The sequence below is a fragment of the Streptomyces sp. NPDC018019 genome, assembly GCF_044327805.1.
GTDB lineage: Bacteria > Actinomycetota > Actinomycetes > Streptomycetales > Streptomycetaceae > Streptomyces.
Map to the genome: position 1 here is coordinate 339,357 of NZ_JBIRGD010000005.1, position 49,033 is coordinate 388,389.

Genomic DNA, 49,033 nt, shown 5'->3' on the forward strand with positions numbered 1-49,033 from the left:
TACCGGCTGACCCCACAGCGCCAGCTCGTGCTGGAGGCCGTGGACAAGCTGGAACACGCCACCCCCGACGACATCCTCACCGAGGTGCGCCGGACGGCGGGCGGCGTGAACATCTCCACCGTCTACCGGACGCTGGAGCTGCTGGAGGAGCTGAAGCTGGTCAGCCATGCCCACCTCGGGCACGGCGCGCCCACGTACCACCTCGCCGACCGGCACCACCACATCCACCTGGTGTGCCGGGACTGCACGGAAGTGATCGAGGCGGATCTGTCGGTGGCCGAGCCGTTCACGGCCACGCTCCGGGAGACGTTCGGTTTCGACACGGACCTGAAACACTTCGCGATCTTCGGGTGCTGCGCGGCGTGCACCGCGAAGCACGCGGACCGGGCGCCGGACGACGGGCCGCGGGCCGGCGGCGGCCCCTCCGGAACCGGGTCGTAGCCGGACGCACCGCCCCGCGCCGGCCTCCGGCGCACCGGTCGTAGGCTGGGGGCATGCCGCGTCAACGTGAAGCCAGTCCACTGCTGTCGCTGCCCGGTGCCGTCCCGGCCGAGGCCCCCGACGAAGGTGTCGCCGCCCACTACGGCGACCTGTTCCGCGAGCAACGCGCCCTCGCGGACGGCCGTGGCTTCGTGGACCTCTCGCACCGCGGCGTGGTCACCGTCAGCGGCCCCGAGCGGCTGAGCTGGCTGCACCTGCTGCTGACCCAGCACGTCGCCGAGCTGCCGCCCGGCCACGCCACCGAGGCGCTGATCCTCTCCGCCAACGGCCACATCGAGCACGCGCTGTACCTCGTCGACGACGGGGAGACGACATGGCTGCACACCGAGCCGGGCAACGAGGAGCCGCTGCTCGCCTACCTGGAGAGCATGAAGTTCTTCTACCGGGTCGAGATCGCCGACCGTACCGAGGAGTACGCGGTCGTCCACCTGCCGGCCGGCTCCATCGCCGAGGCCCCGCAGGGCGCCGTCGTACGGGAGACCGCGCACGGCCGGGACCTGTTCCTGCCGCGCGGCGGGCTGGAAGCCTTCGCCGCGGCCAACGGACCGGCCATCGGCACCCTGGCCCTGGAGGCGCTGCGCGTCGAGGCGCACCGGCCGCGGCTGGGCATGGAGACCGACCACCGCACCATCCCGCACGAGCTGGGCTGGATCGGCACCGCCGTCCACCTCCAGAAGGGCTGCTACCGCGGCCAGGAGACGGTGGCCCGCGTCCACAACCTGGGGAAGCCGCCGCGCCGCCTGGTCTTCCTGCACCTGGACGGCAGCGAGGTGCACCTGCCGCCGCACGGCGCCCCGGTACGCCTCGCCGCCGACGGCGCCGAAGGCCGCCAGCTCGGCTTCATCACCACCTCGGCCCGCCACCACGAACTCGGCCCCATCGCCCTGGCCCTCGTCAAGCGCAACGTCCCGGTCGGCGCGCAGCTCCTGGCGGAGAGCACGGCGGCGGCCCAGGAGGTCGTGGTCGAGCCCTGAGGGGCCGTCTCCGGACGCGTACGGCGCCGCCGGGCCCCGGCGGCGCCGGAGCCGCGGTTCAGACCTCCAGCAGCACCGTGAACGGCCCGTCGTTCGTCAGGCTCACCTTCATGTCCGCGCCGAAGCGGCCCGTGGCGACCTCGGCACCCAGCGCACGGAGCCGAGCCACCACCTCGTCGACGAGCGGTTCGGCCACCGGACCGGGCGCCGCGGCGTTCCAGGTGGGCCGACGGCCCTTGCGGGCGTCACCGTAGAGAGTGAACTGGCTGATCACCAACAGGCCCGCACCCGTGTCCGAGCAGGACTTCTCGCCGTCCAGGATGCGCACCGACCACAGCTTGCGGGCGAGCTGCGCCGCCTTCGCCGGGGTGTCGTCGTGCGTGACCCCGACCAGCACGCACAGCCCTTCACCGACGATCTCCCCGACCGTCTCGCCGTCCACCTCGACGCGTGCGCCGTCGACCCTCTGCACCACTGCTCGCATACCGCCCATGATGCACCGGCCCGCCGGGGCCCCCGACAGCCGTACCGGCCCGGGGCCGTTCGGGTGCCATGGCCATGGCTGGCCCTGCGGGGGGCCCGCCCGCAGTGGCACGATGCGTGCACGCGGTGCGTCGCACGGACAACCTGCCCGTGCGACCGCACCGGACGAGGGGACGGAACGACTCATGAGCACTGCCGGTTCCGGGCACACACCCGGCCCCGTACCGATCGCCCGTACGGCGCCGACACCGGCCCGTACGACCACGACGGCCCAGGCACGCCCCGGGCCCGCCCGCACGGAGGACGGTCCCATGGTCCAGGCAGGCACGGCACCGCACCGCGCCCCGCTGCAACGCGACCGCTTCCGCCCGGTGCCACGGCCCGACCTGAACGGGCTGAGCCTGCCCGACCTGCGGGTGCTGCGCCGCGCGGCACAGCAGGAGGAGGCCGACCTGAGCTATGTGCGCCGGCTCCTCCAGGGCCGGATCGACATCCTGCGCGCCGAGAGCAGCCGCCGCACGGCCCCGCACTCGCCGCTGCTGGACCGCCTCCCGGAGATCCTCACGGACGTGCCGTCGAGCCACCGCTCCTCGGCCCGCCACGTGACGCTCGGCATGCCGCACAGCGAGGAGTACCGCCAGCTGGCGGAACAGATGCTCGGCGAGGTGGAGCTGTCGGACCTCACCGCCCGTACGGACCAGGAGCTGCACGACGCGATGTGCCGCCTGGTCCGGTACGAGCAGCAGGTTTCCCGGCGCCGCCAGTCCCTCCAGCGGACCGCCGACGATTGCAGTGCGGAGATCGCGCGCAGGTACCGTGAAGGCGAAGCACAAGTAGACGACCTGCTCTCCTGACCCGGCGGCCACCGGCTCCGGGAGGGGCGCAGGTCACCTCCCGGAAGGCCGCCGCCGATGAGCACCACCACCGTTACCGACGGGTCCGCCCCGTCCGGTATATCCCCCGTCCTCGCCGAGGTCGTGCGCTCCGGTTTCGTCGAGGGCCGGCACCGCGGTTCGCTGGTGGTGCTGGCGGCGGACGGCAGCGTGGAAACGGCCCTCGGCGATGTGACGTCCCCGGTCTTCCCGCGCTCCGCCAACAAGCCGATGCAGGCCGCGGCCGTCCTGCGGGCGGGTCTGGACCTGTCGGGCGAGCGGCTGGCGCTGGCCGCGGCGAGCCACTCGGGCGAGGGCTTCCACCTCGACCTGGTGCAGAAGATGCTCAGTGAGCACAATCTGCCCACGGAGCTGCTGCGCACCCCGCCGGACCTGCCGCTGGACCCGGCGGAGGCGGAGACGTACCTGGCGTCCGGACGGGTGCGCGAGCCGCTCACGATGAACTGCTCCGGCAAGCACGCCGCGATGCTGGCGGCCTGCGCCGCCAACGGCTGGCCGCTGGACTCCTACCTCCACCTGGAGCACCCGCTCCAGCAGCTGGCGCTGGAGGCGGTGCGCTCCGCGAGCGGCGAGCGCGTCGAGCACATCGGTACGGACGGCTGCGGCGCCCCGCTGATGGCGATCTCGCTGACCGGTCTGGCCCGCTCCTTCCGGCACTTCGTACTGGCCGAGCCGGGCACGCCGGAGCGGCGGGTGGCCGACGCGATGCGCGCGCACCCGGAGTACGTGGCCGGCACCCGCCGCCCCGACACCTGGCTGATGCAGGCGCTGCCCGGCGTGCTGTCCAAGATGGGCGCGGAGGCCGTGCAGGCGGTGGCGCTGCCGGACGGGCGCGCGCTGGCCTTCAAGGTGGAGGACGGGGCGACCCGCACCCTCGGCCCGATACTCGGCCGTGTGCTGCGCCTGATGGGCGTCGAGTCGCCGGTGCTCGCGCGCATCGAGGACGCGCCGCTGCTGGGCGGCGCCGAGCGCGTCGGGGAGATCCGCGCGGCGTTCTGAAGGCGGCACCGGGGTGCCCGGCCCGCCGGGCACCCGCCTGCGCCGATCCCGCCGGGTCCCCGCCTGCCCCGATATTGCCGCGACGCCGGGACAGGCCCGTGGCTACCGTACGGCCATGGACATCGAGGTGCGTACGGTCGGCGACGATGACATCCCCGCATGGCTGCGCGCCCTCCAAGTCGGCTTCCTGCGGCCGCCGGAGGGGATCTCCGAGGAGGACATCGAGTACCGCCGGGCGCGTTACGACCCCGACCGCACCCAGGGGGCGTACGACAACGGCCGCTGCGTCGCCACGTTCCGCAGCTTCGCGCAGGAGCTGACCGTCGTCGGCGGTGCGCGGGTGCCGGCCGACGCCATCACGTCCGTGACGGTCTCCCCCACCCACCGGCGGCGCGGGCTGCTCAGCCGGATGATGGCGGACGACCTGCGGGCCGCCAAGGAGCGCGGGGACGCCCTCGCCACGCTGATCGCCGCGGAGTTCCCGATCTACGGACGGTACGGCTTCGGCCCGGCCGCCTGGTTCACCGAGTGGCGCATCGACGTGGCGCGGGCCGCGCTGGACCCGCGGCACGCGGGCCCGGACGACGGCGGCCGGGTCGATTTCGCCGACGCCGCCGAGGTGCGGGAGGCGGGCCCCGCGCTGCACGAGCGCTTCCGGGCCCGGCAGCCCGGCGCGATCGACCTGTCCGAGGACTGGTGGCGGGAGCTGACCGGCGCCGTCCCGCGCCCGTACAACCCCGCCAAGGACCGCTTCCACGCCGTCTACCGGTCCGCGTCCGGCGAGGTCGAGGGGCTGGTCTCGTACCGGGCGGACGACAAGTGGGAGCGCAAGCTGCCGCAGAACACCGTGACCGTCGACCGCCTGGCCGCCCTCACCCCGGGCGCCGAGCGGGCCCTGTGGCGGTTCCTGTGCTCGATCGACTGGGTCTCCTACGTCACGTCGGGCGTCCGCGGCCCCGACGACCTGCTGCCGTACCACCTCGGCGACCCGCGCGCGGCACAGGTCGAGCAGCACGCCGACTACCTGTGGATCCGGCCCCTGGACATCCCCCGGCTGCTGGAGGCCCGTACGTACCCGGCCGAAGGGGCCCTCGTCCTGGAGGTCCGGGACGCGGCGGGCCTGGCGGACGGCCGCTTCCTGCTGGACGCCGGACCGGCGGGCGCCACCTGTACCCGCACCGGCCGCAGCGCGGAACTGACGCTCGACGTGGGCGCCTTCGCCGCGCTCTACCTGGGCGACGAGTCCGCGGTGCGGACGGCCGCGCTCGGGCGCGTCACCGAGGAGCGGCCGGGCGCCCTGGCGACCGCCGACCTCCTGCTGCACACGGCGCGCCGCCCCTGGTGCCCGGACAGCTTCTGACCGGCGCCGCGGCACCGGACACCGGCCTCCGCGCGCCGGGGGCCAGGGGCCGGTGCGCTGCATAAGGTGGCGGGGACAGGTAACGGCCCAGGCGGAAGTTGCAGGACACCGCCCACCACCGGAGCAGGAGGACGGCGACCATGAGTGACGCGAACACGGAGCCGCAGGGTCCCGACACGACCGAGCACGCCCACGACCCCGAGGTGCTGCAGCTCGCGGCCAAGGTCTTCGACCTGGCCCGGCACGGCGACACCGACACCCTCGCCGCGTACGTGGACGCCGGGGTGCCCGCCACGCTCACCAACGACAAGGGCGACTCCCTGGTGATGCTCGCCGCCTACCACGGCCACGCCGACACCGTCGCGGCCCTGCTGGACCGCGGCGCCGACCCCGACCGCCCGAACGACCGCGGCCAGACCCCGCTGGCCGGCGCCGTCTTCAAGGGCGAGGACGCCGTCGTCCGCCAGCTCATGGCCCACGGCGCGGACCCGGCCGCGGGCTCACCGTCGGCGGTCGACACGGCACGGATGTTCCAGAAGACGGACCTGCTGGCGCTGTTCGGGGTGGAGTGATCCCGGGCGCCCGGGACGGCGGGGTGTGACGGGGGCCGTGCGGTGTGAGCCCGGGGCCAGGCATTGACATCAACTTTGGTTGAGGTTTTAGCGTCTGGTCCTGAAGCCGACCGCCGGCTCCGTCACACCGCCTTCAGGAGGCCCCGCCATGCCCGAGCGCCCTTTCACCCTCGCCGTCATCGTCGGCAGCACCCGTGAGGGCCGGTTCGCGCCCGTGGTCGCGGACTGGTTCACCGGGCACGCCGGCCGGCGCGAGGACGTCGTCGTGGACGTCATCGACCTCGACGAGGTCCGGCCGTACGAACTGCGGTACGGGAGCGAGGAGATGGCGTCCTACGCCAAGCGCATCGGCGCGGCGGACGCCTTCGTCGTCATCACCCCCGAGTACAACCACTCCTTCCCCGCCCCGCTCAAGCACGCCATCGACCTGCTGCGCCAGGAGTGGCAGGCCAAGCCGGTCGGCTTCGTGTCGTACGGCGGGGTCTCCGGCGGCCTGCGGGCCGTCGAGCAACTGCGGCTGGTGTTCGCCGAGTTGCACGCCACAACGGTGCGCGAAACGGTCAGCTTCCCGATGGCGGGCAGCCTCTTCGACGAGACCGGGCGGCTGCGCGATCCCGAGGACGCGGACCGGGCCGCCACCGTGCTCCTCGACCAGCTGGCCTGGTGGGCCCTGGCCCTGCGGCAGGCGCGCAAGGCGCGGCCGTACGGGAGCTGAGGCCGTGCGGGCCCGGCCCTTCGCGATGGGGGCACGATCCCGTACGGGGGTCGGGCTCGTGCCCCGCGCGGCGGCCGGAAACACCTGTCCGGCGCGCGCTCTCCCGATGCCTGTGGGTGGCTTGCCTCTTCCTCACGTACCGACCAATTGGTCGGTACGGGCGGCCCGCTACTCCCGCTCCGGTATCCAGTTGCCGTGGAACCCCACCGGCACCCGCACCGGCAGGTGCACCCGGGCGACCGGCTCCCCCGTGACGTCCTGCGCCGCGAGGATGACGAGGTCCGTCGCGTCGCGTTCAGGATCGTAGACGTACGCCATCAGCCAGCCGTCGTCCTCATCCGCGTCCGGGCCGGCCGGTACGAACACGGCCTCGCCCACGCCGCCCTGCGGCGAGAAGCGGCACACCTCACTGGTGCCGCGCTCCAGGTCGTACTTGACCAGCCCGCACCCCACCCGCTCGACCCCCGGCAGCCGCGCCGCCCGCAGGTCCGCGTCCGCCGGCTCCAGCACCGCGTACCCGTACCGGTGGGGCAGCGTGAGCCGTCGCGGGTCCACCCGCGGCAGTTCCACCGGCCGCTCGTCCAGCCGCTCGCGCCGGACCCGGCCCGCCTCCAGGTCCACGGTCCAGCGCTCCAGCGCGGGCGGCGACCCGTCCGGCCCGGTCCGCCCCTTCGCGAACAGCCGCTCGTAGCGCACCAGGTGGACCACGATGCGGCCGCTGCCGTCCTCGGTCTCGTACGCGTTCATCGGGTGGAAGACGAAGCACGGCTCGATCTCCAGCCACCGCACGTCCGACGCCCGCCCCTCCCGCGGCAGCACCCCCAGCCGGGCCGGGCGCTCCGGCTCCCACACGTACGGGAAGGACGGGCCGACCCCGACCCGGCCCGGGTTGAAGACCACCGGCAGGTCGTACAGCAGCACGTGCCGCTCGGTCAGCGAGAAGTCGTGCATCATCGGCCGTCCGTCGACGGGGACGTCCACGCGCCGCCGGATGCGGCCGTCCGTGCCCACGACCAGGTACTGCACGTACGGCCAGGCCCAGCAGTACGCCACGCAGTGCAGTTCGCCGGTGTCCGGGTCGATGGTGGTGTGCGCGGCGAGCCCGCCCGGCAGGGTGCCCGCGAAGTCGAACGGACCGACCGTGTCCAGCTCGGCGTCCAGCTCGTACGGCAGCGCGCCGCCCTCGACCAGCGCGAGGATGCGCCCGGCGAAGCGGGTGACGTGGGTGTTCGGCGCGAAGTCCATGTCCAGGTGGCGCGGGCCGTGCAGGATCTTCTCGCCCAGCCGCAGCGCCATCGCGTCGGAGCGCACCCAGCGGTTGCGGTACCACTCGGCCCGGCCGCCGCGCAGCCGCACGCCGTGCAGCATGCCGTCACCGCTGAACCAGTGGTACGCCGCGGGGTCCTCCACGCCCAGCGGGTTCGGACCGTTGCGTACGTAGCGCCCGTCCAGCTCCTCCGGTATCCGGCCGGTGACGGCCATGTCGTACGCGGTGGTCTCCTCCCGCACCGGAGCGAACAGTCCCCGCATGTACGGATTTCCGGCACCCGCCATCGCCGCCCACCTTCCCGGCCCCGCCCGCGGCGACCCCCCGGTCGCCGCCTCCCGCGGCAGCACCCCGTCTCCACCCTCCAGCTCCGGCACGGCCGCGTCGAGACCACCGGCGGCCGGAACGGTGCGAAGAGCGTCCCCGCGCGCCCCTTCCGCGGGCCCCGGCCGGTGGTCCCGGCCGGCGGTCCCGTACCGCGTCCCGGCACCGGCTTCGGGTAAGGTGACCGGCTCAAGCAGTGGACGACCAAGGAGGTGAGCCCCATTACCGCTGTCCAGGCTGGGTGCTCTCACCCCACGGCTGTACGGTCCCTCCGAGGCAGGTGACCGCGAGAGCGCCCTTCGGCACCCCGGAAGGCCCGTACTCGCATGTCCGACCCCCTGTCCGCGCCCGTCACCCCCGCCGTTCCCATCCCGCCCTCCCTCGTCGCCAGGCTCCGCGCGGCCGGCTGCGTCTTCGCCGAGGACGAGGCGGAGCTGCTCGTCGCCACCGCCCGCACGCCGTCCGAACTCGCCGCCATGACGGAGCGGCGCGTCGCCGGCCACCCGCTCGAACAGGTACTGGGCTGGGCGGAGTTCTGCGGCCGGCGGATCGCCGTCGACCCCGGGGTCTTCGTCCCCCGCCGCCGCACCGAATTCCTCGTCGCCCAGGCCGCCGCCCTGGTCCGCGCCGTTCCCCGGCCGCGGCCCGTCGTCGTCGACCTGTGCTGCGGTACGGGCGCGGTCGGCGCCGTGCTGGCGGCGGCCATGGACGGCCGGGCGCCCGGCTCACCGGACACCGAGCGCCCCGCGCCGGCCCCCCGCGTCGAACTCCACGCCGCCGACATCGAACCCGCCGCCGTACGGTGCGCCCGCCGCAACATCCCGCCCGCCATGGGCCAGGTCTACGAGGGCGACCTGTACGCCCCGCTGCCGCCCGCCCTGCGCGGACACATCGACGTCCTGGTCGTCAACGCCCCGTACGTACCGACCGAAGCCATCGGCCTGCTGCCCCCGGAAGCACGCGACCACGAGCCGCGCGTGGCGCTCGACGGCGGTACGGACGGGCTGGACGTCCAGCGCCGGGTCGCGGCCGGGGCGCTCCGGTGGCTCGCCCCCGGCGGTCACCTGCTGATCGAGACCAGCGAACGCCAGGCACCGCACACCCTCGAAGCCTTCCGGCGCAACGGACTGCGGGCCCGCCTGGCCACCGACGACGACCTGTGCGCGACCGTGGCCCTCGGGACGAGACCGGCCGCACGGGACACCACGTCACCGACCTGACGGGGCCCGCACCTCACCGGTCACCACGTCACCGACCTGACGTCCGGGCCCGCCCCTCACCACCCCGTGCGGCAGGCGGGCCGTGCTCGTGCCGGGTACGGATATTCCGTTGTCCGGGCGGAACCGGGTCGGCAGCATGGCGCTCCATGCAACGACACGAGTACGCCGGCCCGTTGCCGCTGCGCGCCATGCAGAGCCTGGCCGTCCGTGCCTTCCCGGCGACCGGCTACCGCCACATCGGCGACCTCGCCTGGAACCGGTGTCTGGCGCTGGGCCGCGCCGACCGCTGCCCGACGGCGGTCTGGACCGAAGCCGGCCGGACGCTGGCGTGGGGCTGGCTGGAGCTGCCCGACGGCCTGCTCCTCCAGGTCGATCCGGAGCGCCCGGAGTCGGCCGACGCCGTACTCGACTGGGCCGAAGCGGCGGCGCCCGGCCCGCTGAGCGTCGATGTCGCCGAAACCGAGCGGGACGTGATCAAGGCGCTGGAGCGGCGGGGGTACGTACGGGCCGCGGACGGCCCGTATCTGGCGTGCCTCGGCCGCCCGCTCACCGGTCTCCCGGACCTCCCGCGCCTCCCCGACGGGTACGTGATCCGCGCCCAGCAGGGCCCCGCGGACGTGGCGGGCCGGGCGGCAGCCCACCGCGCCGCCTTCGGGTCGGAGCGGGTCACCGCCGAACGCCATGCCCGTATGCGCGCCACCTGGCCGTACCGCCCCGAGTTCGACCTCGTCGTCGCTGCTCCGGGCGGCGACATCGTGGCCTACTGCCAGGGCTGGTACGACGCGGCCAACCGCACGGGCGAGTTCGAGCCGGTCGGCACCTGGCCGGACCACCGCCGGCGCGGGCCGGCCCGCGCCGTCTGCACCGCGGTGCTGCACGCCTTCGCCCGGGCCGGCGGCCACCGCGCCGTCGTCTACGCCCGCGGGGACGCCGCCCACCCGGCCCCGAAGCGGCTCTACGAATCCCTGGGCTTCGCTCCGTACACCCGTACGCACACGTACGCCGGACCGCGCTGACGGAGCACCGGAGCGGGCCGGTCAGGCCCCGACGTACGCCGCGAGGTGCTCGCCGGTGAGGGTGGAGCGGGCGGCGACCAGGGCGGCCGGGGTGCCCTCGAAGACGATCCGGCCGCCGTCGTGGCCCGCGCCGGGGCCGAGGTCGATGATCCAGTCGGCGTGCGCCATGACCGCCTGGTGGTGCTCGACCACGATGACCGACTTGCCGGAGTCCACGAGCCGGTCGAGCAGGGCGAGCAGCTGCTCGACATCGGCGAGGTGCAGGCCGGAGGTCGGCTCGTCGAGGACGTAGACGCCGCCCTTCCCGGCCATGCACGTGGCCAGCTTGAGGCGCTGCCGCTCGCCGCCGGAGAGGGTGGTGAGCGGCTGGCCGAGGGTGAGGTAGCCGAGCCCGACGTCGGCGAGGCGCTGGAGGATGCGGTGGGCCGCCGGGAGGCGCGCCGCTCCGGCGCCGAAGAACTCCTCGGCCTCGGCCACCGGCATCGCGAGCACCTCGCTGATGTCCCGGCCGCCGAGGCGGTGTTCCAGCACCGACGCCTCGAACCGCTTGCCCTCGCACTCCTCGCAGGTGGTGGTGACACCGGCCATCGTCGCCAGGTCGGTGTAGATGACACCGGCGCCGTTGCAGGTGGGGCACGCGCCCTCCGAGTTGGCGCTGAACAGCCCCGGCTTCACACCGTTCGCCTTCGCGAACGCCTTGCGGATCGGTTCGAGCAGCCCGGTGTACGTCGCCGGGTTGCTCCGCCGCGAGCCGCGGATCGGGCTCTGGTCGACCGACACCACGCCCTCGTCCGCCGGCATCGACCCGTGGACGAGGGAGCTCTTGCCGGACCCCGCCACGCCGGTGACCACGCAGAGCACCCCGAGCGGAAGGTCCACGTCGACGTCCTGGAGGTTGTGCTTCGAGGCTCCGCGGATCTCCAGCGTGCCGGTGGGTTCGCGCACCGTCTCCTTGAGGGCGGCCCGGTCGTCGAAGTGGCGTCCGGTGACCGTGCCGGCCGTCCGCAGCCCCTCGACGGTGCCCTCGAAACAGACGGTGCCGCCCGCCGTACCGGCGCCGGGACCGAGGTCGACGACGTGGTCGGCGATCGCGATCGTCTCCGGCTTGTGCTCCACGACGAGCACCGTGTTGCCCTTGTCCCGCAGCCGCAGGAGCAGGTTGTTCATGCGCTGGATGTCGTGCGGGTGCAGCCCGACCGTGGGCTCGTCGAAGACGTAGGTGGTGTCGGTGAGCGAGGAGCCGAGGTGGCGGATCATCTTGACGCGCTGCGCCTCGCCGCCGGAGAGGGTGCCGGCCGGGCGGTCCAGGCTGAGATAGCCCAGGCCGATCTCCACGAACGAGTCCAGGGTCCGCCGCAGCGTGGTGAGCAGCGGCGCCACCGAGGGCTCGGTGAGGCCGCCGGCCCAGGCCGCCAGGTCGCTGATCTGCATCGCGCAGGCGTCGGCGATGCCGACCTTGCCGATCTTCGACGACCGGGCGCCCTCGTTGAGCCGGGTGCCGTCGCAGTCGGGGCAGGTGGCGAAGGTGACCGCGCGCTCCACGAATGCCCGGATGTGCGGCTGCAACGCCTCCTTGTCCTTGGCGAGGAACGACTTCCGGATCTTCGGGATCAGCCCCTCGTAGGTGAGGTTGACGCCCTCCACCTTCACCTTGGTCGGCTCCCGGTACAGGAAGTCCTGCATCTCCTTCTTCGTGAACGCGCGGATCGGCTTGTGCGGGTCCAGGAGGCCCGACTCGGCGTAGACCCGTACGGTCCAGAAGCTGTCCGACTTCCAGCCCGGGATGGTGAACGCGCCCTCGGCCAGCGACTTGGAGTCGTCGTAGAGCTGGGTGAGGTCGATGTCGGAGACCGTGCCCCGGCCCTCGCAGCGCGGGCACATGCCGCCGGTACGGGAGAAGGTCGCCTTCACCGCCTTCTTGTCGCCGCGCTCGACGGTGATCGCGCCGCTCGCCCGGACCGAGGGGACGTTGAAGGCGAACGCGCCGGGCGGGCCGGCGTACGGCTTGCCGAGCCGGCTGAAGAGGATGCGCAGCAGCGCGTTGGCGTCGGTGGCGGTGCCGACGGTGGAGCGGGGGTCGGCGCCCATCCGCTGCTGGTCGACGATGATCGCGGTGGTCAGCCCGTCCAGTACGTCCACCTCGGGCCGCGCCAGGGTCGGCATGAAGCCCTGCACGAAGGCGCTGTACGTCTCGTTGATCAGCCGCTGCGACTCCGCGGCGATGGTGTCGAACACCAGCGAGCTCTTGCCCGAGCCGGAGACGCCGGTGAACACCGTCAGGCGGCGCTTCGGGATCTCGATGCCGACGTCCTTGAGGTTGTTCTCGCGCGCGCCGTGCACACGGATCGCGTCGTGGCTGTCGGCGGCGTGCTGCGCAGGCGGCCGCGGGTCCGTCTTCGGAGCCGTGCTCATACGTCTCTCCCTGGGTGAGGCGCCGCCGCCGCGGTTCCCCCGTCGGCGTCGCCTGTTTCCGTTCGGTCGGCTTCCGGCCGTACGGCCGGTCCGCCCGGCCGGCTCCGGAACACGGGCCGCCGCCGGCCGGTACGGTGACCGGCCGGCGCCCGGCTCACTTCCTGGGGCGCTGGGCGAAGCGCAGCATGTTGCCCGCGGGGTCGCGGAAGGCGCAGTCACGGACACCGTACGGCTGGTCGACCGGCTCCTGAAGCACCTCGGCGCCCGAGGACCGGACACGCTCGAAGAGGGCGTCGACGTCGTCGGACGAGAAGATCACGCCCCGCAGCATGCCCTTGGCCAGCAGCTCCGCCATGGCCTGCCGGTCGGCCGGCGAGGCGTTCGGGTCCGCGAGCGGCGGCTCCAGCACGATCTCCACACCCGGCTGGGACGGCGACCCGACCGTCACCCAGCGCATCCCCTCGAACCCGACGTCGTTGCGCACCTCCAGCCCGAGCACGTCCCGGTAGAAGGCGAGCGCCTTGTCGTGATCGTCCACCGCGATGAAGCACTGCGAAAGTTGAATGTCCATGCCGCCCACGCTACGGCTGCGGTCCCGGCCCCGCTTCTCCATTCGTGACCGGTTGTGGAGGTGGGGGCCTGGTGGGGCGGAGGGGGTGGGTGCCGGTCGGGCAGGGCCGGTGGACGTGCCGGGCCACCCTGTGCGGCAGACCGGTGAAGACCGGCGGTCACCCGTCCCCGGCGGGCTCCGCGTTCCCCGCCGCTTCCCCGGTTCCCGGTCCCTCCCCGTCGCCCACCGCCGGTCCGTTCCGGACCGGCCGCGTATAGATCTTGGCGACACAGGCCGGGATGGCGGCGCCCGGCTCGTGCGGGCGGGCCCGGTAGGCGCTCGGGCTCTCGCCCACCAGCTCGGTGAACCGCGAGCTGAACGAGCCCAGCGACGTACACCCGACGGCGAAGCAGACCTCCGTCACCGACAGGTCACCGCGCCGCAGCAGGGCCTTGGCCCGCTCGATCCGGCGCGTCATCAGGTAGCTGTACGGCGTCTCGCCGAAGGCGGCGCGGAAGCTGCGCGAGAAGTGGCCGGACGACATGTGCGCCGCCCGCGCCAGCGCCGGGACGTCGAGCGGCTTCGCGTACTCGCGATCCATCAGGTCACGCGCCCGGCGCAGCCGAACCAGGTCCTCCAGCATCACCCGCCCAGCATCGCACGGCAGCCGGATGCGCGGACCGCGCGGCCGACGACGAGACCGTGGCCACTGCCACGTCCCGGAACGGTCACCGTGGCGCGCGGAGACCGGCGGTCAGCATGCGGATCAGAAGGTCGTAGCTGTCGTCCAGGTTTTCGGGGAGGCCGAAGCCGCCCTCGGCTTCCAGTACGGCGAAGCCGTGGACGGCCGCGCGCAGGCAGCGGGCGGCGTGGATCGCGGCGGAGTCCTCCAGGCCGTAGGCACGGAGGGTGGCGGAGATGATGCCGATCAGCCGTGCCCCGGCTTCGGCGGTGTGCGGCTCCGGGCTCTGGATGAGGGCCGGGTAGCGGTTCGGATGTTGCTGTACGTAGCGCCGCCAGGCCGTCATGAACGCGCGGATCGCCTCATCGGCGGAGCGGCCGAGCACGGCCTCACCGGCCTGGTCGGCGAGGTCGTTCGCGATGCGGGCCGACACCAGGGCACGCAGTTCGGCGAGGTTGCGCACATGCTTGTAGAGGGACGGCGTGGCCACACCCGCCCGGGCGGCCACCGCTGCCAGGGTGAGCGCTTGCGGACCGTTCTCGTCGAGGATCTGGAGCGCTACGTCGACGACGGCGCTGGGAGAAAGCGCCGCCCTAGCCACGCCGGCCGCCGGCCAGGAAGTCCAGGATGAGCTCGGCGATCACGTCGGGGAACTGGGCGTGTGCGTAGTGCCCCGCCCCGTCCACCATCTCCAGGCGGCCCAGCCCGGCGGGCAGGCCCGCCACGATGCCCGCGCCCTCCGCCCCGGGGTCGGCCCAGTCGGGATCGAGCGTGCCCATGACGATCAGGGCCGGACACCGTACGTCGGCGAGCCGGGCGCCGGCGTCGGTGGGCGCGGCCATGCCGAAGCGGCTGACGACGGCCATCCGGCCGGGCCTGCGCAGGTCCGCCTCCAGCCCGGCGACGTACTCGGCGTACCCGTCCGGCTTGCTGCCCGGGTAGGCGTGGTCGAGGTAACGCTTCCAGAGCCGCACGCTGCGCAGCAGGTTGGCGCCCATCAGCAGGCACAGGCCCTTGCGGTAGCGGGCGTTGGAGAACAGCGCGCGTACATCGATCCGCTGGGCGCGGGTGAACGGGCCGATCTCGACGATGGCGTCGACCAGATCGGGCTCCTGGGCCGCGGCGATGGTGGCGGCACCGCCGCCGAAGGAGTGGCCGACGATGACGGCGGGGCCGCCCAGGTGCCTGATCAGCGCGAGGACATCGCCCGCCGTGTCGGTACGGGTGTAGGACGCCCAGCCGGTGTTGGATTCGCCGTGGCCGCGCAGGTCCATCGTGGCGGCCCGGAATCCGGCCGCCCCGAGCCGGGCGGCCACCTCCCGGAAAGCCGCCCGGCTGTCGCCCATGCCGGGTACGAGGACGACCAGCGGTCCGCTGCCGGTCACCTCGTACGCCAGCACTCCGCCCGCGACCTCGAGAAACGCGGTCCCGCTCCGCCCGACGCTAATCACCATAACCAACAGGCTAATACCATTAGCCTAGCTTGACCAGCCCCCGAGCCGACCCCGCACTGCACCCGCCACCGACCACAGAAATTCACTTCCCCCACCTCCGGCAGCCCTCATCGGCGCCCCAGCAGCTCGGCGATCCGTATGAATCCGTCGGCGCCGTGGCCCCGCCCGATGGCCCGGCGGGCCATCCCCTCGGCCGCGCGCATCACGCCCGCGTCGATGCCGTGCGCCTCGGAGGTGTGGATGATGTGCGCCATGGACGAGACGGCCGAGGTGAGGGGGTTGAGCTCGCCGGAGTAACCGCCGCTGTCGGCATCCTCCGCGAACTCTTCGAAGAGCGGCGGAAGGATGGCGCCGATGCCCTTGGCGAACGGCGCCAGCTCCCGCGCGGTGATCCCTTCGGCCCGCGCCACCGCCACGGCGTGCGCATAGCCCGCCATCGCGGTCCAGAAGATGTCGAGCAGCGCGATGTCGTACGCCGCCGCCCGGCCGATGTCCTCGCCGAGGTGGGTGTGGGCGCCGCCGAGCGCCTCCAGGAGGGGCCGGTGTGCACGGTGGAGCTCCTCGGGGCCGCTGTGGATGAACACCGCGGCCTCGGTGCCGATGGTCGTGGCCGGCGTCATGATCGCACCGTCCAGGTAGCGGACACCGTGCTCCGCCGCCCACGCGGCGGTGCCACGGGCCCGGTCCGGTGTGTCGGCGGTCAGATTGATCACCGTACGGCCCTTGAGCGCACCGGCGACCGCCTCCTGACGCAGGACCGCGTCCACCGCGTCGTAATGCACCACACAGACCACGGTCACGCTGCTCGCGGCAACCGCTTCCACGGCCGACCGGGCGCCGACCGCGCCCCGCGCGACCAGCTCCCCGTCCCGGCCCGGCGTCCGGTTCCAGACCGTGACGCGCAGGCCGGCATCCAGGAACGCGCCCGCCAGGGCCCGGCCCATCGGGCCCAGGCCGAGGACGGTGACGGCAGACTGTTCAGCGTGTGAGGACATCACTCAACTCCACAAAAAACTTGAATAAACTATGACGAATAGGACGTAAATGACGCGCAGCCGTGCCCAGGACCTGAATGTCTGCGGGGTGACCGCCGCGATCGCCGTGATCGACGGGAAGTGGAAGACGGCGCTGCTCTGGCTGCTGGAATCCGGCCCGCACCGCCCGGGCGAGCTGCGCCGACAGCTGCCCGGGCTCAGCGAGAAGGTGCTGACTCAGGCACTCCGCGAGATGGAGACGGACGGACTGGTACACCGGGAGGTGTACGACGTGCTTCCGCCGAAGACCCTGTACTCCCTGACCGCGTTCGGCCGGGACCTAGCCGAGGCACTGGCGCCCCTCTCCGACTGGGGCCACCGCCGCCTGGAAAAACTCACCGAGACCCAGTCGGCCTCCTGACGCAACCCCCCATCACCCACTTCTCTTCTCCCCCTGGCGCCCCTCGGACCGCCCACCACCAGAGTCGCCCCAACACCGCCCGCCGCCAAGTACCCACAAAAAAGTGGGTATTACCGCCCACCCCAGATCCAAGCCCCGGGCGGGGCGGCGGCCAGGCCGAGGCGTCTGTGCGCGAGCCCGCCACCCGTCCGGCCGACTACGGGGCCGCCGTACGGAAGAGGGCCAGAAGGGCCTGGCCCGACGCGGTGTCCGCGTCGAAGAACTGCGTGGCCGGCGCGGGCGGTACGGCCCTTCCGTGCATGCGGACCTCGTGACACCTGAAGCAGAACGCCGCCTCGAACAGCGCCAGTTCGAGAGAATCCTCGTACGCCCTGATGCTCCAGCCCGGCGAGAAGCCGCAGCGGTGCTGCGCACTCCCGGGCAAGCTCTCGATCAAGGCCAGGGCGTCAGCGACCTCGGCCCCGACCCAGTGGGCGCCCACCCTGCCGGGGTACGCAACGCCCCGCTCGGCCGGGAGGGCGGAGATTCTGATGACCTCGATCAGCGCAGTGGCGGCGACGGCCTCGGCGGGGAGTTTCATGCCCGCAAGTACCTCAGTCGCTCTGGACGGCCGGCCCGGGGGCGGCGGCGTCGAGTGCGTCGAGTACCGCGTCGCCGTTCGCTCTTGCCCACTCGGTCAGCATGTGGATCGGATCGATCAGCGTCGCCCCGAGCGGGGTGAGTTCGTACTCGACGCGGGGCGGTACCTCGGCGTAGGCGTGGCGGCGGACGAGTCCGTGTGCCGTGAGCCGTCGGAGCGTCTGGGTGAGCATCTTGCGGGAGATGCCGCCGATCAGCTCGATCAGTTCGCCATGGCGCACCGGGCCCTTGCTGAGGCCGTAGAGCACGACCACCGTCCATTTGTCGGCAATCAGCTCGACCGCCAGCCGCGCCGGACAGTCGGCGAGAAAGGGGTCACCGGGACCGAAACCGCTCATGGCGCCCAAGGTACCTGCTGGTTCCCATCGGAAACCTAGCCTGGGGTCGCCCCCTCCCCTCCCGAAGCCAGGAGAGTCATGCGAGTCATCACCCAGCAGACGCTCGGCGGTCCCGAAGTGCTCACCATCGTGGACGCGCCCGAACCCCGGCCCCTCCCGACCGAGGTTCTCGTCCGCGTCGAGGCGATCGGACTGAACCCGCTGGAGGCACGCCTGCGCGCCGGCGAGTTCCCGCTGATCGGCCGGCCGCCGTTCATCCTCGGCTGGGACATCAGCGGCGTGGTCGAGGAGGCATCGGGAACGTGGCGGTTCAGGACCGGCGACGAGGTGTTCGGGATGCCGCTGTTCCCGCGGGCGGCGAGCGCGTATGCCGAGGTCGTGTCGGCGCCGGCGCTGCACCTGGCACGCAAGCCGGCGTCGCTCTCGCACGTCGAGGCGGCGGCGCTGCCGGTCGTCGGGCTGACGGCGTGGCAGGGCCTCGTCGACCTCGGCGGCGTGACCGAGGGCGACCGCGTCCTGATCCACGGCGGCGGTGGCGGGGTCGGCCACATCGCGATCCAGATCGCGAAAGCTCTCGGCGCGCACGTCATCGCGACCGCCGGCGGGAGCAAACGGAAGTTCGTCGAGGGGTTCGGCGCCGACGAGGTGATCGACTACACGGCGGGCGACTTCACCGAGGCGGTCCGCGACATCGACGTCGTGCTCGACACGATCGGCGGCGACACCGCCCGGCGGTCACTTGGAGTGCTCCGCCCCGGCGGCCATTTGGTGACGGCGGTCGCCGAGGAGGATGCGCAGCTCGCCGCCGCGTACGAGGCGGCCGGCATGCGCTTCAGCGGCATCGCGGTCGACCCCGATCCGGTCGCCCTGCGAGGTCTCGTCGAACTCGTCGAACAGGGCCGGCTCCGGGTCCACGTACAGGAGACGTTCCCGTTCGAACGCGTCACCGACGCACACCGGTTGCTCGACGCCGGCCACCTCCAGGGCAAGCTCGTCCTCACCGTCTGACCCCGTCGCAAGCCCTCGGCCGTCTGGCCCCGTCGGGGGGACTCGGCCATCTGACTCGGCCATCTGACTCGGCCGTCTGACTCCGTCGTGGGGCCACGACCGTCTGTCCGGACTTGAGCGAGCGAAATTCGTCGGTGTGTTCTCACGCAAGTCCGGGCAGGGAGCCGTGCTCCCGCAGTTCGCCGGGGGCGCCGAGCCGTGAAGGGGGATCAGGTGTCGGCGGGTGAGGCGTCGAGTGCGGTTACGTCGAAGCCTGCCTCGGTCAGGATGTCGGCGGCGACTCCGCGGCCGACCTGGGCAAGGCCGATCAGCAGGTCGTCGCAGTCGATGCGGTCGGAGTTGTTCTGCTCGGATCGCGCCTCGGCGTTGGCAATAGCCTTGCGGGAGTAGGGCGTCCAGGCGATTCGCTCGGCTGCCTGGGAGGCACCCAGGCTCAGCCGGGCTCCGACGGCCCGGTGGACCGTCTCCGGCGAGACACCGGTGGCCTGCAGGAGCCGGGTGGCGGAGTTGTCCTCCGCGGTCAGTCCCCAGAGCAGGTGCTCGGTGCCGATGTAGTTGTTGCGGTGCTGCACTGCCGCTCGTTTGACGTGGGTCATCGCCTCGCGGAGACCGGCGGTCATCGTCTCGGGGCTGTAGCGCTTGTGCGGGGCGTGGAAACGCTGCTGCGCCGCCTGCCGGGTCACGCCCAGGGCCGCACCGATGTCGGTCCATGAGGAGCCGTGCATCCGGCAGTGCTCGACGTAGTCCTCGACCAGATCGTCTGCCAGCGCCTGCATCTGACCTGCGAGGTGGGCGGCCACGGTCAGCAGAGCGAGCCAGTCGGGCTGTTCCTGTCCGCCGGGTCGGTGTGCGGTGTCGCATCTCCGGTCGACTTCCGCGATGAGGTCGTCCAGGTCCGGAAGAGCCATAAGGCAAGTACGCCTTGACAAGGGAGAACCGTCAAGGCGTACTTGCGCACTCCATGCGAGACGCATATGCCTCTGGCGTCTCGGTTGCGGTGAGGGGGACGCGACGGTGATGCCATGCCCCCGGGGAGGCGGCCGAGGCGCCCGGCCGCCCGCGGATGGCGACTTTTGTTAGCGGGCGCTTGCAATAGTTAGCACGATGGCGCACCATCGGGGCATGGCATCACTCAACGTCGGCAACCTCGGCGAGTTCCTGCGGGAGCAGCGGCGCACGGCGCAGCTGAGTCTGCGGCAGCTCGCGGATGCCGCCGGGGTGTCCAACCCGTATCTCAGTCAGATCGAGCGCGGGCTGCGCAAGCCGAGTGCGGACATTTTGCAGCAGCTGGCCAAGGCGCTGCGGATCTCCGCCGAGACGCTGTACGTGCAGGCCGGAATCCTCGATGAGCGGAAGGTGGACGGGGTCGAGGTGCACACCGCGATCCTCACCGATCCGGCGCTGACCGAGAAGCAGAAGCAGGTGCTGCTGCAGATCTACGAGTCCTTCCGCAAGGAGAACGGACACGGGAGCGGGCGCGGCGAGAGCGACGGCGCGCCCGCGAGCGAGCCCGCTCATGGCGCCCGAGAGGCCGACGGCGACCCGCACGCCACCTGAGCGACCGACCACCTATTCCAGGAGGAACCACGCCATGGCCATCACCGACGACGTCCGCAAGGCGCTGACCGACCCGACTCCGCTGTACGCCATCGCCGGCGGTGTGGACCTCGCGGCCGAGAAGGCCAAGGAGCTCCCGGGCCTGGTCGAGAAGATCCGCCAGGAAGCCCCGAAGCGTTTCGAGGCCGTCCGCAACACCGACCCGAAGACCGTCCAGGACCGCGTCACCAAGGAGGCGAAGGAGGCGCAGGACTGGATCACCCGGCAGCTGGGCCTGCTCGACGCCGACTTCAAGAAGCTGAGCCAGCAGACGCAGGACTTGGTGCTCCAGGGCGTGGGCCGGGCGGCCGAGGCCGCCGTCAAGGCGCGCGAGGGCTACGAGGACCTGGCCGAGCGCGGGCGCAGCGCGGTGCAGACGTGGCGCAGCGAGACCGCCGAGGCCACCGAGGACCTCGCGGTCGCGATCGAGCCGGAGCCCAAGCAGGAGCCGGTGCAGGAGCCCGCGGCGGAGGCCAAGGCCGAGGGTGGCACGGCCGGTGACGCCGACCCGAAGACCGGCGCGGCGGCCAGGAAGACCGCGCCCGCCAAGAAGACCACGCCCAAGAAGACCACCCCGTCGGGCGAGAACGGCAAGTAACGCATTCAGGGGCAGCGGGCCGGGCACGCACCGCGTGTCCGGCCCGTTCTCCGGGTACGGTGGGGCGGCGACGGACCGAGTCGAACGGGTGAGGGCAGTGCTGATCTACGGGTTCCAGAACGTGCTGAGCTGGGTGCAGCTGGCCCTGGCCGTGTACGCCGCCGTGATGCTCGTCGACGCGGCCGTGCGGCGCGAGGACGCCTACCGGGCGGCCGACAAGCAGACCAAGGGCATGTGGCTGATCTTCCTGGTGATCGCCACGGCGCTGCTGTTCCTGCTGCCGCTGATGTCGTTCCTGCCGATCATCGGGCTGATCGCCGTGATCGTGTACACGGTCGACGTACGGCCCGCGATCAAGGGGGTCGCCGGCGGCCGGGGCCCGCGCCGCGGCGGCGGGTCGAGTTCGGACGGGCCGTACGGGCCGTTCAACGGCGGACGGTAGGCCCACCGGGGCCGACGGGCGGTAGCCCCACCGGACCGACGGGCGGTAGCCCCACCGGGACCGGCGGACGATGGCCCCACCGGGACCGACGGGCGGGTACGTCAGCCCTGCACCCGCCCCCGGTCCAGCAGCAACACCGCGACATCGTCCGTCAGTTCCCCGCCGTTGAGGTCCCGTACTTCCGTGACCGCCGCGTCGAGCAGTTGCTCGCCCCGTAGGCCGGCGGACATCTGACGGCCCACCAGTTCGGTCATGCCTTCCTGGCCCAGGCGCTGGTTGCCCTGGCCGACGCGGCCTTCGATCAGGCCGTCGGTGTACATCATCAGGCTCCAGGAGCCGCCCAGGACGACCTGGCGGCGCGGCCAGCGGGCGCGCGGCAGCAGGCCGAGGGCCGGCCCTCCCTCCTCGTACGGGAGCAGCCGCGGCGCGCCGCCGGACCGGGCGAGCAGGGGTGCGGGGTGGCCGGCCAGGCAGACCCAGGCGTGGCGTCCGTCCGGCGCGATGTCCACCAGGCACAGCGTCGCGAAGATCTCGTCGTCGGCGCGCTCGTTCTCCAGGACCTTCTGGAGGGTGGACAGGAGCGCGTCGCCGCACAGGCCGGCGAAGGTCAACGCGCGCCAGGCGATGCGCAGTTCCACGCCGAGGGCGGCCTCGTCGGGGCCGTGACCGCAGACGTCGCCGATCATCGCGTGGACCGTGCCGTCGGGCGTGCGCACCGTGTCGTAGAAGTCGCCGCCGAGCAGCGCGCGGCTGCGTCCGGGGCGGTAGCGGGCCGCGAAGCGCAGGTCGGAGCCGTCCAGGAGCGGCGTGGGCAGCAGGCCGCGCTCCAGCCGCCGGTTCTCCTGGGCCAGCATCCGGGATTCGGTGAGCTGGCGCTGCGCGAGGTCGGCGCGCTTGCGCTCGACGGCGTACCGCACGGCCCGGCTGAGCACCGAGCCGTCCAGCTCGTCGCGGAAGAGGTAGTCCTGCGCGCCGACGCGTACGGCCTCGGCGCCGCGTTCGGCGTCGGCCTCGGCGGTCAGCACCAGGACGGCGTGGGCGGGCGCCATCCGCAGCACCGCGCGCAGGGCGCCCAGCTCGTCGCGGGCGCCGTCCTCCTCCGGCGCGGTGCCGTCCCGGTCGGTGCGTTCCGGGGCGCCCGCCGGTGCCAGGTCGAGCAGGATGCAGTGCACGTCGTCGGTGAGCAGCCGCTCCGCCTCGGTGAGGTTGCGGGCCGTACGGACGCGGGCGCGGCGGCCCTCCCCGTCCCGCATCTCGGGCACCGAGCTGCTGGGGTCCTCGCCGATGAGCAGCAGGGTCAGCCCGCCGTCACCGGGGCGGGAGGGGGCGGGCGAGGGCGCGGCGGCGTCGGGGGCGCCCGGCCCGGGCCGCGGGGGCTCGGCGGGGGCCGGGGAGGTGTCCGCAGGCTCCGCCGTCCCGGCCCCGCGCGCCGCGCCGTCGCGTGCGTCGTCCACCGGCGCTGCCTCGTGCGGCAGCACGGCCGTCCGCTGGCGCGGTATCGGTACGGACATGCTCTGCTTCCTTCCCTCCCCCGAGGGTGCACGGGCCCGCCGAGCGGCGCGCCACTGTGCCCGGTTCCGCCCCCGCCCGGCGGTCGGTCCGGGCGGTGCGCCACCGGGCACCGAGACGCGACCATAGCGGTAGCGCCGAGTTCTGCGGAATGGCCGACGGCACACCGCCTTTGTCATATGCCGTACAGCACAGGTCGTTTGACCTGCGAAAGGAGGAATCGGGAATGACGAACATCACCCCCTGGGCAGCACGCCGCCCATCGACGCACCGTGACGAAAAGCACGCAGGTATTACGCTGCGTGGATAACCGGGAACCGTGGCGCCGCGAACCGCCCCACGCGCCGCGGCCCGAGCCCGCCGCGCGCGGAACCGGATCACCTCACGCCGCCGGTCGCCCACCGGGTCCCCCTCGGCCCGCCCGCCGGCTCACTTGTCCGGCCGCACCACACCGAGGATCGGCATCGACCCGGCACCGGCGATCGTGACCTGCCGCCCCGGCCGCGGCGCGTGCACCATCGCGCCGTCGCCGACGTACATGCCGACATGGCTCGCGTCGGGGTAGTAGATGATCAGGTCGCCGGGTCGCATGTCCTTGATGTCGACGCGCGGCAACTGCTTCCACTGCTCCTGCGACGTACGGGAAATGGGCTCGCCGGCCGCCTGCCAGGCCCGCATGGTCAGCCCCGAGCAGTCGAAGGTGTCCGGTCCCTCGGCGCCCCACACGTAGTCCTTGCCGATCTGCGCCGTGGCGTAGGAGACGGCTTTCCCGCCCGCCGCCGAAGCGTGCGCGCCGATGTCCTTCAGCACCCCGGAATTCAGCCATTTCTGCTGTTCCTGAAGGGCCCGCGCGTCCTCCAGTTTCCGCAGCCGCTCCTTCTCCTCGGCGGCCAGCCGGGATTCCACCCGCTGCGCGGTCTCGATCTTCTTGCGGATGTCGAGCTGCGCGGCCTCCTTCTTCCTGCGGTTCTCCTCCAGCCGCTCCCAGCGGTCGGTGGCGTCCTGCGCATACCCTTCCAGGGCGGATTCCGTGCGCGCCAGCTGGGCGCTCAGGTCCTTGGCGGCCTGCTGGCCCTTGCGTACGAGCGTGGCGTTGTCGAGGAAGCGTTCGGGGTCCTTGTTGAGCATGAGACGGGCCTCGGGGGGAATGCCGCCGCCCCGGTACTGCGCGCTGGCCAGCGCGCCCGCCTGGCGCTTCAGTTCGGCCATCCGCCGCTGCGTCCGGTCGATCGTCCGCGCCAGTTCGACGATCTCCTTCTGCTGGAGGCCGACCTGCTCCTTCGCCGCGTTGTACGCCTCGGTGGCCTGCTCCGCCGCGCGGTAGAGGCCCTCCAGTTCCCGGCGTACTTCTTCGAGGCGCTTTTCGGACACGGTCGGGCCGGGGTCCGCGTAGGCGGCCGGGGCCGTCCCGCCGAGGATCCCGGTCACGCCCAGTACCACGGACGTGGCGGCCACGACGGCGCCGCGCAGCCCGCGTGCGCCCCGCCGGGTCCCCGCTGCCCGCCGGTCCGCCGTACCGCGCCGCTCCAGGGCGCCCGTCCGCCGCGCCGCACCCGTCCCGTTCCCGGAGTCCCGTACATCCCGTGTGCCGTGCGCATCCTGAATGCCCCGGCCTGCCCCCTGCCGCCCCACCAGCCACCTCCGGTCGGTCCGCACCGATTCGTGCACCCCTATGGGCGCGGATGCTGCCATACCGCCGGGTAATCCGACAGGGCGACGCCGAGGATTCCGGGCGGTACGGACGCCGCCCCCATCCGACGGCCGAGGTTCACCCCGCGTTCACCCTCCTCCATCGGCAGCTTCACCTGATCTGCCTAATTTCGGCCGTACCGAGCGGCGCGCCACTCCTCCGGGACGAACGCGGCACGGCATTGCTGGACCACCGGGCCACCCGGTCCGGCTCCCCTTGTCCCACCGCTCCGGCCGCCGCACAGTGACCAGCATCAGGCCGCCCGCCGGGCGGCCGCCCGGCCACCGTCGCGGTGACCACCCGCATCTCCACCCCGCACGCCGAAAGAGCGGCGCGCCCAGGAAGGAACTCTCGACAGTGAAGCAGCTGCAGCGCAAGAACCGGGTTCGCGCCCTCGCCGTCGGCGCTCTCGCCGTCACCGGAGCCCTGGCCCTGTCGGCGTGCGGTTCCGACGACACCAGTGGTGGCGGCGGGGCGGCCTCCGCGGCGAAGACCGGCGACATCAAGTGCGAGGGCAAGGGCAAGCTGCTCGCCTCCGGCTCGTCCGCGCAGAAGAACGCCATGGACGCCTGGGTGCAGGCGTACTCGGGTGCCTGCAAGGACACCGGCATCAACTACCAGCCCACCGGCTCAGGGGCCGGCATCACCACGTTCCTCCAGGGCCAGACCGCCTTCGCGGGCTCCGACTCGGCGCTCAAGCCCGAGGAGGTCGAGAAGTCCAAGAAGGTCTGCAAGGGCGGCCAGGCGATCAACCTGCCGATGGTCGGCGGCCCGATCGCGGTCGGCTACAACGTGCCCGGTGTGGACGGCCTGGTGCTGGACGCCCCCACCCTCGCCAAGATCTTCAACACCGACATCACCAAGTGGAACGACGAGGCGATCAAGAAGCTCAACCCGGACGCCAAGCTGCCGGACCTCAAGATCCAGGCGTTCCACCGCTCGGACGACTCCGGCACCACCGACAACTTCACCAAGTACCTCAAGGCCGCCGCGCCCGATGCCTGGAAGCACGAGCCGGGCAAGACCTGGGAGGGCAAGGGCGGCCAGGCCGCGTCCGGCTCCGCCGGCGTGTCCTCGCAGGTCAAGCAGACCAGCGGCGCGATCTCCTACTTCGAGCTGTCGTACGCCACGGCCGGCAAGATCGACACGGTCAAGCTGGACACCGGCGCCAAGGCCCCGGTCGAGGCCACCGTCGACAACGCCTCCAAGGCCATCGCCGAGGCCAAGCAGGTCGGCCAGGGCAGCGACCTGGCCCTGAAGCTGAACTACACCACCAAGGCCGAGGACGCCTACCCGATCACCCTCGTCACGTACGAGATCGCCTGCGACAAGGGCAACAAGGCGGAGACGCTGCCCGCCACCAAGTCCTTCCTCACCTACATCTCCAGCAAGGACGGCCAGAACGCCCTGAAGGAGCTGGGCTACGCGCCGCTGCCGACCGAGATCGCCGAGAAGGTCCGCTCGGCCGTCTCCTCGCTCTCCTGACCCACCGGGCGGCGGCCCGCGGCCCGCGCAGGCCGCCGCCCGTCCGGTGCACCGCCGCGCCAGGAGTCCCAGCGGGCTCCGCAGACCGGAGAAACCATGAATTCAGCACCCTCGATATCCAGCGCCCCGCCACCGCCCGCGCAGCCCGCCCCCTCCCCGGTGTCCGGCAAGGCGGTACGGCCCGGAGACCGGGTCTTCCTCGGCCTCTCCCGCGGCTCCGGCATCGCGCTCCTGGTGATCATGGCCGCCATCGCGGCCTTCCTCACCGTCCGCTCCGTGATCGCCGTCTCCGGTGACCACGCGAACTTCCTGACCTACTTCGACTGGGCCGCCTCCGGCACCGAGCCGAAGTTCGGCATCGCGGTGCTCGCCTTCGGCACCGTCGTCAGCTCGGTGATCGCGATGATCATCGCGGTCCCGGTCGCGGTCGGCATCGCGCTGTTCATCTCGCACTACGCGCCCCGCAGGCTGGCCTCCCCGCTCGGGTACGTCATCGACCTGCTCGCCGCCGTGCCCAGCATCATCTACGGACTGTGGGGCGCACTCTTCCTCGTCCCGCACCTGACCGGCCTCTACAGCTGGCTGGACGACTACCTCGGCTGGACCGGAATCCTCGCGTACGGCGACGACGCGGCCCGCTCGCTGTTCACCGTCGGCATCCTGCTCGCGATCATGGTCCTGCCGATCGTCACCAGCGTCAGCCGCGAGGTCTTCCTCCAGGCGCCGAAGATGCACGAGGAAGCGGCCCTCGCGCTCGGCGCGACCCGCTGGGAGGTCATCCGCATGTCGGTGCTGCCGTTCGGCCGCTCCGGCATCATCAGCGCCTCGATGCTGGGCCTGGGCCGCGCGCTCGGCGAGACGATGGCCGTGGCCACCGTCCTGTCCCCGAGCTTCCTGATCAACACCAGCCTGCTGGACCCGGGCGGCGGCACCTTCGCCCAGAACATCGCCAGCAAGTTCAGCGAGGCCGACGAGTTCGGGCAGGACGCCCTGATCGCCTCCGGCCTCGTCCTCTTCGTCATCACGCTGCTCGTCAACGGCGCGGCCCGCCTGATCATCGCGCGCCGCAAGGAGTACTCGGGGGCCAACGCATGAGCAACACGGTCACCGCGCCGCGGCCCGTCGCCGACAGCGCACCGCTCCCGGTCTCGCTCCGGCAGCCCCGGCTGCCCCGCTGGGTGCCGGCGGCCCTCGCCCTGGCCGCGGCCGGGCTGGGCTGCGGCATCGGCCTGGCCGCCGGCCTGGAGAGCCGCATCCAGTGGGGCCTGATCGCCGCCCTGCTGTTCATCCTCGGTACGTACGGACTCGCCGCCGCCGTCGAAGGCACCCGGCAGGCCAAGGACCGCCTGGCCACCAGCCTGGTCTGGATCTGCTTCCTGCTGGCCGTGATCCCGCTGGCCTCCCTCATCTGGGAGACCGTCGCACGCGGCGTCAAGGTCCTGGACGGCTACTTCCTCAGTCACTCGATGGGCACCCTGCCGGACGCGATGCCCGGCGGCGGCATCTACCACGCGATCGTCGGCACCCTGCAGCAGGTCGGCCTGGCCACCCTGATCGCCGCGCCGATCGGCCTGCTCACCGCCATCTACCTGGTCGAGTACGGGCGCGGGAAGCTGGCCAAGGCCGTCACCTTCTTCGTCGACGTGATGACCGGCATCCCCTCGATCGTGGCCGGCCTGTTCATCCTGTCGGTGTGGATCCTGATCCTCGGCTTCGGCCCGTCCGGCTTCGCCGGCGCGATGGCCCTGGCGATCCTGATGATGCCGGTGGTCGTGCGCTCCACCGAGGAGATGCTCAAGCTGGTGCCCAACGAGCTGCGCGAGGCGTCCCTGGCCCTCGGCGTGCCCAAGTGGCGCACCATCCTCAAGGTGGTGCTGCCCACCTCGATCGGCGGCATCGCCACCGGCGTCATGCTGGCCGTCGCCCGTATCACCGGTGAGACCGCGCCCGTCCTGCTGCTGGTCTGGGGCGCGAAGACGATCAACAACAACCCCTTCGAAGGCGCCCAGCAGTCGCTGCCCCTGTATGTGTTCCAGCAGTGGCAGCAGGGCTCCGACGCCTCCTACGACCGCGCCTGGGCCGCGGCACTGGTGCTCATCGCCTTCGTCATGATCCTCAACCTGGTGGCCCGCGGCATCGCCCGCTGGAAGGCCCCCAGGACCGGCCGCTGACCTCCCCCACCCCCCGAAAGAAGCAGTGATTCCCATGGCCAAGCGAATCGACGTCAGCGGCCTCTCCGCCTACTACGGCAGCCACAAGGCGATCGATGACATCTCCATGACCGTCGAGCCCCGCTCGGTGACCGCCTTCATCGGCCCCTCGGGCTGCGGCAAGTCGACGTTCCTGCGCACCCTGAACCGGATGCACGAGGTCACCCCCGGCGGCCGTGTCGAGGGCAAGGTGCTGCTGGACGACGAGAACCTGTACGGCAGCGGTGTGGACCCGGTGGCGGTACGCCGTACCGTCGGCATGGTCTTCCAGCGCCCGAACCCGTTCCCCACCATGTCGATCTTCGACAACGTGGCGGCGGGCCTGCGCCTGAACGGCTCGTACAAGAAGTCCGACCTGTCGGTGATCGTGGAGAAGTCCCTCAAGGGCGCCAACCTCTGGAACGAGGTCAAGGACCGGCTGAACAAGCCCGGCTCCGGCCTCTCCGGCGGCCAGCAGCAGCGGCTGTGCATCGCCCGGGCCATCGCGGTCGAGCCGCAGGTGCTGCTGATGGACGAGCCGTGCTCCGCCCTCGACCCGATCTCCACCCTCGCCATCGAGGACCTGATCGGCGAGCTGAAGGAACGCTTCACGATCGTCATCGTGACGCACAACATGCAGCAGGCGGCCCGTGTCTCGGACCGTACGGCCTTCTTCAACCTGGCCGCGGTCGGCCAGCCCGGCAAGCTGGTCGAGATCGACGACACCGAGCGGATCTTCTCCAACCCGTCGGTCCAGGCCACGGAGGACTACATCTCCGGCCGCTTCGGCTGACCGGCCCCGTGCGTCCTGCGGTGCTGCATGGCGGTGCCACCGCAAGGACGAGGGCCCGCCCTCCGGTGCCGGAGGGCGGGCCCGTGAAAGTGTGCGGCCCGCGGGCCGCGTCAGGTCACGCGAACACCAGGTGGACACACCAGTAGGTCAGGGCGGCCACCGCCGCGCCGGCCGGCATGGTGATGAACCAGCCCATGACGATGTTCTTGGCGACGCCCCAGCGCACCGCCCGCGAGCCCTTCGTCGAGCCCACGCCCATGATCGCGGACGTGATGACGTGGGTGGTGGAGATCGGCGCGTGGAACATGAACGAGGCGGTGTACATGACGGACGCCGCGGTCGTCTCGGCGGCGAAGCCCTGCGGCGGGTCCAGCTCGATGATCCGCCGGCCGAGCGTGCGCATGATGCGCCAGCCGCCCGCGTACGTGCCCAGCGACAGGGTCAGCGCACAGGCGATCTTCACCCAGACCGGGATCGCGTCGCCCTGGTCCTCGACGTCCGCGATGACCAGCGCCATCACCACGATGCCCATGGTCTTCTGGGCGTCCTGGAGGCCGTGCCCGAGCGCCATGCCGGCCGCCGAGACCGTCTGCGCTATACGGAATCCCCGCTTCGCCTTGTGCGGGTTGGACTTCCGGAACAGCCACATGATCACGACCATCACCAGATAACCGAGGACCAGGCCGATGACGGGCGAGAGGAACATCGGGACGACGACCTTCTCGATCACGCCCGACCAGTAGACGGTGGTGCCGCCCGCCAGCGCCGCGCCCACCATGCCGCCGAAGAGCGCGTGCGAGGACGACGACGGCAGCCCGAAGTACCAGGTGACGAGGTTCCAGGCGACCGCGCCGACCAGGGCGGCGAAGAGGATGCCCATCCCCTTGGAGCCCTCGGGCGTGGAGATCAGCCCTTCACTGACCGTCTTGGCGACCCCGCTGCCCAGGAAGGCGCCGGCGAGGTTCATCACCGCGGCCATCGCCAGCGCCGCCCGCGGGGTCAGCGCCCGCGTGGAGACGGAGGTCGCGATGGCGTTCGCGGAGTCGTGAAAGCCGTTGGTGTACGTGAAACCGAGCGCGACCCCGATGGTCACGATGAGCGCGAAGGTGTCCACCGGAGGTCAGGACTCCTTGACCGCGATCGTCTCGACCGTATTGGCGACATGCTCGAAGGCGTCGGCCGCCTCTTCCAGGATGTCCACGATCTGCTTGAGCTTGAGCACCTCGATGGCGTCGTACTTGCCGTTGAACAGGTGCGCGAGCAGCTTGCGGTGGATCTGGTCGGCCTGGTTCTCCAGGCGGTTGACCTCGATCCAGTACTCGGTGAGGTTGGACATCGTCCGCAGGTTCGGCATCGCCTCGGCGGTCAGTTCCGCCGCCCGTGCCAGGACCTCGATCTGCTGCTCGACACCCTTGGGCAGCTCCTCGATGCTGTAGAGGACGACCAGGTCGACGGCCTCCTCCATGAAGTCCATGATGTCGTCCAGCTTCGAGGCGAGGTTGTAGATGTCCTCGCGGTCGAAGGGCGTGATGAAGGAGGAGTTCAGCTGGTGGAAGATCGCGTGGGTCGCGTCGTCCCCCGCGTGCTCCGCCGCCCGCATCCTCTCGGCGATCTCTGTCCGCGCGGAGGCGTCCGCCCCGAGCAGTTCCATCAGGAGTTTGGAGCCTGTGACGATGTTGTCCGCGGACGCGGCGAACATGTCGTAGAAGCTCGTCTCCCTGGGGGTCAGACGAAAGCGCACGTGAAATCCTCGGGGTGCATCGGATTCGGTCGAGATGATGCTAGGCGCATCATCCAGCCACAGCTAACCGGCATTCATTCAGTGTCGCCCATCGGGCAGCATGCTCTGCACGGGGGACCGCCCGCGCCCGCGAATTTCTGTACCATATACCCACTAGGGGTATATGAAACGCCTACGTACCACGGGAGATGGCCATGACGACCACGGACGCCGAGACCGACGGCAGCACCGCAGCCGCCGCGGCCTGCCACGCCGACGGGCCGAAAACCGCCTTCCGGCCGGACCCCGCCGCCGTCACCGATCACGATCGGGGCATCCACGGTTACGCGAAGCAGAAGGACGCGCACCTCAAGCGGCTGCGCCGGATCGAGGGCCAGATCCGCGGCCTCCAGCGCATGCTGGAAGAAGATGTGTACTGCATCGACATACTCACCCAGGTCTCGGCGAGCACGAAGGGCCTGCAGTCCTTCGGCCTCCAGCTCCTGGAGGAGCACCTGCGGCACTGCGTCGCGGACGCCGCCGTCAAGGGCCCCGAGGCGATCGACGAGAAGGTCAAGGAAGCCACCAAGGCGATCGAGCGGATGCTGCGCACCTGAGAGCGGCCACCGGGCTCCGGGCCGCGGATGCCGGGCGCACGGCGGCCGTGCGCCGCTCCGCCCGGCGCCGCCCCGTCACGAACGGTCGCCGGGTCCCGGGCCCGGCCGCGCGCGGTCCGCGTCCACGTCCAGCACCTCGTCGATACGGTCCGAGCTGAGCCGATCCTCGCTCGCGGCGGCCGCCGCGATCATCAACTCACCAGTCAGGTCGATCTCGACGAGGGCCACGTGGTCCTGAACCATCGAGTTGCGGTGTCCGGCCACGTACAACACCTCCTCCTTCGAGCGCCTCCCCACTCTTCTGGTGGTTACCGCCCAGAGTAGGTACGGGCGCACGCTCCGCGCATGGCACGGATGGACCATTTCCGCCAGTTCGCACACGCCGTGGTCACGTGCCACCGGGGCAGGGCGGCCCCGGCCGCCCCCGTCGGCGGGCCTCAGCCGCCGTCGGCGGTGACCTTGCCCGTGTAGATGTCGCGCCGGTCCGGCAGCCGGACCGGGACCGGCACCCCGAAGCCGTACAGCGTGGTGGTGGAGGTCACCGACGTCCCGCCCGTCGCGCCGTTGGCGAAGCGGAAGCGCTGGCGGACCTTGCGCAGCCGCCCGGCGTCGTCCAGATACGCGTCGAAGGGCACCACATCGGTGGTGAAGCCTTTCTCCGCCGCGGTCAGCGCGGGCCGGACCGCCGGGGACGCCGCCCGCGCGGCCGAGCCGATGTCCGTCGTCCCGCTGAAGTGCCGTACCGGGACGCCGTCCAGCCGCTCCCGGCCCTCGTACGTCACCTCGCGCACCCCGCGCAGCAGTTCGGCGGCGGCCATCGGGTCGGTCGCGCCGCCGGTGACCAGGTTGCCGTCCGCGAGCGAGGCGGTGTCCACCCGCACCCACTTGTCGGCCGGCACGCCCGCGCCGCGGTTCTTCATGTACAGCGCGGACGGCGTGAGGATCTCCGTGATCGTGCGGTCCGCGCCGTGGCCGTCGCCGGTGTCCGGCAGGCGTACGCTCAGCCGCCCGGTGCGGGTGCGGTAATCGTGGCCGCCCGTGCCCCGGATGGCGATGCGGGTGCCGCCGCTGGTGGTCTCCAGGTCCGTACGCACCCGGGAGGAGCCGGCCCGGACCAGGGCGTCGACGCAGGCGCGCAGGGCGGCGGCGTAGGCCGTACGGCCGGCCGGGGACCCGGCGGACGGGCCCGCCGGGTCCCGCTCCCCGGTGGGCGACCGGACGCCCGGTGGGCGGGCACGGTCGGTGAAGGGCGGCCCGGCCGCGGACCCGCCCACCGGGCCGTCTGCGGAGCGGCCGGCCGAGGTGTGGTCGTCGGCCGCCGCCCCGTTCGAGGAGCAGCCCGTCGTGCACAGACCGACCGCCAGGCCCACCCCGCACGCGGCGGCCACGACGGCGCCGCCTCGCCTGTCCTGCACCACCATCGCGTACGAGCCCCCTCGGCCGCTCTGCTCGTGAAGTTCCGGACCGAGATGTTCCGGTTGCCCCGGACCAGCCCGACCCGTTCCGTTCAACGACTGTTCAGGGCGCTTCGTCACGCCCGTACACCCCGGGCGCGTACCGTGGCGGCGTGCATGACCGAGCCCCGGCAGACCCGATACCGCAGCCCTCAGGGCCGCCCGACCACCGGACCACCACCACCGAGCGAGGCTCCTTCTGCCTGGCCCGCTGTACCTGCGGCTGGCACGGCCCGGCCCGCCGGGCCCGCTCCCAGGCACGGACGGACGCGGAGAACCACCACCGGCCGGATTGAGAGCCCGCGTCCGGCCTCCGGGCGGGCACACCGCACCCGCCCGGACGCTCCGGCAGCACGCCCCTGGAACCTCCCGCGCCTTCCGCCTCATCTGAGGAGGGGGAAGTCATCCACGGCGCGCGGACCCTCAAGGGGTCCCAAAAAGGGGCAGTTCAGCATGAAGCGGCGCACGATACTGGCGGCCGGCGGCGGATTCGCGGCGACGGCCGTCGCCGGGACCGCGGCCTGCGGCGGCAACTCCGGCCAGGCGAGCCCCCCGGGCACCGGCTCGGCATCCGGCGGCATCGGCCTGACGGCCGACTCGCAGCCCGCCAAGCGCCCGGCCGACGCGGCCTCTTGGGACGCGCTGCGCAAGAGCCTGGACGGCACGTTGATCCGCGCCGGGGACGCCGCGTACGACACCGCCCGGCGCCTGTACAACACCCGTTTCGACGCTCTGAAGCCCGCGGCCGTCGCATACGTGCGGCACCCGGCCGACATAGCCGAGTGCCTGTCCTTCGCCCGCCGCCACGCCGCCCCCGTCGCGATACGCAACGGGGGTCATTCGTACGCCGGCTGGTCCAGCGGCAACGGCAAACTGATCATCGACGTGTCGGCCCTGAACACGGTCTCCGCACCCTCCGGCGGCATCACGCGCATCGGCGCCGGCGCCAAACTCATCGAGGTCTACGAGGGCCTCGGCAAACACCACGTCACCATCCCCGGCGGCTCCTGTCCGTCCGTCGGCATATCGGGCCTGACCCTCGGCGGCGGCCATGGCGTCGCGTCCCGCGCGTACGGACTGACCTGCGACAGCCTGGTCGGCGCCACCGTCGTCACGGCCGACGGCAAGACCGTCGAGTGTGACGACAAGCGCAACAGCGACCTGTTCTGGGCGCTGCGCGGCGCCGGCAACGGGAACTTCGGCGTCGTCACCGAACTCCGCTTCCGCACCCACGCGGCGCCCCGCTCGGTCATGGCCTACCTGACCTGGCCCTGGGCGAAGGCGACCGCCGTGCTGCGCTCCTGGCAGGAGTGGGGGCCCGCCCAGCCCGGCGAGATATGGTCCTCCCTGCACCTGGACGCCCACCCCGGCGGCACCCCCTCCGTCTCCGTCGCGGCCTTCTCCCTCGGCACGTACGGCGACCTCCAGAACGCCGTGGACCAGCTGGCCGACCGGGCGGGCGGCCCCGGCCCCGCGAAGTCGGTACACCTGACGCCCACCTCGTACCTGGACGCGATGGAGTCCTACGCGGGCTGCTCCTCGAAGACCACCGAGCAGTGCCACCTGCCGGGCGCCCTCCCCGGCCGCAGCACCTCCGGCAAGCTCGCCCGCGAGACGTACGCGGCCCGCTCCGACTTCTACGACCGCTCGCTCGACGCGGCCGGCCAGCGGGCCCTGCTGGGCCAGATCGAGGCGGCGAGCCGCAAGGGCGTCGCGGGCAACGCGTCGCTGACCGCGCTGGGCGGGGCGATCAACCGGGTCCGCCCCGCCGACACCGCCTTCGTGCACCGCCGCTCGCGTTTCCTCGCGCAGTACCTGGCGTCCTGGAAGGCGGGCGGTACGGGCTCCGCGCAGAACGCCTGGCTGTCCGCCATCCACGGCGCGATGCGCCGCTACGCGTCGGGCGCGGCCTACCAGAACTACACCGACCCGGGCCTGACCGACTGGAAGAAGGCCTACTACGGGGCCGCCGCCGACCGGCTCACGAAGCTGAAGCAGCAGTACGACCCGAACGGGCTGTTCCGGACGTTCCCGCAGGCGCTGTGACGTTCCCGCAGGCGCTGTAACGATTCGGCACCCGACTCCGGCCACGCGTCGCATCATGCGGCGCCCGGCCCCGGACACGCGTCGGGGGAGGTACCCGGCCCCCGGCCCGGTCCTCCCCCGACGTGCGGCGTCCTGTCCTCGTCCCGGCTACGCCGCCAGATCCTCGTCCCGCTCGGTCCGGGACACCGGCGGCACGGCCGTCACCGGCTCGGACACCGGCCGGGCCGCCGGGCCGCCGGACCGGACGAGCCACCATCCGGGCGAGCGCCCCACGGCCGTCGCCACCGGCACCAGCATCGCCTGCGCCACCGGCGCGAGCAGCAGCGCCACCGCCGTGCCGAGCGCGAAGCCGCCGATCACGTCGGTCGGGTAGTGCACGCCCATGTAGACCCGGCAGAACCCTTCCAGCAGCGCCAGCCCGATCCCCACCAGTCCGTACTTGCGGTGGGCGATGAACAGTCCGACGCCGACCGCCATCGTCAGCGTCGCGTGGTCGCTCACGAACGAGAAGTCGCTCTTGCCCGGAATGAGCACCTCCAGGCCCGCGTGGTCCCTGAACGGCCGGGGCCGCCCCACCACCGCCCGGATCGGGATGTTGGCCAGCAGCGCGACACCGGCCGCCAGCGGCGCCCAGACCAGGCCCGCCACCGCGGCCGGCGCGTCCGGCCGCTTGCGGGCGCCCCACCAGGCGATCAGGCACAGCACGGCGAGGCCGGCGATGATGCCGTACTCGCCGACGTACTCCATGGCGCGGTTGAGCCAGTGCGGGGCGTCCTTCGCGAGGCCGTTGATGCCGTCGAGCACGTCCACGTCGGGGTTCGACCCGTCCATTGCGAGTCCAGCCATCTGCCGCGGCCCCTTACCTTTCGCGCGCGCGAGCGCCGTGTGAGTGCTGCCAACCCCCGTGGTCGTCGGGCGTGGCCGGATTCCCACGGCCCCGCCATGTCTCCCCGCCCAGGAAACGCGATGCGCATCCGTGCCGTTCCAGCTTCCACCGGATGATCACCAGGACGTTACCGAAGAGAGACCGATGTCCGCAGTTCAGGGCCCCATGTTCACGCAGCGTTCGCGCTGGGCAGCGCTTTCGCGCCGGCTTCGGTGACCCGGGTCGCACCGATGTAGTCCGGCTTGTCGATCTTGTCGAACCGGATGACCGCGCCCGTGTACGGAGCGTTGATCATGTATCCGCCGCCCACGTAGATCCCCACGTGGTGGATGGACCGCGGATCGTTCAGGTCGTGCGCGAAGAACACCAGGTCTCCCGGCAGCAGCTCGTCCCGTTTGGGGTGCGGTCCGGCGTTCCACTGGTCGTTGGCGACGCGCGGCAGCTCGATGCCCACCGAGTGGTAGGCCGCCTTTGTCAGCCCCGAGCAGTCGAAACGCCCGTTCTGTTCAGGTGTGCCGTTTCCGCCCCACAAGTACGGTTTGCCCAACTGCTCCTGGGCGAAGTAGATCGCGGAGGCGGCCTGCCGGGACGGCGCCACCCGCCCCACCGGTGCCGCGAAGCTTTTCGCGAGGGTGGTGATGATCCGCACGTAGTTCTGCGTCTCGCTGATCGCCGGCACCCCGCCCGCCTTGATGACGCGGTACGCGCCCGCGTTGTAGGCCGCCAGCATGTTGTGCGCCGGGTCGCCCGGGACGTCCTTCACGTACTTCGCCAGTTCGCAGTCGTACGACGCCGCCGACGGGATCGCGTCCGCCGGGTCCCACACGTCCCGCCGGCCGTCCCCGTTCCCGTCGATCCCGTGCGACTGCCACGTGCCGGGGATGAACTGGGCGATGCCCTGCGCCGCCGCCGGGCTCTGCGCCCGGGGGTTCCAGCCGCTCTCCTGGTAGAGCTGGGCGGCGAGCAGCGCGGGATTGATGGCGGAGCACAGATTGCCCCACTTCTGCACCAGCGGCTGGTACGCCGCCGGCACGGCCCCCTTCGCCAGCCCCACGGCCCGGCCCGCGCCGCCTGCCAGGCCCGCGGCGGCGGAGTACACGCCCACCACGAGGAGCGCGAGGAAACAGAGCACCAGCCCGACTCCGAGCCCACCGGCCACCCAGTATTTGCGCACCCCCCAACCCTCCCCCAAACGGGCGTGTTTCACCGCTGTTTTCGGCATGTACCTCGCCACACAGAGCCGTACCGGCCCGATTCCGCGCCCCCCTGCGACCGCCCGGGGCTCGCCCCCCGCCCCGCTTCACTCCCCCAGCTCGAACCAGACCGACTTGCCGTGCCCCGGCCCGTGGCGGCAGACACCCCACTCGTCGGCACACGCGCCGACCAGGTACAGCCCCCGGCCGTCCACCGCTCCCCCCGCGGGCCGCCGCCGGACCGGCAGCCCCGGCGCCCCGTCGTGCACCAGGACGCGCAGCGTGGCCGGCGCGGGCCACTCCCCGTACAGCGTCACCGGCTCCGAACAGCCACTGTCCCGGCAGGCGTTGACGGCGTTCGTCACCACCTCGGACGTCAACAGCAGCGCGGTGTCCGCCAGGTCCCGCCGCCCGGCGGCCCGCACCGCCGTACCGACCGCGTCCCTGGCCGTACGCACCCAGCCCGGATCCGGCGGGAAGACGAGCGAGAAGTCGCCCAGCGTGTGCGGCCGGCCTGCGGCCTCGGCGGTGGGACACATGACGTGGCCTCCTCGGGTCACGGGGCCCGGCCGGGCGTGGCGCACGGGGGTGGCCGGTGCCGTCGAAGGTAGGAAAGCGCTTTTGGAAGTTACAACCTCTTCCGGCCAATCTCGCTCGGACGGGTGGTATCGCCCCGGCTCACCGTCCCCCGCCGCACCACCGCGCGAGACTGCCCGGGACCCGAGGAGGAAGCGATGCCACCCAGGAGCCGGCCCAGCGAGCGCCACCGCCGCCTCGGCGCCGAACTGCGCAAACTACGCCTGAGCGCCGGGCTGTCGGGAGACCGGGCCGCCCTCCTGATCGGCGCCGACCGCGGCCGCGTGAGCAACATCGAGGCGGGCCGGGTCGACGTCCCGCGCAACGGGCTCCACAAGTTGCTCCGGGCCTACGGCTGCACGGAAGGCCCCCTCTTCGAGGGGCTGATGGCGATGGCCCAGGACCGGGGAAAGGGCTGGTGGGACGCGTACCGCGAGGTGATGGAACAGCCGGCCCTCGACCTCGCCGAACTGGAGTGGCGCGCGGCCCACATCCGCAACCACGAACCACTCGTGATCCCCGGGGTACTGCAGACCGCCGCGTACGCACGGGCGGTGTGCAAGATGTTCGACGAGTCCGACGCGGCGATCGACCAGTACGTCCGGTTCCGTATGGCGCGGCAGCGCATCCTCGACGAGCAGCACGGCACGCCGTACCACGCGGTCATCCAGGAGGGCGCGCTGCGCACCCGCGTGGGCAGCGCGGAGATCATGCGCCGCCAGCTCCGGCGTCTCATCGAGCTGGCCCGGCTGCCCCACCTGACGCTGCAGATCTTCCCCTTCGAAGCCGGGCCCTACTCCGGGGTGAGCCGCTCGTTCAGCATCTACGGCGGCCCCACGCCCGCGCTCGACACCGTCCGCCTGGAACAGCCCGTGGCCTCCGTCGTGCTGCGCGACGAGGAGCACACGAGCCGGTACGGCAAGATCTTCGCCAAGCTGACCGAACTCGCGCTGCCGCCGGTTGACCCGGAGGCCAGGCCTGAGTCTCATGAGGGCCGGGACTCGCTGACCCTCATTCAGCACCTGATGTACGCCTCCTAGGAGTGACGCGATGCCCCGGCTCACCTGGCGGAAGTCCTCGTACAGCGGAAGCGGCCAGGACGACTGCGTGGAGGTGGCGCGGTACCCGGGCGGGCCGGTCTTCTACCGTGAGAGCGACCGGTCCGGCGTCATCGCGCGGGCCGCCGCGCCCAGCTGGGCCGCGTTCCTCCGGGCCGTCAAGACCGGCGGCAGCGCGCCCGGCCCCCGCTGACCTGCCCGCCCACCACCGAAGCCCGACGAAGGAAGCCATGCCGACCGCCCCCACACCCCCCGCGCACCTCCGCTGGCAGAAGGCCACGGACGACGAGAGCGCGCCCGAGTACATCGAGGTGGCCTTCGGGGACGACGGCCACGTCTACCTGCGGACGAACACCGAGCCGGACAACGTCGTGGTGACGACGCGCACCAAGTGGGACGCGTTCGTGCTCGGCGTGAAAGCCGGGGAGTTCGACCACTTCGTGGGACTTTGATGACAATTGCCTGGGGTAATCGGTCGTGATACACACGTCACGCCGGTGGAGCCCGGAGCGCCGTACGCCTCCGTATGCACGCAATCCCCACGGCATCCGTCGAAGAAAGCCGCCAAGTCGACATCCGGTGGCGGTTTTGTCAGCGAAGATAGAGGCCGGCCCGTACCGCGTGGCGCGGGTGCGCAACTACTCATAAGGGGCGGTGAGTTCATACATGTACTTGGCGGCCGAAAAGGGCGACATCACCACCATCATTGGCGGAATCGCCCCGAACTGGGGCCCGTTCGGGACCCTGGGCAACGAGGCCCGCGTGATGATCGAAGTGGTCATGGCAGTAGCGATTCTGCTCTGCCTCGGCATCGCGATCTGGGGCGCGGCCAAGCAGCGCATCGGTGCCACGGCGCTGCGCGACACGTTCAGCGCCGAACAGGGCAAGGGCCTCATCGTGGCGGGCCTGACCGGGGTCTTCATCATCGGATCACTGGGCACGCTGTTCACGATCGTGTACGGGATGGCGGTGTAGCCCGCCGTACGGGCGGGGCACCGGATCGCCGTACGGCCGGGGGCACCGTACCGCCACGCGGCCGCGCCACCGGATCGCCACGGCCGCCGGGCCGCGAGGCGCCGGGGCAGCGGCGGCCGGAGCGGCGTTCTGGCGGGCATCGCCCCGGCGGACGGTGGCCGGTACGGGGAGGGGCCGGCCGCCCGCGCCGTACGGCACCCGGCCGGCCCCTCCCGCGCCGTCCCACCGCCCGCCACACCACGTACCGGCGGCCTCGCGCCCCCAACGCGCTCCCGGTCCCGCACCCCCTGGCCCCGCGCCCTTCCGTACGCCCCTCCGGACCCCGTCAGCCCAGCCCTCCCCCGCCTCCCCCACCACAGGCCCCACCTCACCGCCGAGAGCACATGCCGATGCCCGACCGTCCCGCCCCGCGTGGTTCCGCTTTGCGCCACTCCGGCGAGCAACGGGCCGATTGGGCCGCGTTCCGGACGGGGACACAAGGGCATGGCGGGGACGGAGCGGCGGACGCGGCGTACGAGGTGGCCGCACCCGTCGCAAGGTCCCCCATTCGCCTCTTCCGCCCAGCATCTGAGGTCCCGTCACGGTGAGATGTACTCATACCACTGCGCCCGAGCCGCCGCCCGCGCGGCTACGGTCATACACGGGTGGCGGAACGACGGCAGTGACGGCTAGGTCGGTTGAGGGGGCACAGGCGCGATGAGTCTCGGCGATGGCGGTGGATACGGCGGTGGCGAGCCCGGCGGCCCGGACGCGGGCGGGCAGACCCGCACCAGACTCCCGGACGGCGGCAGCGACCCGTACGGGTCCGGCCGCCGGCCCCGGGCGGGCCTCTCCAGCCGGAACCTGATCACGGTCGTCGGGGTGGTGGTGCTGCTGATCGCGGCCATCGCCTTCGCGAACCGGGGCGGGGGCGGCCAGGGGGCCGCCGACGACACCCCGAAGGACACGGACGCCCGCCCCACCGCCCCGACCGGCACCAAGCCGGTCACCGGCAAGAACGACGGCATCGCGACAGGCTTCGCGAAGACGGAGCAGGGGGCGCAGTCGGCGGCGGCGAATTATGCGGTGGCGTTGGGTTCCGACGGCATGTTCAAGGCCGACAGCCGTCACGCCATAGTGGACCAGGTCTACACACCGCAGGCAGCAGCCCGGCTCAAAGGTTCGCAGGACAAGGCGTACTCGGCGGAATTCCTGCGCAAACTCGGGCTCGACGCGGCCGGCAACGCCCCCAAGGGCATGACCTTCATCTCCCGCACAATCCCCGTCGGCACGAAGGTCGAGCAGTTCGGCGACGACAAAGCCAAGGTCGCGGTCTGGTACACGGGGCTGATCGGCATGGCGGGCCCCGGGTCCACCGATCCGGTCCGTACGGACTGGCAGACCTGGACGTTCGACCTGTCCTGGTCGGGCGGGGACTGGAAGATCACCAACGACTCGCAGAAGAGCGGCCCCGCGCCGGTCGCCGGGGACATCCCGGCCGCCGGTGCCGGGGAGATCAGCAAGGCGGTCAAGGATTACGGAGGGTTCACGTATGCCAGGTAGTCCGCGCCGCTCACGCCATCGAGCCCGCTCGGTCCTGTCCGCCTGGGCGGGCATCCAGACCGCCGTCTTCATGCTGGCCGCCCGCGCCACCGCGGCCCCGACGCCGCCACCTTCAGGCACAGCGTCCCCCTCGCCGTCCCCCAGCGCGAGTAACGACCCGTGCGACCTGCTGATCGGGTCGGCGAAGGACTACTGCCAGAAAGACGCCGACGGCGCCACCGCCCCCAAATCCCCCGGCGGCCTCACCGACAACAACCCCCTCGATCCCCTCACCTCCCTCGCCAAGGGCTGTGCCAACGCCGCCGCCTGGATCGTCGACAAGCTGTCCGATGCCGTGAAGGCGACCTCGCAGGTCGACTTCACCAATCCCGCGTTCCTCAGGCAGTACGCCGTCGTCTTCGCCGCCTCGACCGTGCTGACGCTCGTGCTGTGGCTGCTGGCCGTCGCCAAGCGGGCCGTGCGCGGGGTGCAGCTGACCGAGGCGATCAGCGAGGCGGTCGGGTTCCTGTGGCTGACCGTGCTGGCCTCCGCGTTCACGCCGCTGATCCTCTATACGGTCGTCTCGGCCACCGACGGCATCACCGAGATCATCGCCAAGGGCACCGGCGCGCAGACCGACACGTTCTTCGGCGCGTTCGCCGCGGCCCTGAAGAAGGACACCGACATCGGCGGCGGCCCGATCATGCTGATCGTGGTCTCGCTGGTGTCCGTGCTGGCGGCCGGCGTCCTGTGGCTGGAGCTGGTGATCCGGGCGGCCCTGCTGTACGTGGGCGCGCTGCTCGGCACGGTCGTCTACGCGGGCCTGGTCGACAAGAACATGTGGGGCCACGTCCGCCGCTGGGCGGGCATCATGATCGCCGTGATCATGGTGAAGCCGGTGATCGTGATCGTGCTGGGCATCGCCGGCGCGCTCTCCTCCGGGGACGGCCCGAACGCCTTCTCGGCCGTGGTCTCCGGCCTGGCGATCATCCTGCTGGCCATCTTCGCCAGCGCCGTGATCTACCGTTTCGTCCCCGGCTTCGGCGACGAGCTGGTCTCGGCCCGTACGAACAAGAAGCAGGCCACCGAGGGCTCCCAGGCCGCCGCCGTGATCTCCTCGCCCGCCGCGCTGGTGTCCCAGGGCATCAAGGCGCACAGTTCCCGCAGGTCCGGCGGGGGCGGCGGCGCGGAGCCGAGCGGCGGACAGCCCCGGCCCGCGGACGCGGTGTCCGGCGGTGTGGCCGCCCACAGCAGCCGCAACAGCGGTTCCCCCGGGGGCGGTGGCCGCGTCCCGGCCCCCGCCGCCCCCGCATCCCGTACGCATCCGTCCTCCGGTTCGAGCACGGGCTCCTCCAGCACCGCCCGCACTGGCAAGACCCCAGGAGGTGACGGGCGTTGACGACCCAGTCCCACCCGATCACGCCCCGCCGCACCTATTTGCTCGGCCGCGCCCGCCCGAACGCGATCGTCGGCAAGAACCGCGAGACCGGCGAGATCGCGCTGATCATCGCGGGCGCGTTCCTCGGCATGCTGTGCGGCCTGCTGGTGCCGGTGCTGTCGCTGCGGATCGCTTCCCTGACCGGTTTCCCGCTGCTGGCGATCGCCGCGGTCTACTTCCCGTACCGCGGCCGTACGTTCTACAAGTGGTTCGAGATCAACCGCAGCTACCGGCGCACGGTCCGCCGGGGCGCGACGTACCGTTCCGGCGCCGCCGAGGCGGGCGTCCGCCTCGACGGCCGCGAGGTGGAGATCGGCCCGCCGCCCGGCATCGGGCGCATCAACTGGCTGTCCGCGCCGTTCGGGCCGGACGAGATCGCCGTGCTGCTGCACGCCGACCGCCGTACGGTCACCGCCGCCATCGAGATCGAGGGGCCGGGCGTCGGCCTGCGCGACAGCGAGGACCAGGAGGCCCTGGTCGAACGGTTCGGCACGCTGCTCAAGCACGTCGCCAACGGGGACGGCTTCGTCACCCGCCTCCAGATGCTGGCCCGTACGCTCCCCGCCGACCCGGACGCGCACGCCAAGGACGTGGCCCAGCGCGGCGACCCGCGGTCCCCGGAATGGCTCCGCGAGTCGTACGACCAGCTCCAGTCCATGGTCTCCACCTCCTCCGAGCAGCACCGCGCCTACCTGGTCGCCTGTATGCACTACACCCGCGAACTGGCCGCCGAGGCGCACACGATGGCGCGCGCTGCGCAGCTGCACCACGGCGGGCTGGTCCGTAAGAAGCTGGACCGGGACGCGGGCCTGGCGGTCGTCATGGCGCGCGAGCTGACCGACATCTGCGCGCGGCTGGCCGAGGCCGACATCCGCGTACGGCAGCCCCTCGGGCAGAGCAGGCTGTCCTCCCTGGTGCACTCCATGTACGACCCGGACCACCCCATCGACCACATCCAGGCGATGACCAAGCGCAACGCCTGGCCGGCCGAGCTGGACGCGATGGAGCCGACGTACCTCCAGGCCAAGACCCGGGAATCGGCCACCCGCGCGCCGTGGTGCCACGCCACGGCCTGGATCAAGGAGTGGCCGCTGACCCCGGTCGGCGTCAACTTCCTGGCTCCGTTGCTTGTGCACACGCCCGATGTGATCCGTACGGTGGCGGTCTGCATGGACCTGGAGCCCACCGAGATCGCGATCGAGCGGATGCTGACCGAGAAGACCAACGACGACGCGGAGGCCAGCCGGGCCGCGAAGATGAACCGGGTGGTCGACCCGCGCGACGTGGCCCACCACGGCCGCGTCGACCAGCGCGGCGAGGACCTGGCCTCGGGCGCCGCGGGCGTCAACCTGGTCGGCTACATCACCGTCTCCGCCCGTTCCCCGGAGGCGCTGGCCCGCGACAAGCGCACCATCCGCGCCTCGGCGGGCAAGAGTTACCTCAAACTGGAGTGGTGCGACCGGGAACACCACCGCGCCTTCGTCAACACGCTGCCGTTCGCGACCGGGATCCGCCGCTAAGCCGCTGGGAGGCGCGTACGTCATGGCCATGCTCGATCCGCTCGCGGCACTCACCGAGGCGTTCACCAGCTTCCTGTTCGGGAAGGTGGAGACGACGCGGCTGCCGGTACGGACCTCCACCGGCCAGGCCCAGGCGGTCTACCTGCCCACCGCCGCGCCGGGCCTGGGCGACTCCGGCGTGATCATCGGCCGCGAGGTCTACAGCGGCAAGGGCTACATCTACGACCCGTTCCAGCTGTACGGACAGCAGCTGCCCGCGCCGCACTGGCTCGTCCTCGGCGAGTCCGGCAACGGCAAGTCCGCGCTGGAGAAGACGTACGTGCTGCGCCAGCTCCGCTTCCGCGACCGGCAGGTCGTCGTCCTCGACGCCCAGGGCGAGGACGGCGTCGGCGAGTGGAACCTGATCGCCCAGCAGCTGGGCATCACCCCCATCCGCCTCGACCCCACCGCCGCCCTCAACGGCGGCATCCGCCTCAACCCCCTGGACCCGTCGATCACCACGACCGGCCAGCTGGCCCTGCTCCGTACGATCATCGAGGTCGCCATGGGGCGCGGCCTGGACGAGCGCTCCGGCTTCGCGCTCAAGGTGGCCCACGCGTACGTCAACGAGACGATCACCAACCGCCAGCCGGTCCTCACCGACATCGTCGAGCAGCTGCGCCACCCGGAGGAGGAGTCCGCGGAGGCCATGAACGTCGACATAGACGACGTACGGGCCTGGGGCCTGGACGTGGCGCTGGTGCTCGACCGGCTCGTCGACGGCGACCTGCGCGGCATGTTCGACGGCCCGACCACGGCCGGCATCGACCTGGACGCGCCGCTGATCGTCTTCGACCTGTCGCACATCGACCGCAACTCGATCGCGATGCCGATCCTGATGGCCATCGTCGGCGTGTGGCTGGAACACACCTGGATCCGCCCCGACCGGAAGAAACGGATCTTCCTCGTCGAGGAGGCCTGGCACATCATCAACTCGCCGTTCGTGGCCCAGCTGTTCCAGCGCCTGCTGAAGTTCGGCCGCCGCCTCGGCCTGTCCTTCGTCGCCGTCGTCCACCACCTCAGCGACGTGGTGGACGGCGCCGCCGCCAAGGAGGCCGCGGCGATCCTGAAGATGGCCTCCACCCGTACGATCTACGCCCAGAAGACGGACGAGGCACGGGCCACCGGCGGCGTCCTGGGCCTGCCGCGCTGGGCGGTGGAGATCATCCCGACGCTCACCCCCGGTATCGCGGTGTGGGACGTCAACGGCAACGTCCAGGTCGTCAAACACCTGATCACCGAGGCCGAACGGCCGCTGGTCTACACCGACCGGGCGATGACCGAGACCTCCGCGGCGATGACGGAGGAAGCGCTCGCGATCGGGCGGGCGGCGGACGCGGAGGCCGAGCGACGGGCCGAAGCGCTCGCGATGCAGCGGCAGTTCCGGGACGAGTCGAGCGAGACGGTGGCGTGACGCGGGGATACGGGCACGGGCACGGCGGTACGGACGGTACGGGAGCTGCCGGTGGTACGGGCGGTGCGTCCGGCGGGCGGGGGCGGGGCGTTCCCGACTCCCTCCTGGTCGGCGTGCTCGCCTTCCTCCTCGGCCTGACCGTCCTGGCGTGGACGGCGACCGGCCTGGCCGGCCTCTTCGCACACGGCGCCTGGCCGGACGGCGTGACCTTCTCCCGTACCCCGCTGGCGCTGCGCAGCCTGATAGCCGCCCCGCACGACCTCCCGGCCGCCTGGCCGGACACCCCCGCCGGCCAGCTCTCCGGCTACGGCCTGTTCTGGGGCATCCTCATCAGCGAATTGCTGGTGCTGGTCGTCCTGACGGTGTTCACCCTGGGCACGATCGCCCGCTACCGGGCCGTACGCGCCAACCGCCGGGCCGGGGGCAAGGGCACCGCTCCCGCAGCGCCGGCACCGGGCTCGTCGGGGGCCATGACGCCGGCACCGGGCCCGTCGGGGGTCACGACGCCGGCGCCGGGCCCGGAGGCCGTGGCGCCACCGGCTGCGGGGCCTGCGCCCGCCGCCGCGGCCCCTGGCGCGCCCGAGACGGCAGCCCCTGCCGGACCGGCCGCACCGACTCACCCTGGAGGCGTACCAGCCGCACCGATCCCCGCATCCGCCCCACCGATCACCCCACCCACTTCAGCCACTCTCCCCTCTCCAACCGCTCCCACTTCTCCAACCGCTCCCACCTCTCCGACCACTCCCGCGCCCGCGCTCACGGCCGTCGGCCCCGCCGTCCCCGCGAGCGACCCCACCCCCGCCCCGCCCGTGCACTACGGCTCCGACCGCCGCCAGGCCGGCGCACTCGCCGCAGCCGCCATCACCGCCGCCGAGGGCCCCCTCGTGGTGGCCACCACCGATCCGTCCCTCTGGGCCGACACCAAGGACGCCCGCGCCAAGCTGGGCCCCCTGCTGACCTACGACCCGCAGCACCTGCTGGACACTCCGGCGCGGATGCGCTGGTCCCCGACGTCCGGTTGCGAGGACATCGGTACCGCCGCCGCCTGTGCGACCGCGCTGCTCGCCCCCGTACGGCCGTCCAGCGCCCTCGACTCGGCGGTGGCCGACGCCGCGACGACCCTGCTGCGCTGCTGGCTGCACGCCGCCGCCGTGGACGGCCGTCCCTTCCGCCAGTTGCACCGCTGGGCGCACACCAGCGGCGCCGCGCACGAGCCCGTACGCATCCTGCGCACGAACCAGAAGGCGTCGGCCGGCCAGGCGGGCGAGCTGGAATCCGTACTGACCGCACACGCGGAACGCCGGGAGATGGCCAAGGAACTGGTCTCCCGCACCCTGGCGTCGCTGGCGTCGATCCACATCCGGGACGCCTGCAATCCGGCGCGATCCGATGCCCTCCTTCTCGAATCTTTCATCGACGAAGGGGGAACGCTCTACGTGGTAGGGGAATCCATCGAGGATCCGCGGACCACTCCGGGTGCGATGCCGCTGCTCACCGCACTCCTCTCCAACGTGGTCGAGCACGGCCGCCGCATGGCCGAACGGTCATCCGCCGGTCGGCTCGACCCACCACTCACCTTCGTCCTGCACGACATCGCGGCGCTCGCGCCGTTCCCCGCGCTGCCCGGCCTGCTGGAAACCGGCCGCGCGCAGGGCCTGTTGACGCTGGCCACACTGCGCTCGGAGGAACAGGCGCGCGCCCGCTGGCCACACCGGTCCCTGCCGTCCTGACCGGCGCGCCCATAGCTGTGCGCCTCCAGCCGTACGTCCGTGACCGCGCACCCGTAGCCGCCCTCACCGCCGGGAGCGTCACGGCTACGCCTCCCGGTTACGTCTCCCGGTTACGTCTCCCGGTTACGCGCGCTCCAGCGTCATCTCGCGGTCGACGGCCGGCCCGCCCTTCGGATCGGCCATCGTCCGGCCGGTCTCGACGAAGCCGAGCGACCGGTAGAGCGCCGCCGCGCGCTCGTTCTCCTCGTGCACCCAGAGCCGTACGCGGCCCACCGCCGGCTCGGAGCGGCTCCACGCCCACTCCACCGCCGCCGCGAACAGTTCGCGCGCCAGCCCCGTGCCGCGGTGTTCCGGACGCACGTACACGCCGACGATGTGCGCCCACGGCGCCTCGCCGCCCCGCTCGTCCGCCCCCTCCTTCTCGACGAGCACGACGACCATGCCGCCCCAACTGCCGTCCGGAGCCTCTCCGATGATGGTCAGCGGGTCCCGGTCCTCGTCACTGCGGCCCGCCCGCCGCTGCCACACCTCGTCCGGATACGCGGCGACCTTCTGGAAGGACTCGTGGAAGGCGATGCGCGCGACCGGATCGGCGAGCGCCGCCAGCCGGAGTTCCCTGAGCCGCTTCCACTCGTCCGCCTTCACGGGCCTGATCAGATACCCCATCGGCCCAGCATCCCAGCAGCTCTTCCCCCTGGCCACCGGTAATTCACCCTCCCCACCGGCCACTTACTAGTTAGGCTAGCCTCACCTAACTCACTTTCGGTTTGCGGAGGCACCACCTTGCCCGAATCCCCCACTCCGACCGGCACGGGTCCACACCGACCCGCTTCTTCGCCCCCTCTTTCGCCCGCCTCCTCGACCGGCACCGGGCCTCTCGCCCTCCGCCTGGCCGGCCTCGCCGGGATCGCGGCGTCCGTGGCGTGGCTCATCGGTGACATCCTGCTGCTGGGGAAGCCCATGGGGTCACCGGATCAGTACCCGATCCTGAACGCGTACGACGGCATGGCGCGCGACTCGCTCGCCGCGATGCTGCCGGCCTCCACCACACGTCTGGCCTGGGGCGCCCTCCTGGGCGTCCTGACAGGGCCGCTCTACCTCGTGGCCTGCCGCCACTTCCGCCAGGCACTGCGCCCGCAACCCCGCCGGGTCTCCTTGCCGCCCTATCTGTTGCTGACGGCGGGCTACGCGCTCGCCCCCTTCGCTCACGGCTCGTTCTTCTACTGGGGCCAGGCCGCAAAGGCGGTCCACGAGTCCGGCGCGCGCTCCGATGTGCTGACCGCTCTTCCGGGGGACCTCGCCACGGTGCTCTTCATAGCGTACGCCGTACTCCTGGCGCTCTGGGTGGTCGGCTCCGTCTGGCTGGCCGTCCTCGTCCTGCGCGGCGGCACCGCCCTCCCCCGCTGGATGTGTATCGCGAATCCGCTGGTCTGCACCGTCATAGGCACCCTGGTGACCAAGCTCTGGCCAGGGGCCATCGGTACGGCCCTCCAGGGAGCCTCCCTGAGCGCCGCGAACCTGCTCCTCTTCACCCTCACCACCGTGGCCTTCTGGAAGAAGACCACCTGAAGCGTTCCGGAAAATGCAAAACCCCCGAAATGCAGGAAGCCCCGCACCATACGGTGCGGGGCTTCCCACATTCACAATTAGTTCGGCGGCGTCCTACTCTCCCACAGGGTCCCCCCTGCAGTACCATCGGCGCTGAAAGGCTTAGCTTCCGGGTTCGGAATGTAACCGGGCGT

General features: G+C 72.0%; 51 protein-coding genes and 1 rRNA gene (1 of these 52 running past the window's edge). 30 read left to right on the top strand and 22 right to left on the bottom strand.

What is annotated here, in order from left to right; genetic code table 11:
• Both ACH4FX_RS11665 and ACH4FX_RS11670 read left to right on the top strand, forming a co-directional pair.
• Positions 1–441 carry the 3' portion of a Fur family transcriptional regulator gene (locus ACH4FX_RS11665; protein WP_398477595.1) on the top strand. Its footprint begins 42 nt before the window's first position, so only the last 441 of its 483 coding nucleotides appear in the window; its start codon lies beyond the left edge, outside the window; it ends in the stop codon at positions 439–441.
• Between the two features lie 53 nt (positions 442–494).
• Complete coding sequence (locus ACH4FX_RS11670) at positions 495–1,475, top strand: YgfZ/GcvT domain-containing protein (RefSeq protein ID WP_398477597.1); 981 nt, start codon at positions 495–497, stop codon at positions 1,473–1,475.
• A 58-nt stretch (positions 1,476–1,533) separates the two neighbouring features.
• Here ACH4FX_RS11670 and dtd read toward each other — a convergent pair whose 3' ends face one another.
• Positions 1,534–1,959 carry a D-aminoacyl-tRNA deacylase gene (gene dtd / locus ACH4FX_RS11675; RefSeq protein WP_398477599.1) on the bottom strand — a complete coding sequence of 142 codons (426 nt, stop codon included), beginning with the start codon at positions 1,957–1,959 and terminating at the stop codon, positions 1,534–1,536.
• A gap of 184 nt (positions 1,960–2,143) precedes the next feature.
• On the opposite strand from dtd, the gene ACH4FX_RS11680 reads away from it, so the two are divergent.
• From ACH4FX_RS11680 to ACH4FX_RS11700, 5 genes are all read left to right on the top strand, one after another.
• Positions 2,144–2,812, top strand: coding sequence for an ABC transporter substrate-binding protein (locus ACH4FX_RS11680; RefSeq protein ID WP_398477601.1), 669 nt, complete (start codon positions 2,144–2,146; stop codon positions 2,810–2,812).
• 57 nt (positions 2,813–2,869) lie between these two features.
• Entirely contained in the window at positions 2,870–3,850 is a 981-nt protein-coding gene (locus ACH4FX_RS11685) for an asparaginase (RefSeq protein WP_398477603.1), read from the top strand.
• A 115-nt stretch (positions 3,851–3,965) separates the two neighbouring features.
• Positions 3,966–5,210, top strand: coding sequence for a GNAT family N-acetyltransferase (locus ACH4FX_RS11690; RefSeq protein ID WP_398477605.1), 1,245 nt, complete (start codon positions 3,966–3,968; stop codon positions 5,208–5,210).
• 140 nt (positions 5,211–5,350) lie between these two features.
• Positions 5,351–5,782, top strand: coding sequence for an ankyrin repeat domain-containing protein (locus ACH4FX_RS11695; protein ID WP_398477607.1), 432 nt, complete (start codon positions 5,351–5,353; stop codon positions 5,780–5,782).
• Between the two features lie 148 nt (positions 5,783–5,930).
• Positions 5,931–6,497: an NADPH-dependent FMN reductase gene (locus ACH4FX_RS11700; protein WP_398477609.1), complete on the top strand. Its 567-nt coding sequence runs from the start codon at positions 5,931–5,933 to the stop codon at positions 6,495–6,497.
• A 168-nt stretch (positions 6,498–6,665) separates the two neighbouring features.
• Here ACH4FX_RS11700 and ACH4FX_RS11705 read toward each other — a convergent pair whose 3' ends face one another.
• Positions 6,666–8,051, bottom strand: coding sequence for a carotenoid oxygenase family protein (locus ACH4FX_RS11705; RefSeq protein ID WP_398477611.1), 1,386 nt, complete (start codon positions 8,049–8,051; stop codon positions 6,666–6,668).
• Between the two features lie 363 nt (positions 8,052–8,414).
• On the opposite strand from ACH4FX_RS11705, the gene ACH4FX_RS11710 reads away from it, so the two are divergent.
• Together ACH4FX_RS11710 and ACH4FX_RS11715 are read left to right on the top strand one after the other, a co-directional pair.
• The gene (locus tag ACH4FX_RS11710; protein ID WP_398477613.1) at positions 8,415–9,308 is read left to right on the top strand and encodes a putative protein N(5)-glutamine methyltransferase; all 894 of its coding nucleotides are present in this window, start codon (positions 8,415–8,417) and stop codon (positions 9,306–9,308) included.
• Positions 9,309–9,454: 146 nt separating this feature from the next.
• Positions 9,455–10,324 (top strand): GNAT family N-acetyltransferase, encoded by an 870-nt coding sequence (locus ACH4FX_RS11715; RefSeq protein WP_398477615.1) that lies wholly within the window; start codon positions 9,455–9,457, stop codon positions 10,322–10,324.
• A 21-nt stretch (positions 10,325–10,345) separates the two neighbouring features.
• On the opposite strand, the gene ACH4FX_RS11720 is transcribed toward ACH4FX_RS11715, so the two are convergent.
• The 6 genes from ACH4FX_RS11720 to ACH4FX_RS11745 form a co-directional block, all read right to left on the bottom strand.
• On the bottom strand, positions 10,346–12,736 hold the full coding sequence (locus tag ACH4FX_RS11720) for an ATP-binding cassette domain-containing protein (RefSeq protein WP_398477617.1): 2,391 nt from the start codon (positions 12,734–12,736) through the stop codon (positions 10,346–10,348).
• 154 nt (positions 12,737–12,890) lie between these two features.
• Positions 12,891–13,307 carry a VOC family protein gene (locus ACH4FX_RS11725; RefSeq protein WP_398477619.1) on the bottom strand — a complete coding sequence of 139 codons (417 nt, stop codon included), beginning with the start codon at positions 13,305–13,307 and terminating at the stop codon, positions 12,891–12,893.
• A gap of 157 nt (positions 13,308–13,464) precedes the next feature.
• On the bottom strand, positions 13,465–13,932 hold the full coding sequence (locus ACH4FX_RS11730; protein WP_398477621.1) for a helix-turn-helix transcriptional regulator: 468 nt from the start codon (positions 13,930–13,932) through the stop codon (positions 13,465–13,467).
• 82 nt (positions 13,933–14,014) lie between these two features.
• Entirely contained in the window at positions 14,015–14,569 is a 555-nt protein-coding gene (locus tag ACH4FX_RS11735) for a TetR/AcrR family transcriptional regulator (RefSeq protein WP_398477623.1), read from the bottom strand.
• Entirely contained in the window at positions 14,562–15,422 is an 861-nt protein-coding gene (locus ACH4FX_RS11740; RefSeq protein ID WP_398477625.1) for an alpha/beta fold hydrolase, read from the bottom strand. Before ACH4FX_RS11740 ends, ACH4FX_RS11735 begins: the two co-directional genes overlap by 8 nt.
• A gap of 107 nt (positions 15,423–15,529) precedes the next feature.
• Positions 15,530–16,417, bottom strand: coding sequence for an NAD(P)-dependent oxidoreductase (locus tag ACH4FX_RS11745; RefSeq protein WP_398477627.1), 888 nt, complete (start codon positions 16,415–16,417; stop codon positions 15,530–15,532).
• A gap of 49 nt (positions 16,418–16,466) precedes the next feature.
• Here ACH4FX_RS11745 and ACH4FX_RS11750 point away from each other — a divergent pair, with 49 nt between their 5' ends.
• Positions 16,467–16,817 carry a winged helix-turn-helix transcriptional regulator gene (locus ACH4FX_RS11750; RefSeq protein ID WP_398477629.1) on the top strand — a complete coding sequence of 117 codons (351 nt, stop codon included), beginning with the start codon at positions 16,467–16,469 and terminating at the stop codon, positions 16,815–16,817.
• 196 nt (positions 16,818–17,013) lie between these two features.
• Here ACH4FX_RS11750 and ACH4FX_RS11755 read toward each other — a convergent pair whose 3' ends face one another.
• Together ACH4FX_RS11755 and ACH4FX_RS11760 are read right to left on the bottom strand one after the other, a co-directional pair.
• Positions 17,014–17,397, bottom strand: a complete 384-nt coding sequence (locus tag ACH4FX_RS11755) for a hypothetical protein (RefSeq protein WP_398477631.1) — start codon at positions 17,395–17,397, stop codon at positions 17,014–17,016.
• A gap of 13 nt (positions 17,398–17,410) precedes the next feature.
• Positions 17,411–17,794 carry a winged helix-turn-helix transcriptional regulator gene (locus tag ACH4FX_RS11760; RefSeq protein ID WP_398477633.1) on the bottom strand — a complete coding sequence of 128 codons (384 nt, stop codon included), beginning with the start codon at positions 17,792–17,794 and terminating at the stop codon, positions 17,411–17,413.
• Between the two features lie 78 nt (positions 17,795–17,872).
• Here ACH4FX_RS11760 and ACH4FX_RS11765 point away from each other — a divergent pair, with 78 nt between their 5' ends.
• Positions 17,873–18,802 (top strand): NADP-dependent oxidoreductase, encoded by a 930-nt coding sequence (locus ACH4FX_RS11765; protein ID WP_398477635.1) that lies wholly within the window; start codon positions 17,873–17,875, stop codon positions 18,800–18,802.
• Positions 18,803–19,011: 209 nt separating this feature from the next.
• On the opposite strand, the gene ACH4FX_RS11770 is transcribed toward ACH4FX_RS11765, so the two are convergent.
• Positions 19,012–19,710 carry a Clp protease N-terminal domain-containing protein gene (locus ACH4FX_RS11770; protein ID WP_398477637.1) on the bottom strand — a complete coding sequence of 233 codons (699 nt, stop codon included), beginning with the start codon at positions 19,708–19,710 and terminating at the stop codon, positions 19,012–19,014.
• 214 nt (positions 19,711–19,924) lie between these two features.
• On the opposite strand from ACH4FX_RS11770, the gene ACH4FX_RS11775 reads away from it, so the two are divergent.
• The 3 genes from ACH4FX_RS11775 to ACH4FX_RS11785 all read left to right on the top strand — a co-directional run bounded on the left by ACH4FX_RS11775 (position 19,925) and on the right by ACH4FX_RS11785 (position 21,438).
• Positions 19,925–20,359, top strand: a complete 435-nt coding sequence (locus tag ACH4FX_RS11775; protein WP_398477639.1) for a helix-turn-helix domain-containing protein — start codon at positions 19,925–19,927, stop codon at positions 20,357–20,359.
• A 34-nt stretch (positions 20,360–20,393) separates the two neighbouring features.
• Positions 20,394–20,996 (top strand): hypothetical protein, encoded by a 603-nt coding sequence (locus tag ACH4FX_RS11780; protein ID WP_398477641.1) that lies wholly within the window; start codon positions 20,394–20,396, stop codon positions 20,994–20,996.
• A 97-nt stretch (positions 20,997–21,093) separates the two neighbouring features.
• A complete protein-coding gene (locus ACH4FX_RS11785; RefSeq protein ID WP_398477643.1) occupies positions 21,094–21,438 on the top strand; it encodes a DUF2516 family protein in 345 nt (114 codons plus the stop codon).
• A gap of 101 nt (positions 21,439–21,539) precedes the next feature.
• On the opposite strand, the gene ACH4FX_RS11790 is transcribed toward ACH4FX_RS11785, so the two are convergent.
• Both ACH4FX_RS11790 and ACH4FX_RS11795 read right to left on the bottom strand, forming a co-directional pair.
• A complete protein-coding gene (locus tag ACH4FX_RS11790) occupies positions 21,540–22,949 on the bottom strand; it encodes a PP2C family protein-serine/threonine phosphatase (protein ID WP_398477645.1) in 1,410 nt (469 codons plus the stop codon).
• 427 nt (positions 22,950–23,376) lie between these two features.
• Complete coding sequence (locus tag ACH4FX_RS11795) at positions 23,377–24,402, bottom strand: NlpC/P60 family protein (protein WP_398477721.1); 1,026 nt, start codon at positions 24,400–24,402, stop codon at positions 23,377–23,379.
• Between the two features lie 592 nt (positions 24,403–24,994).
• On the opposite strand from ACH4FX_RS11795, the gene pstS reads away from it, so the two are divergent.
• The 4 genes from pstS (at position 24,995) to pstB (ending at position 29,104) form a co-directional block, all read left to right on the top strand.
• Positions 24,995–26,122 (top strand): phosphate ABC transporter substrate-binding protein PstS, encoded by a 1,128-nt coding sequence (gene pstS / locus ACH4FX_RS11800; RefSeq protein WP_398477647.1) that lies wholly within the window; start codon positions 24,995–24,997, stop codon positions 26,120–26,122.
• A gap of 96 nt (positions 26,123–26,218) precedes the next feature.
• Positions 26,219–27,217, top strand: coding sequence for a phosphate ABC transporter permease subunit PstC (gene pstC / locus ACH4FX_RS11805; RefSeq protein ID WP_398477649.1), 999 nt, complete (start codon positions 26,219–26,221; stop codon positions 27,215–27,217).
• The gene (pstA, locus tag ACH4FX_RS11810) at positions 27,214–28,293 is read left to right on the top strand and encodes a phosphate ABC transporter permease PstA (protein WP_398477650.1); all 1,080 of its coding nucleotides are present in this window, start codon (positions 27,214–27,216) and stop codon (positions 28,291–28,293) included. Before pstC ends, pstA begins: the two co-directional genes overlap by 4 nt.
• 34 nt (positions 28,294–28,327) lie before the next feature.
• The gene (pstB, locus tag ACH4FX_RS11815) at positions 28,328–29,104 is read left to right on the top strand and encodes a phosphate ABC transporter ATP-binding protein PstB (RefSeq protein ID WP_398477652.1); all 777 of its coding nucleotides are present in this window, start codon (positions 28,328–28,330) and stop codon (positions 29,102–29,104) included.
• 115 nt (positions 29,105–29,219) lie between these two features.
• Here the strand turns inward: pstB and ACH4FX_RS11820 are convergent, their stop codons facing one another.
• Both ACH4FX_RS11820 and ACH4FX_RS11825 read right to left on the bottom strand, forming a co-directional pair.
• Positions 29,220–30,218, bottom strand: a complete 999-nt coding sequence (locus tag ACH4FX_RS11820) for an anion permease (protein ID WP_398477654.1) — start codon at positions 30,216–30,218, stop codon at positions 29,220–29,222.
• A 6-nt stretch (positions 30,219–30,224) separates the two neighbouring features.
• Positions 30,225–30,845 (bottom strand): DUF47 domain-containing protein, encoded by a 621-nt coding sequence (locus ACH4FX_RS11825; RefSeq protein ID WP_003983068.1) that lies wholly within the window; start codon positions 30,843–30,845, stop codon positions 30,225–30,227.
• 194 nt (positions 30,846–31,039) lie between these two features.
• Between ACH4FX_RS11825 and ACH4FX_RS11830 the strand changes: the two genes are divergently transcribed.
• On the top strand, positions 31,040–31,441 hold the full coding sequence (locus tag ACH4FX_RS11830) for a metal-sensitive transcriptional regulator (RefSeq protein WP_398477656.1): 402 nt from the start codon (positions 31,040–31,042) through the stop codon (positions 31,439–31,441).
• Positions 31,442–31,516: 75 nt separating this feature from the next.
• Here the strand turns inward: ACH4FX_RS11830 and ACH4FX_RS11835 are convergent, their stop codons facing one another.
• Positions 31,517–31,705: a hypothetical protein gene (locus ACH4FX_RS11835; protein ID WP_398477728.1), complete on the bottom strand. Its 189-nt coding sequence runs from the start codon at positions 31,703–31,705 to the stop codon at positions 31,517–31,519.
• Between the two features lie 173 nt (positions 31,706–31,878).
• Positions 31,879–32,862: a hypothetical protein gene (locus ACH4FX_RS11840; RefSeq protein ID WP_398477658.1), complete on the bottom strand. Its 984-nt coding sequence runs from the start codon at positions 32,860–32,862 to the stop codon at positions 31,879–31,881.
• Positions 32,863–33,348: 486 nt separating this feature from the next.
• On the opposite strand from ACH4FX_RS11840, the gene ACH4FX_RS11845 reads away from it, so the two are divergent.
• A complete protein-coding gene (locus ACH4FX_RS11845) occupies positions 33,349–34,941 on the top strand; it encodes an FAD-binding oxidoreductase (RefSeq protein ID WP_398477659.1) in 1,593 nt (530 codons plus the stop codon).
• Positions 34,942–35,088: 147 nt separating this feature from the next.
• On the opposite strand, the gene ACH4FX_RS11850 is transcribed toward ACH4FX_RS11845, so the two are convergent.
• The 3 genes from ACH4FX_RS11850 to ACH4FX_RS11860 form a co-directional block, all read right to left on the bottom strand.
• A complete protein-coding gene (locus ACH4FX_RS11850; protein WP_398477661.1) occupies positions 35,089–35,787 on the bottom strand; it encodes a phosphatase PAP2 family protein in 699 nt (232 codons plus the stop codon).
• Positions 35,788–35,996: 209 nt separating this feature from the next.
• A complete protein-coding gene (locus tag ACH4FX_RS11855; protein ID WP_398477663.1) occupies positions 35,997–37,001 on the bottom strand; it encodes an NlpC/P60 family protein in 1,005 nt (334 codons plus the stop codon).
• A 126-nt stretch (positions 37,002–37,127) separates the two neighbouring features.
• Positions 37,128–37,559, bottom strand: coding sequence for an ATP-binding protein (locus tag ACH4FX_RS11860; protein ID WP_398477665.1), 432 nt, complete (start codon positions 37,557–37,559; stop codon positions 37,128–37,130).
• Between the two features lie 195 nt (positions 37,560–37,754).
• On the opposite strand from ACH4FX_RS11860, the gene ACH4FX_RS11865 reads away from it, so the two are divergent.
• The 9 genes from ACH4FX_RS11865 to ACH4FX_RS11905 all read left to right on the top strand — a co-directional run bounded on the left by ACH4FX_RS11865 (position 37,755) and on the right by ACH4FX_RS11905 (position 47,291).
• Positions 37,755–38,636 carry a helix-turn-helix domain-containing protein gene (locus ACH4FX_RS11865; RefSeq protein ID WP_398477667.1) on the top strand — a complete coding sequence of 294 codons (882 nt, stop codon included), beginning with the start codon at positions 37,755–37,757 and terminating at the stop codon, positions 38,634–38,636.
• Positions 38,637–38,646: 10 nt separating this feature from the next.
• Positions 38,647–38,847, top strand: a complete 201-nt coding sequence (locus ACH4FX_RS11870) for a DUF397 domain-containing protein (RefSeq protein ID WP_398477669.1) — start codon at positions 38,647–38,649, stop codon at positions 38,845–38,847.
• 37 nt (positions 38,848–38,884) lie between these two features.
• Entirely contained in the window at positions 38,885–39,106 is a 222-nt protein-coding gene (locus ACH4FX_RS11875; protein ID WP_398477671.1) for a DUF397 domain-containing protein, read from the top strand.
• 214 nt (positions 39,107–39,320) lie between these two features.
• Positions 39,321–39,629, top strand: a complete 309-nt coding sequence (locus tag ACH4FX_RS11880; protein ID WP_003985768.1) for a hypothetical protein — start codon at positions 39,321–39,323, stop codon at positions 39,627–39,629.
• A gap of 696 nt (positions 39,630–40,325) precedes the next feature.
• Positions 40,326–41,171, top strand: a complete 846-nt coding sequence (locus tag ACH4FX_RS11885) for a hypothetical protein (RefSeq protein ID WP_398477672.1) — start codon at positions 40,326–40,328, stop codon at positions 41,169–41,171.
• Positions 41,161–42,549, top strand: a complete 1,389-nt coding sequence (locus tag ACH4FX_RS11890) for a hypothetical protein (protein WP_398477674.1) — start codon at positions 41,161–41,163, stop codon at positions 42,547–42,549. Before ACH4FX_RS11885 ends, ACH4FX_RS11890 begins: the two co-directional genes overlap by 11 nt.
• Positions 42,546–44,108: an SCO6880 family protein gene (locus ACH4FX_RS11895; protein ID WP_398477676.1), complete on the top strand. Its 1,563-nt coding sequence runs from the start codon at positions 42,546–42,548 to the stop codon at positions 44,106–44,108. Before ACH4FX_RS11890 ends, ACH4FX_RS11895 begins: the two co-directional genes overlap by 4 nt.
• Before the next feature lie 28 nt (positions 44,109–44,136).
• Complete coding sequence (locus ACH4FX_RS11900) at positions 44,137–45,561, top strand: ATP-binding protein (protein ID WP_398477724.1); 1,425 nt, start codon at positions 44,137–44,139, stop codon at positions 45,559–45,561.
• Positions 45,558–47,291: a type VI secretion protein gene (locus ACH4FX_RS11905; protein ID WP_398477678.1), complete on the top strand. Its 1,734-nt coding sequence runs from the start codon at positions 45,558–45,560 to the stop codon at positions 47,289–47,291. The genes ACH4FX_RS11900 and ACH4FX_RS11905 overlap by 4 nt, the downstream gene beginning before the upstream one ends.
• A 123-nt stretch (positions 47,292–47,414) precedes the next feature.
• Here ACH4FX_RS11905 and ACH4FX_RS11910 read toward each other — a convergent pair whose 3' ends face one another.
• Positions 47,415–47,957 carry a GNAT family N-acetyltransferase gene (locus ACH4FX_RS11910; RefSeq protein WP_398477680.1) on the bottom strand — a complete coding sequence of 181 codons (543 nt, stop codon included), beginning with the start codon at positions 47,955–47,957 and terminating at the stop codon, positions 47,415–47,417.
• Positions 47,958–48,074: 117 nt separating this feature from the next.
• Between ACH4FX_RS11910 and ACH4FX_RS11915 the strand changes: the two genes are divergently transcribed.
• On the top strand, positions 48,075–48,860 hold the full coding sequence (locus ACH4FX_RS11915) for a DUF6796 family protein (RefSeq protein ID WP_398477682.1): 786 nt from the start codon (positions 48,075–48,077) through the stop codon (positions 48,858–48,860).
• 80 nt (positions 48,861–48,940) lie between these two features.
• On the opposite strand, the gene rrf is transcribed toward ACH4FX_RS11915, so the two are convergent.
• Positions 48,941–49,033 (bottom strand): 5S ribosomal RNA (gene rrf / locus ACH4FX_RS11920); the annotation flags it as partial.

What these genes read in the sequence shown, in the direction of transcription:
- ACH4FX_RS11740 (WP_398477625.1), bottom strand. Translation starts at nt 15,422, where the DNA reads ATGGTGATTAGCGTCGGGCGGAGCGGGACCGCGTTTCTCGAGGTCGCG.
- ACH4FX_RS11830 (WP_398477656.1), top strand. Translation starts at nt 31,040, where the DNA reads ATGACGACCACGGACGCCGAGACCGACGGCAGCACCGCAGCCGCCGCG.
- ACH4FX_RS11755 (WP_398477631.1), bottom strand. Translation starts at nt 17,397, where the DNA reads ATGAAACTCCCCGCCGAGGCCGTCGCCGCCACTGCGCTGATCGAGGTC.
- ACH4FX_RS11760 (WP_398477633.1), bottom strand. Translation starts at nt 17,794, where the DNA reads ATGAGCGGTTTCGGTCCCGGTGACCCCTTTCTCGCCGACTGTCCGGCG.
- ACH4FX_RS11885 (WP_398477672.1), top strand. Translation starts at nt 40,326, where the DNA reads ATGAGTCTCGGCGATGGCGGTGGATACGGCGGTGGCGAGCCCGGCGGC.
- ACH4FX_RS11775 (WP_398477639.1), top strand. Translation starts at nt 19,925, where the DNA reads ATGGCATCACTCAACGTCGGCAACCTCGGCGAGTTCCTGCGGGAGCAG.
- ACH4FX_RS11860 (WP_398477665.1), bottom strand. Translation starts at nt 37,559, where the DNA reads ATGTGTCCCACCGCCGAGGCCGCAGGCCGGCCGCACACGCTGGGCGAC.
- ACH4FX_RS11870 (WP_398477669.1), top strand. Translation starts at nt 38,647, where the DNA reads ATGCCCCGGCTCACCTGGCGGAAGTCCTCGTACAGCGGAAGCGGCCAG.
- ACH4FX_RS11910 (WP_398477680.1), bottom strand. Translation starts at nt 47,957, where the DNA reads ATGGGGTATCTGATCAGGCCCGTGAAGGCGGACGAGTGGAAGCGGCTC.
- ACH4FX_RS11765 (WP_398477635.1), top strand. Translation starts at nt 17,873, where the DNA reads ATGCGAGTCATCACCCAGCAGACGCTCGGCGGTCCCGAAGTGCTCACC.
- ACH4FX_RS11745 (WP_398477627.1), bottom strand. Translation starts at nt 16,417, where the DNA reads ATGTCCTCACACGCTGAACAGTCTGCCGTCACCGTCCTCGGCCTGGGC.
- ACH4FX_RS11880 (WP_003985768.1), top strand. Translation starts at nt 39,321, where the DNA reads ATGTACTTGGCGGCCGAAAAGGGCGACATCACCACCATCATTGGCGGA.
- ACH4FX_RS11690 (WP_398477605.1), top strand. Translation starts at nt 3,966, where the DNA reads ATGGACATCGAGGTGCGTACGGTCGGCGACGATGACATCCCCGCATGG.
- pstB (WP_398477652.1), top strand. Translation starts at nt 28,328, where the DNA reads ATGGCCAAGCGAATCGACGTCAGCGGCCTCTCCGCCTACTACGGCAGC.
- ACH4FX_RS11720 (WP_398477617.1), bottom strand. Translation starts at nt 12,736, where the DNA reads ATGAGCACGGCTCCGAAGACGGACCCGCGGCCGCCTGCGCAGCACGCC.
- ACH4FX_RS11750 (WP_398477629.1), top strand. Translation starts at nt 16,467, where the DNA reads ATGACGCGCAGCCGTGCCCAGGACCTGAATGTCTGCGGGGTGACCGCC.
- ACH4FX_RS11840 (WP_398477658.1), bottom strand. Translation starts at nt 32,862, where the DNA reads ATGGTGGTGCAGGACAGGCGAGGCGGCGCCGTCGTGGCCGCCGCGTGC.
- ACH4FX_RS11850 (WP_398477661.1), bottom strand. Translation starts at nt 35,787, where the DNA reads ATGGCTGGACTCGCAATGGACGGGTCGAACCCCGACGTGGACGTGCTC.
- ACH4FX_RS11680 (WP_398477601.1), top strand. Translation starts at nt 2,144, where the DNA reads ATGAGCACTGCCGGTTCCGGGCACACACCCGGCCCCGTACCGATCGCC.
- ACH4FX_RS11890 (WP_398477674.1), top strand. Translation starts at nt 41,161, where the DNA reads ATGCCAGGTAGTCCGCGCCGCTCACGCCATCGAGCCCGCTCGGTCCTG.
- ACH4FX_RS11705 (WP_398477611.1), bottom strand. Translation starts at nt 8,051, where the DNA reads ATGGCGGGTGCCGGAAATCCGTACATGCGGGGACTGTTCGCTCCGGTG.
- ACH4FX_RS11670 (WP_398477597.1), top strand. Translation starts at nt 495, where the DNA reads ATGCCGCGTCAACGTGAAGCCAGTCCACTGCTGTCGCTGCCCGGTGCC.
- ACH4FX_RS11780 (WP_398477641.1), top strand. Translation starts at nt 20,394, where the DNA reads ATGGCCATCACCGACGACGTCCGCAAGGCGCTGACCGACCCGACTCCG.
- ACH4FX_RS11695 (WP_398477607.1), top strand. Translation starts at nt 5,351, where the DNA reads ATGAGTGACGCGAACACGGAGCCGCAGGGTCCCGACACGACCGAGCAC.
- ACH4FX_RS11845 (WP_398477659.1), top strand. Translation starts at nt 33,349, where the DNA reads ATGAAGCGGCGCACGATACTGGCGGCCGGCGGCGGATTCGCGGCGACG.
- ACH4FX_RS11900 (WP_398477724.1), top strand. Translation starts at nt 44,137, where the DNA reads ATGCTCGATCCGCTCGCGGCACTCACCGAGGCGTTCACCAGCTTCCTG.
- ACH4FX_RS11710 (WP_398477613.1), top strand. Translation starts at nt 8,415, where the DNA reads ATGTCCGACCCCCTGTCCGCGCCCGTCACCCCCGCCGTTCCCATCCCG.
- ACH4FX_RS11700 (WP_398477609.1), top strand. Translation starts at nt 5,931, where the DNA reads ATGCCCGAGCGCCCTTTCACCCTCGCCGTCATCGTCGGCAGCACCCGT.
- ACH4FX_RS11770 (WP_398477637.1), bottom strand. Translation starts at nt 19,710, where the DNA reads ATGGCTCTTCCGGACCTGGACGACCTCATCGCGGAAGTCGACCGGAGA.
- pstC (WP_398477649.1), top strand. Translation starts at nt 26,219, where the DNA reads ATGAATTCAGCACCCTCGATATCCAGCGCCCCGCCACCGCCCGCGCAG.
- ACH4FX_RS11725 (WP_398477619.1), bottom strand. Translation starts at nt 13,307, where the DNA reads ATGGACATTCAACTTTCGCAGTGCTTCATCGCGGTGGACGATCACGAC.
- dtd (WP_398477599.1), bottom strand. Translation starts at nt 1,959, where the DNA reads ATGCGAGCAGTGGTGCAGAGGGTCGACGGCGCACGCGTCGAGGTGGAC.
- ACH4FX_RS11875 (WP_398477671.1), top strand. Translation starts at nt 38,885, where the DNA reads ATGCCGACCGCCCCCACACCCCCCGCGCACCTCCGCTGGCAGAAGGCC.
- pstA (WP_398477650.1), top strand. Translation starts at nt 27,214, where the DNA reads ATGAGCAACACGGTCACCGCGCCGCGGCCCGTCGCCGACAGCGCACCG.
- ACH4FX_RS11715 (WP_398477615.1), top strand. Translation starts at nt 9,455, where the DNA reads ATGCAACGACACGAGTACGCCGGCCCGTTGCCGCTGCGCGCCATGCAG.
- ACH4FX_RS11790 (WP_398477645.1), bottom strand. Translation starts at nt 22,949, where the DNA reads ATGTCCGTACCGATACCGCGCCAGCGGACGGCCGTGCTGCCGCACGAG.
- ACH4FX_RS11865 (WP_398477667.1), top strand. Translation starts at nt 37,755, where the DNA reads ATGCCACCCAGGAGCCGGCCCAGCGAGCGCCACCGCCGCCTCGGCGCC.
- ACH4FX_RS11685 (WP_398477603.1), top strand. Translation starts at nt 2,870, where the DNA reads ATGAGCACCACCACCGTTACCGACGGGTCCGCCCCGTCCGGTATATCC.